This is a genomic window from Ureibacillus suwonensis (genome assembly GCF_042655065.1).
In the GTDB taxonomy this organism is placed as follows: Bacteria; Bacillota; Bacilli; order Bacillales_A; family Planococcaceae; genus Ureibacillus; species Ureibacillus suwonensis.
The window spans coordinates 1-45,344 of the sequence record NZ_JBHSNQ010000079.1; the positions used below are offsets into that span (position 1 = coordinate 1).

42 protein-coding genes and 1 pseudogene are annotated in these 45,344 nt (G+C 41.0%); 29 read left to right on the forward strand and 14 right to left on the reverse strand.

The genetic code is table 11. The features are described 5' to 3' along the window. Window positions 1-211: 211 nt before the first annotated feature. Window positions 212-1,411 (reverse strand): MFS transporter, encoded by a 1,200-nt coding sequence (locus ACFPOH_RS09345; protein WP_390309480.1) that lies wholly within the window; start codon window positions 1,409-1,411, stop codon window positions 212-214. Between the two features lie 327 nt (window positions 1,412-1,738). Between ACFPOH_RS09345 and ACFPOH_RS09350 the strand changes: the two are divergent. Next, window positions 1,739-2,417: pseudogene (locus tag ACFPOH_RS09350) on the forward strand (aspartate/glutamate racemase family protein). Window positions 2,418-2,498: 81 nt separating this feature from the next. Here the strand turns inward: ACFPOH_RS09350 and ACFPOH_RS09355 are convergent. From ACFPOH_RS09355 to ACFPOH_RS09375, 5 genes are read right to left on the reverse strand one after another with little or no spacing between them, the layout of a single operon-like run. Then, a complete protein-coding gene (locus ACFPOH_RS09355) occupies window positions 2,499-3,575 on the reverse strand; it encodes an ABC transporter substrate-binding protein (protein ID WP_390309481.1) in 1,077 nt (358 codons plus the stop codon). Next, entirely contained in the window at window positions 3,572-4,375 is an 804-nt protein-coding gene (locus ACFPOH_RS09360) for an ABC transporter permease (RefSeq protein WP_390309482.1), read from the reverse strand. Before ACFPOH_RS09360 ends, ACFPOH_RS09355 begins: the two co-directional genes overlap by 4 nt. Then, window positions 4,375-5,187, reverse strand: coding sequence for an ABC transporter permease (locus ACFPOH_RS09365; RefSeq protein WP_390309483.1), 813 nt, complete (start codon window positions 5,185-5,187; stop codon window positions 4,375-4,377). Before ACFPOH_RS09365 ends, ACFPOH_RS09360 begins: the two co-directional genes overlap by 1 nt. Continuing rightward, window positions 5,180-6,283, reverse strand: coding sequence for an ABC transporter ATP-binding protein (locus ACFPOH_RS09370; protein ID WP_342470042.1), 1,104 nt, complete (start codon window positions 6,281-6,283; stop codon window positions 5,180-5,182). The genes ACFPOH_RS09365 and ACFPOH_RS09370 overlap by 8 nt, the downstream gene beginning before the upstream one ends. Window positions 6,284-6,301: 18 nt before the next feature. Continuing rightward, window positions 6,302-6,844 (reverse strand): helix-turn-helix domain-containing protein, encoded by a 543-nt coding sequence (locus tag ACFPOH_RS09375; RefSeq protein ID WP_141602977.1) that lies wholly within the window; start codon window positions 6,842-6,844, stop codon window positions 6,302-6,304. A gap of 351 nt (window positions 6,845-7,195) precedes the next feature. On the opposite strand from ACFPOH_RS09375, the gene ACFPOH_RS09380 reads away from it, so the two are divergent. Both ACFPOH_RS09380 and ACFPOH_RS09385 read left to right on the forward strand, forming a co-directional pair. Beyond that, window positions 7,196-7,738, forward strand: coding sequence for a peroxiredoxin (locus tag ACFPOH_RS09380; protein ID WP_141602978.1), 543 nt, complete (start codon window positions 7,196-7,198; stop codon window positions 7,736-7,738). A 54-nt stretch (window positions 7,739-7,792) separates the two neighbouring features. Further along, on the forward strand, window positions 7,793-8,230 hold the full coding sequence (locus ACFPOH_RS09385) for a TlpA family protein disulfide reductase (RefSeq protein WP_141602979.1): 438 nt from the start codon (window positions 7,793-7,795) through the stop codon (window positions 8,228-8,230). 25 nt (window positions 8,231-8,255) lie between these two features. Here the strand turns inward: ACFPOH_RS09385 and ACFPOH_RS09390 are convergent, their stop codons facing one another. Together ACFPOH_RS09390 and ACFPOH_RS09395 are read right to left on the reverse strand one after the other, a co-directional pair. Next, window positions 8,256-8,915, reverse strand: a complete 660-nt coding sequence (locus tag ACFPOH_RS09390; protein ID WP_342470041.1) for a potassium channel family protein — start codon at window positions 8,913-8,915, stop codon at window positions 8,256-8,258. 84 nt (window positions 8,916-8,999) lie between these two features. Further along, window positions 9,000-9,770 carry a class I SAM-dependent methyltransferase gene (locus tag ACFPOH_RS09395; RefSeq protein WP_141602981.1) on the reverse strand — a complete coding sequence of 257 codons (771 nt, stop codon included), beginning with the start codon at window positions 9,768-9,770 and terminating at the stop codon, window positions 9,000-9,002. 312 nt (window positions 9,771-10,082) lie between these two features. Between ACFPOH_RS09395 and ACFPOH_RS09400 the strand changes: the two genes are divergently transcribed. The 6 genes from ACFPOH_RS09400 (at window position 10,083) to ACFPOH_RS09425 (ending at window position 15,979) form a co-directional block, all read left to right on the forward strand. Next, the gene (locus ACFPOH_RS09400; RefSeq protein ID WP_390309485.1) at window positions 10,083-11,279 is read left to right on the forward strand and encodes an NAD(P)/FAD-dependent oxidoreductase; all 1,197 of its coding nucleotides are present in this window, start codon (window positions 10,083-10,085) and stop codon (window positions 11,277-11,279) included. Between the two features lie 19 nt (window positions 11,280-11,298). Next, on the forward strand, window positions 11,299-11,832 hold the full coding sequence (locus tag ACFPOH_RS09405; protein WP_390309486.1) for a helical membrane plugin domain-containing protein: 534 nt from the start codon (window positions 11,299-11,301) through the stop codon (window positions 11,830-11,832). A 12-nt stretch (window positions 11,833-11,844) separates the two neighbouring features. Beyond that, a complete protein-coding gene (locus ACFPOH_RS09410) occupies window positions 11,845-13,257 on the forward strand; it encodes an MBL fold metallo-hydrolase (RefSeq protein WP_390309487.1) in 1,413 nt (470 codons plus the stop codon). A gap of 203 nt (window positions 13,258-13,460) precedes the next feature. Beyond that, a complete protein-coding gene (locus ACFPOH_RS09415) occupies window positions 13,461-14,492 on the forward strand; it encodes an ATP-binding protein (RefSeq protein WP_342470039.1) in 1,032 nt (343 codons plus the stop codon). Further along, the gene (locus ACFPOH_RS09420; RefSeq protein ID WP_390309488.1) at window positions 14,489-15,124 is read left to right on the forward strand and encodes a response regulator; all 636 of its coding nucleotides are present in this window, start codon (window positions 14,489-14,491) and stop codon (window positions 15,122-15,124) included. The genes ACFPOH_RS09415 and ACFPOH_RS09420 overlap by 4 nt, the downstream gene beginning before the upstream one ends. 84 nt (window positions 15,125-15,208) lie before the next feature. Then, a complete protein-coding gene (locus ACFPOH_RS09425; RefSeq protein ID WP_342470038.1) occupies window positions 15,209-15,979 on the forward strand; it encodes a sulfite exporter TauE/SafE family protein in 771 nt (256 codons plus the stop codon). 79 nt (window positions 15,980-16,058) lie between these two features. Here the strand turns inward: ACFPOH_RS09425 and rnjA are convergent, their stop codons facing one another. Continuing rightward, window positions 16,059-17,723, reverse strand: a complete 1,665-nt coding sequence (gene rnjA, locus ACFPOH_RS09430; protein WP_390309489.1) for a ribonuclease J1 — start codon at window positions 17,721-17,723, stop codon at window positions 16,059-16,061. A 5-nt stretch (window positions 17,724-17,728) separates the two neighbouring features. Beyond that, window positions 17,729-17,938, reverse strand: coding sequence for a DNA-dependent RNA polymerase subunit epsilon (locus tag ACFPOH_RS09435; protein ID WP_342470036.1), 210 nt, complete (start codon window positions 17,936-17,938; stop codon window positions 17,729-17,731). Between the two features lie 423 nt (window positions 17,939-18,361). On the opposite strand from ACFPOH_RS09435, the gene ACFPOH_RS09440 reads away from it, so the two are divergent. Further along, window positions 18,362-19,132: a Cof-type HAD-IIB family hydrolase gene (locus ACFPOH_RS09440; protein WP_390309490.1), complete on the forward strand. Its 771-nt coding sequence runs from the start codon at window positions 18,362-18,364 to the stop codon at window positions 19,130-19,132. A gap of 143 nt (window positions 19,133-19,275) precedes the next feature. Here ACFPOH_RS09440 and def read toward each other — a convergent pair whose 3' ends face one another. Beyond that, window positions 19,276-19,842 carry a peptide deformylase gene (def, locus tag ACFPOH_RS09445; protein WP_342581081.1) on the reverse strand — a complete coding sequence of 189 codons (567 nt, stop codon included), beginning with the start codon at window positions 19,840-19,842 and terminating at the stop codon, window positions 19,276-19,278. Between the two features lie 381 nt (window positions 19,843-20,223). Between def and pdhA the strand changes: the two genes are divergently transcribed. From pdhA to lpdA, 4 genes are all read left to right on the forward strand, one after another. Continuing rightward, the gene (gene pdhA / locus ACFPOH_RS09450) at window positions 20,224-21,327 is read left to right on the forward strand and encodes a pyruvate dehydrogenase (acetyl-transferring) E1 component subunit alpha (RefSeq protein ID WP_390309491.1); all 1,104 of its coding nucleotides are present in this window, start codon (window positions 20,224-20,226) and stop codon (window positions 21,325-21,327) included. Window positions 21,328-21,330: 3 nt separating this feature from the next. Continuing rightward, complete coding sequence (locus ACFPOH_RS09455) at window positions 21,331-22,245, forward strand: alpha-ketoacid dehydrogenase subunit beta (protein ID WP_390309492.1); 915 nt, start codon at window positions 21,331-21,333, stop codon at window positions 22,243-22,245. Window positions 22,246-22,265: 20 nt separating this feature from the next. Continuing rightward, window positions 22,266-23,564 (forward strand): dihydrolipoamide acetyltransferase family protein, encoded by a 1,299-nt coding sequence (locus ACFPOH_RS09460; RefSeq protein WP_342470031.1) that lies wholly within the window; start codon window positions 22,266-22,268, stop codon window positions 23,562-23,564. Window positions 23,565-23,567: 3 nt separating this feature from the next. After that, window positions 23,568-24,980, forward strand: coding sequence for a dihydrolipoyl dehydrogenase (gene lpdA / locus ACFPOH_RS09465; RefSeq protein WP_342470030.1), 1,413 nt, complete (start codon window positions 23,568-23,570; stop codon window positions 24,978-24,980). Between the two features lie 156 nt (window positions 24,981-25,136). Here lpdA and ACFPOH_RS09470 read toward each other — a convergent pair whose 3' ends face one another. Both ACFPOH_RS09470 and eutB read right to left on the reverse strand, forming a co-directional pair. After that, window positions 25,137-26,759 carry a PucR family transcriptional regulator gene (locus ACFPOH_RS09470; protein ID WP_390309493.1) on the reverse strand — a complete coding sequence of 541 codons (1,623 nt, stop codon included), beginning with the start codon at window positions 26,757-26,759 and terminating at the stop codon, window positions 25,137-25,139. Between the two features lie 31 nt (window positions 26,760-26,790). After that, window positions 26,791-27,798: a hydroxyectoine utilization dehydratase EutB gene (gene eutB, locus ACFPOH_RS09475; RefSeq protein WP_342470028.1), complete on the reverse strand. Its 1,008-nt coding sequence runs from the start codon at window positions 27,796-27,798 to the stop codon at window positions 26,791-26,793. A 234-nt stretch (window positions 27,799-28,032) separates the two neighbouring features. Here eutB and ACFPOH_RS09480 point away from each other — a divergent pair, with 234 nt between their 5' ends. From ACFPOH_RS09480 to ehuA, 10 genes are all read left to right on the forward strand, one after another. After that, entirely contained in the window at window positions 28,033-29,220 is a 1,188-nt protein-coding gene (locus tag ACFPOH_RS09480) for a M24 family metallopeptidase (protein WP_390309495.1), read from the forward strand. A 12-nt stretch (window positions 29,221-29,232) separates the two neighbouring features. Further along, window positions 29,233-30,210, forward strand: a complete 978-nt coding sequence (locus tag ACFPOH_RS09485; RefSeq protein ID WP_390309496.1) for a cyclodeaminase — start codon at window positions 29,233-29,235, stop codon at window positions 30,208-30,210. Window positions 30,211-30,230: 20 nt separating this feature from the next. Next, window positions 30,231-31,439 carry a cystathionine gamma-synthase family protein gene (locus ACFPOH_RS09490; protein WP_390309497.1) on the forward strand — a complete coding sequence of 403 codons (1,209 nt, stop codon included), beginning with the start codon at window positions 30,231-30,233 and terminating at the stop codon, window positions 31,437-31,439. A 13-nt stretch (window positions 31,440-31,452) separates the two neighbouring features. Then, window positions 31,453-32,691: a M20 metallopeptidase family protein gene (locus ACFPOH_RS09495; protein WP_390309498.1), complete on the forward strand. Its 1,239-nt coding sequence runs from the start codon at window positions 31,453-31,455 to the stop codon at window positions 32,689-32,691. 20 nt (window positions 32,692-32,711) lie between these two features. After that, a complete protein-coding gene (locus tag ACFPOH_RS09500) occupies window positions 32,712-33,752 on the forward strand; it encodes a homoserine dehydrogenase (protein WP_342581089.1) in 1,041 nt (346 codons plus the stop codon). Window positions 33,753-33,768: 16 nt separating this feature from the next. Beyond that, the gene (locus tag ACFPOH_RS09505; protein WP_390309500.1) at window positions 33,769-35,214 is read left to right on the forward strand and encodes an aldehyde dehydrogenase family protein; all 1,446 of its coding nucleotides are present in this window, start codon (window positions 33,769-33,771) and stop codon (window positions 35,212-35,214) included. A 23-nt stretch (window positions 35,215-35,237) separates the two neighbouring features. Continuing rightward, on the forward strand, window positions 35,238-36,131 hold the full coding sequence (gene ehuB, locus ACFPOH_RS09510; RefSeq protein WP_390309501.1) for an ectoine/hydroxyectoine ABC transporter substrate-binding protein EhuB: 894 nt from the start codon (window positions 35,238-35,240) through the stop codon (window positions 36,129-36,131). 83 nt (window positions 36,132-36,214) lie between these two features. After that, a complete protein-coding gene (locus ACFPOH_RS09515; RefSeq protein WP_342470020.1) occupies window positions 36,215-36,883 on the forward strand; it encodes an amino acid ABC transporter permease in 669 nt (222 codons plus the stop codon). Next, window positions 36,883-37,632: an ectoine/hydroxyectoine ABC transporter permease subunit EhuD gene (ehuD, locus tag ACFPOH_RS09520; protein WP_390309502.1), complete on the forward strand. Its 750-nt coding sequence runs from the start codon at window positions 36,883-36,885 to the stop codon at window positions 37,630-37,632. The genes ACFPOH_RS09515 and ehuD overlap by 1 nt, the downstream gene beginning before the upstream one ends. Continuing rightward, window positions 37,625-38,443, forward strand: a complete 819-nt coding sequence (gene ehuA / locus ACFPOH_RS09525; protein ID WP_342470018.1) for an ectoine/hydroxyectoine ABC transporter ATP-binding protein EhuA — start codon at window positions 37,625-37,627, stop codon at window positions 38,441-38,443. Before ehuD ends, ehuA begins: the two co-directional genes overlap by 8 nt. Window positions 38,444-38,618: 175 nt before the next feature. Here ehuA and ACFPOH_RS09530 read toward each other — a convergent pair whose 3' ends face one another. Next, window positions 38,619-39,473, reverse strand: a complete 855-nt coding sequence (locus ACFPOH_RS09530; protein ID WP_342581092.1) for a TetR/AcrR family transcriptional regulator — start codon at window positions 39,471-39,473, stop codon at window positions 38,619-38,621. A gap of 106 nt (window positions 39,474-39,579) precedes the next feature. On the opposite strand from ACFPOH_RS09530, the gene ACFPOH_RS09535 reads away from it, so the two are divergent. The 5 genes from ACFPOH_RS09535 (at window position 39,580) to ACFPOH_RS09555 (ending at window position 45,214) form a co-directional block, all read left to right on the forward strand. Beyond that, complete coding sequence (locus ACFPOH_RS09535) at window positions 39,580-42,657, forward strand: efflux RND transporter permease subunit (RefSeq protein ID WP_390309504.1); 3,078 nt, start codon at window positions 39,580-39,582, stop codon at window positions 42,655-42,657. Window positions 42,658-42,850: 193 nt separating this feature from the next. Next, on the forward strand, window positions 42,851-43,195 hold the full coding sequence (locus ACFPOH_RS09540; protein ID WP_390309507.1) for a CidA/LrgA family protein: 345 nt from the start codon (window positions 42,851-42,853) through the stop codon (window positions 43,193-43,195). Then, window positions 43,170-43,847, forward strand: coding sequence for an LrgB family protein (locus ACFPOH_RS09545; RefSeq protein ID WP_390309505.1), 678 nt, complete (start codon window positions 43,170-43,172; stop codon window positions 43,845-43,847). Before ACFPOH_RS09540 ends, ACFPOH_RS09545 begins: the two co-directional genes overlap by 26 nt. Window positions 43,848-44,115: 268 nt before the next feature. Continuing rightward, a complete protein-coding gene (locus ACFPOH_RS09550) occupies window positions 44,116-44,562 on the forward strand; it encodes a CidA/LrgA family protein (RefSeq protein WP_390309506.1) in 447 nt (148 codons plus the stop codon). Next, the gene (locus tag ACFPOH_RS09555) at window positions 44,537-45,214 is read left to right on the forward strand and encodes an LrgB family protein (protein ID WP_342470012.1); all 678 of its coding nucleotides are present in this window, start codon (window positions 44,537-44,539) and stop codon (window positions 45,212-45,214) included. Before ACFPOH_RS09550 ends, ACFPOH_RS09555 begins: the two co-directional genes overlap by 26 nt. Window positions 45,215-45,344 lie beyond the last annotated feature (130 nt).

Sequence of the window (45,344 nt, forward strand, 5' to 3'; positions counted from 1 at the left end):
AAGCTCAACTACTGTTTGTTTAAATTCTTGATTATACCGTTTTTGACTCATGATTCGGACACAACCTTTCGTTAGTTTAATATTAATGACTTAACCAAGTTGTGTCCATAAATCTATACTACATCTATTCATTCCATTGAATATATTCAAAAAACTTATCCCCAAAGATAAAAAGGGCGGATGGAAAGCAAGCGTCCATCCGCCCACGATTTTATTCATTTGTTGTTTTCAATAATTGCGGCGCTTTTTTGACGGTCCAAAGATGGGCCAAGAGGTAGCAGCCGAATAAAATCATTGCACCGAAAATAAATGGGGAAGACAGCTTCCATTCAAGGAGTACGCCGGCAAGGGCCGGGCCGATCATATTGCCCAAACTCATATAGGCATTATTCATGCCGGCTGCATATCCCTGCTCGTTTCCTGCCAGTTTTGAAATCAATGTGTTAACGGCTGGCCGGATAAAGGTAGTGGCGATTTGAAAGACTGATGCAACCAACAAAATAAGGAAGAATCCGCTGACATACACCATGCCAATCATCGATATGGCCGCGATGATTAAATTGACTAAAATGACTTTCATTTCTCCAAAGCGTTTGAATAATTGATCGACAATGAACAATTGCAAGATGACGCCAAGAAATCCGCCAATCGTCATCACAATCGCGATATCCATTGGTGTATAATCAAACTTCTCCGATAAATACATGGACAGGGTGGATTGGAAATTGGCGATGCCGAAACTGAATACGAACACGACGATCAACATGACGAAATAGGAAGTATGTATGGAGCGGGCTAATTGTTTAAAGAAATTTTCTCTGTTTGCCGGAATTCTTTCTTGAGTCGGCCGCAATTTAATATTCGGTAATACAATATACGAGATGAGGGCAGCGATTAGAGCAACGACGCCCACAAAATAGAAAGGGAAATGCAAATTCACTTTTGCCAGGAAGCCGCCAATTCCCGGTCCGATCATAAATCCGAAAGAGATGGCTGCACCCAAAAGCCCCATACTTTTCCCGCGTTCTTCTATGGTGGTAATATCCGCAGCATAGGCCATTACCGGCGGCATGATGAAGGCTGCTCCTGTACCGGTAAGAAAGCGTGCGAAGAACAACATGCCAATCGCTTTTGCCATTCCGAAAATAATTTGGGAACAACCAAAAATGATGAGACCGATAATGATGAAAATTTTTCTTCCGTGTTGGTCCGATAAATTTCCTGCTATCGGTGAAAAAATAAATTGGGCAAAGGCAAAATCGGCAATTAAAAATCCGAGAATGGTGCCTCCAACCCCAAATAATTGCAAATAGGAAGGCAATACCGGAACAACTGTACCAACGCCTCCCATCGTGATAAATAAATTAAACATTAACATAATGATGATGAATTTTTTCTTGTTCTGTGACATACGCACACCTACCATTCAATTCAAAAACCGTTCTTTCAAAATAATGAAGTATATTTTATCATATTGCGAAGGGCAAAACATAGATGAAATTTACTTGAAATAACATTAATTTAACATATTTTTTTGTAAAATATAAACATAACGATACCAACGGCAAGATATTAAATGGTTCAACCATTGATTATGCTGGCGGGCAAATTTTATTTTAATATTTTTTCATCAATTTATCCAAAAAAATACAAAATGCCAAAATGTTGTTTCCCAAAATTTTTGCATTTTATGAAGTGTTCACTGAACTGATGACAATGAAATAGTGGAGGAACTTACATGAAAACAATAGGGCTAATCGGCGGAATGAGTTGGGAATCTACGGTTGAATACTATCGAATCATCAATGAAGAAGTGAAGAAAAGATTGGGTGGTTTGCATTCGGCAAAATGTCTTTTATACAGCGTCGATTTTGAGGAAATCGAGCGGTTCCAGTCGGAAAGCAAGTGGGAGGAAGCAGGAAAGCTGTTAGGAAATGTGGCTTATTCATTGGAAAAAGCGGGGGCGGATTTTATTGTCATTTGTACGAATACGATGCATAAGGTGGTAGAGTATGTGGAAGAAAAAATAAACATCCCCGTTTTACATATTGCGGATGCCACTGCAGAGCAGATCAAAAGATTAAGCCTCCAGAGGGACATACACGATAAAGCAGGATTTTTATAAATCACGGATTGAATCAAACGGAATAAAAGTTTTGGTGCCGAATGAAGAAGAAAGAAAAAGGATCAATCAGATTATTTATGAAGAATTGTGTTTAGGCAAAATCCAACCATCATCAAGAGATTATTTCAAGAACGTGATTCAAAATTTAGTTGAACAAGGTGCGGAAGGAATTATTTTGGGATGCACGGAAATTGGTTTACTAGTGAAGCAAGAGGATTCGGAAGTGCCTTTATTTGATACGGCAAAAATTCATGCAATTGAAGCGGTGTATAAAGCAATGGCCTCTCAATGAGATCATGAAGATGTTAATAAAAAAGAAAGGGTTTTACATATCGTTGTATCGACTATGTAAAACCCTTTTCATTTTTAGATGTTATTTAATGGACATTTTGAATTGCAAAAAGTATTCATTATATTTTCCGAGCCATTCCAAACCTAGATTTTCATATACTTCCAATCTGTTTTTAATTTCTTCAGGAGGATAGAAGCGCTCATCGTTGGCGATTTCCGGATCCATAATTTCTAATGCTGCTTTATTCGGTGTGGAGTATCCTACATATTCCGCATTTTGGGCAGCCACTTCCGGGTCGAGCATGAAGTTAATAAAAGCGTGGGCACCTTCGATATTTTTCGCCGTTTTCGGGATGACAAAGTTGTCAAACCACAAATTGGAACCTTCTTTCGGCACCGCATAGTCCAATTCTTCGTTTTCCGCCATCATATCTGCGGCAGAACCAGACCAAGTGAGAGCAACGGCTGCTTCATTATTCTCCATCATCGGAATAATCTCATCGCCGATTACCCCTTTAATATTTGGAGAGAGTTTAATGAGCTTATCTGTTGCTTTTTGCAATAGTTCTTCATCTTTTGCATTCAACGATTCCCCCATTGAGTTTAAGCCCATTCCCATAACTTCACGGGCGCTGTCCACCAAGAATACTTTGTTTTTCAATGAAGGATCCCATAAATCGTTCCAAGATTCAAAAGTCAAAGGTTTGGAGAGCAAGTTTGGATTATAAACGATTCCCACCGTACCCCAGAAATAAGGGATGGAATATTTATTGCCAGGATCAAAAGGCAAATCCAAATAATAAGGATCGATGTATTTTAAATTTGGGATTTTTGAATGATCAATCGGATAAAGCAAGTCTTTTTCAATCATCATTTCGATTGTATATTCAGACGGGACAGCGATATCGTAAGTTGTGCCGCCTTGCTCGATTTTGGTGAGCATCGCTTCATTGGAATCAAACGTTTCGTAAATGATTTTAATGCCGGTTTCTTTGGTAAATCGTTTCAATAAGTCCGGATCGATGTAGTCACCCCAGTTGTAGATTGTGATCGTGTCTTTGCTTCCTTTGCTTCCGGAGGCTTCCAAATGGTCAGCGACAAAATAAAGCCCGGCACAGACGATTAAAATGGCAATGCTTATATTGATCAAAGATTTCATAATTTACCGACCCCCCCGTTGATCAATTTCGTGCGGCGGGTTACGAAATAATATCCAATGACAATCAGCACCGTCACGATAAAGATAATTCCGGAAAGGGCATTGACCGTCAACGAAATACCTACACGGGCAATGGAATAGATTTCCACGGATAATGTCGTGAATCCGTTTCCTGTCACGAAAAATGTAACGGCGAAATCATCGAGCGAATAAGTGAGCGCCATAAAGAAGCCGGCAAAAATGCCCGGTTTGATGTAAGGAATAATCACGCGATACATGACATCCCTTTTCGTAGCCCCCAAATCCTGAGCTGCGTCAATTAAATTCGGATTCATCTCAGCCAGCTTCGGCAACACCATCAGCACAACGATCGGTATGCTGAAGGCAATATGGGAAATTAACACGGATGCAAACCCAAGTTTCACGCCGATCATTGTAAAAAGGATTAAGAAGCTCGCCCCGATGACAACATCCGGGCTGACAATCAAAATGTTATTCAATGAAAGCAATGTATTCCGCATTTTCCTGCTTTTGATGGATGCGATTCCTATTGCCCCCAAAGTGCCGAGAATGGTGGAAATCAGGCTCGACAACAGAGCGATGATGATCGTATTAATCAAAATCACCAACAGCCGGGAATCTTCAAAAACGGCTTTATAATGTTCCCATGTAAAGGATTCAAAGTTGGACATGGAACCGCCGCTGTTGAACGAATAGAAAATCAAATAAAAGATAGGCGCGTATAATATAATGAATACGACAACCAGATAAACTTTTGCAGATGTTGATAATTTATTCATTATACGCGGCCTCCTTTAGTTTTTCTAGTTCTGGCAGTAAAAATCATGCTTGCAAACATGATCAGCACGAGGAATACGGCAATCGTTGAACCCATTCCCCAGTTCTGCGCCACAAGGAATTGCTGTTCAATGGCTGTACCCAGTGTAATCACCTGGTTTCCTGCTATTAAGCGCGTAATCATAAAGAGCGACAAGGCAGGGATGAATGTCACCTGGATTCCCGATTTCACCCCTTCAATCGTCAATGGCCAAATGACGCGGCGGAAAGTGGTAAATGGTGATGCCCCTAAATCCCTTGCCGCATCCACCAATGATGGATTCAGTTTATCCAAGGAGTTGAAAATCGGAATAATCATAAATGGAATAAAGATATACACAGCCACAAAGATAAAGCTGAAATCGGTAAACAAGATTTGTTTCGGCTCGATACCAAACACGCTGATGACGGCATTGATCGGTCCGTATAAACCGAAGATGCCGATGAATGCATAGGTTTTTAACAGCAGGTTGATCCATGAAGGAATGATGATGAACATCAGCCAAAGATATTTATGTTTCGTTTTCGTCAAAAAGTAGGCCGTTGGGTAAGATACCAATAAAGTAAAGAATGTAATCACAACGGCGTAAAAAAAGCTTGTGAATGTCATTTTCAGATAAACAGGCGAAAAGAATCGTTTATAGTTTTCGAATGTGAAATGGCCGTTCAAATCGAGCATGGAATAATAGACGATTAACGCGATTGGAGCGATGACGAAGAATACAATCCAAAGAATATAGGGGATGAGAGGCCCCTTTGCTACGCGATCACGCATTCCGCTCATCATCTCCATAGGATTCCAATCGCTTGTCGAATTCTTCTTCCGTCTCGTTCAAACGCATGACATGGATTGCTTCCGGTTCAAAATATAAGCCGATTTCTTCGCCCACTTCCGCCTTTTTCAAAGAATGGACAAGCCATTCATTGCCGTCTTTGTCATAAGTTGATAATTCATAATGCACGCCTCGGAATAATTGGGTATCCACCGTCACAACAAGCTTCCCTTTATCGACGGAAGTGATTTCCAAGTCTTCCGGGCGGATGACAATATCCACTTTTTCGTTCGGTTTCATCCCTTTATCCACACAATCAAATACTTTTCCGGTAAATTGCACTTTATAGTCTTCCAACATGATTCCCTCAACGATGTTCGATTCTCCAATGAAATCCGCAACGAACCGGTTGATTGGTTCATCGTATATATCAACAGGGGAACCGGATTGTTGAATTTCGCCATCATTCAAAACAAAAATCTCATCGGACATGGCCAACGCCTCTTCTTGATCGTGAGTGACAAACACAAAGGTTTTGCCGAGGCGTTGCTGCAATTCCCTGAGTTCATATTGCATTTCATAACGCAATTTTAAATCAAGAGCTGACAATGGTTCATCGAGTAAAATCACTTCCGGATCATTGACAATGGCCCGGGCAATGGCAACCCGTTGTCGTTGCCCCCCTGACATTTCGGATATTTCCCGGTTTTCAAATCCTTCCAAGTTGACAAATTTCAGCGCTTCTCTCACACGCTCTTGGATTTCTTTTTCTTTCATTTTTTTTATGCGCAAGCCGAACGCGACATTTTCAAAAACATTTAAATGAGGAAAAAGTGCATAATCCTGAAACACTGTGTTGACTTGCCGCTGGTGAGCCGGAACGTTGTTTATTTTTTTTCCATTAAAGTAAACGTTTCCGCTAGAAGGCGCTGTGAAACCCGCGATGATTCGAAGGATGGTTGTTTTCCCGCAACCTGATGGCCCCAGTAGGGTATAAAATTTTCCTTTTTCCAGTTCAAAGTTGATATTTTTCAGTACGACTGTTCCATCGTCATAAGATTTTGAAACATTTTCAAATTGAATGATTGTGTTACCCATACTCAAGCCTCCTAAACCCTATAAATAAGATTCTGTTGCTACAAGAAGCAGTTGTGACTCACCATCATTGGCATTAAAAATTTGGTGATTGCTAGAAGCTTCATAGTAGACCGAGTTTCCTTCGCTTGCAATAAATTCTTCTTCCCCCAGCACTACACGGATCCGCCCCTTCAAAACATAAATGAAGGTTTCCGAAAGGGAAGGTTCAAATTGTTTATATTCCCCGCCTTTTTGAAAAGTGATAATCACCGGCTCCATTTCTTTATCGTTGGAAGTGGGAATCAGCCATTTGATTTCGTATTTCTTTTCTTCATCTATATAAGAGGTTTGGTCTTCTTCGCTGTAAACCACTTTTTGTTCTTCCATATCATCATCGAAAAATTCTTTGGGGGTTGAACCCAACACTTCTAAAATGGTAAAAAGCGTGTCGATGGAAGGGGAATTTAAATCACGTTCAAGCTGGGAAATATAGCCTTTTGTCAAATCTGTTCTTTCACCAAGCTCTTCTTGTGTCAACCCTTTTTTAATGCGCAATGCTTTAATTTTCTTTCCAATTTGCATATAGTAAAACTCCTCTTTAGCAACAAGCGGTTTATTTTTCCTAAACATTCAGTAAGAAAGTTTACTAATACAAAACTTTAAGTTTACAATTACAGATAATGATTATACAGAATTTTAAAGGGAATGCAACATTTTTTATTAAAATTTCAATTTCAAAAGGCTTCTTTGGAGAAGCAGCTGATTTGTGGACCGATTCGCAACGGAACAATTCTGTGGAGATATATTTTTATGGGGTTTTCAGTATGATAATAAAGGACGTTTTGTGAAATAAATTGAAATTCATTCATTCATTTGTTAGTGTAAAAATTAGGAAAGTATTACCTTCATTATTCAATAAGGGGGGAAACAATCATGGCAGAGCGTTTAGTCGGCAAACAGGCACCATTATTTGAACTGGATGCGGTAATGCCGGACAAAACCTTTGGTAAAGTCTCTTTGGAAAAAATTATAAATGAAGGGAAATGGACAGTTTTATTTTTTTATCCAATGGATTTCACATTCGTATGTCCGACTGAAATTACGGCAATCAGCGACCGTTATGATGAGTTTCAGGAATTGGAAGCGGAAGTGATTGGTGTTTCGACGGATTCCATATATACCCACCTTGCCTGGATTAATACGGAGCGCACAAAAAACGGCATCGGTACACTGAAATATCCTTTGGCTTCAGATCATACCCATGCTGTGGCCAAGGAGTACGGAGTGTTAATCGAAGAAGAGGGAGTCGCATTGCGCGGATTATTCATTATTAATCCTCTGGGCCAAATTCAATATGAAGTGGTGCATCACAACAATGTGGGCAGGGATGTGGATGAAGTTTTGCGTGTATTGCAGGCGCTTCAAACGGGAGGCCTATGCCCAGCCAATTGGCGTCCAGGCGAATCAACTTTGTGATGTTTTTTCCCATATTAATTAATGTGGGGATTTATCAATAAAAGGAGGAAATCGATGAAACTGCGTTCACCATTGCCTGAGTTGGGTGGTGCAACGACCTGGATCAATGGTAAAGTGACGAAGGAAGAGTTGCTGGGGGAAAAAGCGACGTTAATTCATTTCTGGTCGGTCAGCTGTTATATATGTAAAGAAGCGATGCCTGATCTTAACGGGCTTCGGGAAAAGTATAAAAATCAATTGAATGTTGTGGCTGTGCATATGCCCCGTTCCGAAGAGGACCAGGATTTGGAAACGATTGAACAAGTGGCCAAAGATTTAGGAATCACACAGCCAATCTACGTGGATAATGATTTTATCTTATCGGATTTATTTGAAAATGAATATGTGCCATCGTATTACGTATTTGACCGTTCCGGTTTGTTGCGCCACTATCAGGCTGGCGGAAAAGGAATGAAAATGTTGGAACAGCGGTTGAATCGTATCCTAAATTGAAGTGCCTGGCGAAAATGCCAGGCACTTATGTCATTGCCCGATTAACGAAACGGTTGATGTCCACTACCGCTCCGATTACAAGCAACACATCGCCCAATAGGATTTTCTCATCAGCCCCAGGGGAGATAATAATGTGATCCCCGCGTTTGATGCCGATGATGTTGATACCGTAATTGGCACGAATGTCCAAATCTTTGATGGAATAACCGGCAATCCGATCATTGGATTTGATTTCCATAATGGAATATTCATCAGATAATTCCAGATAATCGAGTACGTTATTGGACATCATGTTGTTGGCGATCCGGATGCCCATATCCCTCTCCGGATGAACGATGACGTCCGCACCGATTTTATGCAGCACTTTTGCATGATAATCGTTTTGGGCTTTCGCTGTGATTTGCGGCACTCCCATTTCCTTTAAGATTAGCGTTGCCAGTATGCTGGCTTGGATATCGTCCCCAATCGCGACGATGACATGCTCAAAATTTTGGAGTCCGAGCGATTTCAAAGCTTCTTCATCCGTTGCATCCGCAATGACCGCTTCCGTTGCAATTTTTGCATAATCTTCCACCCGTTCGGGATCAGAGTCGATTGCCATCACATCCGCCCCCAGTCGGACCAATTCTTCCACGATGCTTCCTCCGAACCGTCCTAATCCGATGACGACAAATTCTTTTCTCATTAGTTACCTCCGTGCGTTGTATGTACATCGATGTCATTATTGTAACGTAGTCTTCTAATTTCCACAAATAGAGGGGAAGCCCATCTATTGTTTTTTGATGCCAATGACACGGATTCGTTTATAATCCGCAACCCAAACCCCGTTTTCAAAAAGGGAAGGTTTCAATGATTTTTCAACATTTTCAATAATCTGCTGTTTCGTTTCCTCGTGGATGCCTTCGAAAAACAGACTTCCGAACATGTCAATCCAATTTTTTAGTCCTTCTTCCCCTTCAAGCGGTGTAGGGCGGTCAAAATGCATGGCAAAAATTACACGGAAACCGGCCTGTTCCATCAAAGTGGTATATTCCCCGATGCTCGGAAAATACCAAGGGAATGGGATGTTTTTTTCGATTCCCGCTTTTTTGATTTGCGTATCAATTGCTTGGGAAATCGTTTGCACATTTCCTTTGCCGCCAAACTCGGCAACAAATCGGCCGCCTTTTTTTAAGCTATTATAAATATTTGTCAGGGCTTTTTCGGGCTGTCTGACCCAGTGCAATACGGCATTCGAGAAAACGGCATCAAATTCATTATGAAAATCGAGTTGTGTCACATCCTTTACGTAAAATGAAAGATGCGGGTATTTCTCTTTCGCTTTGGCAATCATCTTTTCGCTTGAATCAATCCCAACAACCTTTGCTCCGGCATCCGCCATTTGACAAGCCAAATCTCCTGTTCCGCATCCGACATCCAGTATTTTTTCCCCCTTTTTCGGTGCCAGCACCTTGACCAAACTATCTCCAAATGCTGAAACGAAAGAATGTTTATCATCATAAAGTGATGGATTCCATTGATCTTTCCGCATTGTGCCCATGAACATCACTCCTTCCATATTTAGAAAAATTATACATAAAACGATTTGAATGAAAAAATGAATGATAAGAATATTCTTTATAACTTTTTTTCATTTAAGGATGACAAAAAAGGTCTGTAACATGCGATCGCCGGTGCATTTCCTCCAAAGCATGACATAGCATTGTTTGTCCGGTTCCAATAGAAATGGAAAACAAAACTTCGTAATTTTCTGAAATATTAAATATTAGGGGGATTCCCCTATATGTTACAAATCTCCAATCTTATACCATGACAATAAGAGAATTACTGATGGATAAGGAAGGGGCTGAAAATGGAGAATCAGACTTATAAAATCGTAATAGTAGGCGGAGGAACGGGTGGGATAACCGTCGCTGCCCAGCTTTTGAGAAAAATGCCGACTTTGAGGGATCAAATTGCCATAATTGATCCTTCCGGCAAGCATTATTATCAGCCTTTATGGACATTGGTCGGCGGTGGGGTATACAAAAAAGAAAAATCTGTAAGAGACATGAAAACAGTAATTCCTGAAGGGGCTACTTGGATTCAACAAGCAGTTAAGAAATTTTATCCAAAAGACAATAAAGTGCAACTGGAAAACAATGATTTCGTTCATTATGAATTTTTAGTGGTGGCTGCAGGCCTCGAGATTCACTGGGATAAAATTAAGGGATTAAAAGAGGCGTTAGGTACGAAAAACGTTTGCAGCAATTATTCTTATGAACATGTTGATTACACTTGGGAAACCATTCGGAATTTCAAATCGGGAACCGCTGTTTTTACACACCCTGCTTCACCTGTAAAATGCGGCGGTGCACCTCAAAAAATTATGTACTTGGCAGATGATTATTTCAGAAAAACAGGTGTAAGAGATCAAATCAAAATTATTTTCGGTTCAGCAAACGCAACCATATTTGATGTTGCCAAGTACCGTCAAGAGTTGGAAAAGATATTGGTGAGAAAGGGGATTGATGCCCGTTTCTGTTATAACTTGGTAGAAATTAAACCGGATGAAAAAATTGCGATTTTTGAAGATTTAAATAGCGGAAAAAAAGATGAAATCCAATACGACATGATACATGTTACCCCATATATGGGGGCACCGAAGTTTGTTGCAGAAAGTCCTCTTGCAGATGAAACAGGATTCTTGGCGGTCGACATTCATACCCTTCAACATAAAAAATTTGAAAACGTTTTCGGACTGGGGGATAACGCAAACCTTCCTACTTCGAAAACAGGTGCGGCCATACGAAAGCAAGCGCCTGTTCTTGTTGATAACTTGATTGCCAGCATCAGAAATCAAACGACAAAAACGATTTATAACGGCTATACTTCTTGTCCGATTGTAACAGGATATAACAAATTGATTTTAGCGGAATTTGACTACTCCAAAGAACCTACGGAATCAATGCCTTTTGACCAAGGAGTTGAAAGGACGAGTATGTACATTTTGAAAAAAGAATTGCTGCCTGTTTTATATTGGAATGGCATGTTAAAAGGCACGATGTAAAATTGGAGGGAATCCAACAGTGAATACATCTGTTCAAAATCAGCTGGAACAGCCGGAAATACAGGAGGCTATTGTTTCCTTTCTTAAAAATTTGCCGGCTTATGAAAAACAACTACAACAAATTGGACAATACGTCAATTTCGGCAAGGAAATTTTAGCCGATAAAGAGGTTTTGCAACCATACGATCAATTATTTCGCACTTACGATATCAATTTAAAAACATTGGAAGCAATACTTGAATTATTGGAGAAATTGCCAAGGCTGAACAAAATGATTGAGCAACTTGAAAATATCCTTGATTTTATACAATCCATAATGCATGACGAAGCGACAACACAACATATTACTGATGCTTTAAAAGAATATGCCCATCCGATTGTTGAAAAAGGAAAAAGCAGCATGTCCCTGCTAAAAGAAATTCAGCAACGGGCTGAATCTGCACAGGAGCCTATTAAACTAATCACAATTTACAAGTGGTTGAAAGATCCTGCTGTTCAAAAGGTGCTTCAATATGTGCAAGCCACTTTATCGGTATTAAATAAAAAATCATAAGGAGGAATGACTATGTTATTGCGTTATTTTTACGATGAAAAATTGGCCCATGCCTCTTATATGGTGGGTTGCCAACAACATGGCAAGGCGGTTGTTATTGATCCTATGCGGAATATTGAACCATATATTGAAGTAGCCCGAAAGGAAAAATTGGAGATAGTCGGTTCATTGGAAACGCATATTCACGCAGATTTTGTCAGCGGATCCCGGGAATTGGCCGACCGGTTCGGAGCCACTTTGTACATTTCCGATGAAGGGGACGAAAATTGGAAATATACAAATTTAGAGGGGCTTTCCTATCAACTATTGAAAGACGGCGACATTATTAAATTAGGGAATCTTACTTTTGAAGTGATGCATACTCCAGGGCATACGCCAGAGCACATTTCCTTTTTATTAACAGACGGTGCAGCTGCGGATAAGCCGATTGGCATTTTTACAGGGGATTTTGTTTTTGTCGGTGATATTGGCCGTCCGGATTTATTGGAAAGAGCAGCTGGAATGGCTGGGACTGCGGAAGTTGGGGCACGCCAAATGTTTAAGTCCATTCAACGTTTTAAAGAACTGCCCGATTATTTGCAAGTGTGGCCGGCACATGGAGCGGGAAGCGCCTGCGGAAGAGCGTTGGGGGCGATTCCATCATCAACGGTAGGTTATGAAAAGCAATTTAACTGGGCAATGAAAATTGAAAATGAAGAGGAATTTGTAAAGGAATTACTTCGGGGACAGCCTGAGGCACCATATTACTTTGCCGTTATGAAGAGAGTGAACAAAATCGGAATAGAATTGATTAAAAACTTACCGGAAATACCATTCATCGATTCCCTTAAAGAGATTGAAAAAGTGATCAAGGATGGATTCTTAGTAATCGATACCCGAAGCCCTAAAGATTTTTCAAAAGGCTTTATTGCAGGAACAGTCAATATTCCATTGAGTCAATCATTCATCACTTGGGCAGGTTGGATTGTCGATTACAATCAACCAATTTATGTATTGACGAATCCAACTGATATTGAAGAAGTGCTGATTGCTCTCCGCTCCATTGGAATTGACAAAATTGCCGGCTTTGCCGATGTAAAGGGGATGTTGTCTCAATCCAATAAGTTATGCAGTTATGAAAATATTACACCAATGGAAGCAAGAACATTATTAAGTGAGGGAAAAGCGCAAATTGTGGATGTGCGGAATTTATCCGAGTATGAAGAAGGGCATATTGATGGAGCAAAGCACATTATGCTGGGAACGTTAAAGAATAGACTTGAAGAAGTGCCAAAAGGAAAAGTTATTATGCAATGCCGTTCTGGTGCCCGTTCGGGTATAGCTACAAGCATTTTATTGTCAAAAGGATTTAAAGATGTCGTGAATTTAGATGGCGGATATGAAAGATGGATAACAGAAATTCAAACAGATGCCGTAAGAAATTAATGGATAAACAACACTAGTAAAAATTTTGCCTGGGCCTTTCGAAACTTGTTCAATTAAGTTTGGAGGCTCAGGCTCTTTTTAACGGAATCAGTTGCTTATTTTTTTCAATTTCTGTAGGGATTCTTTCTGCCATTGTTATATTTTTTTTATCATAAACATATGAGATTATGATATCGGAAAGTAATTTAATTGAGGTGTTTTCATTGCACAAAATCAATCATACAGAATACTTCCAAAAGGTTTACGAACACATTCAAGATGGAATCGTTGTAATGAGGGAATCCAGGGAAATTATTATGTTGAATCCAGCGGCAAAAAGGCTGACCGGGTGGAAAGTTGGTGACTATGTTCCTTACTGCAGTTTTTGCACGACAAGAAATCGGCGGGTAGAAACCCCGTCTTGTTATTTAATGGCCAACGAAGATGTTCCGTCCATATTGTCCCAAATGTCAACAAATCGAAAAAAAACACTGGATGTGGAAATGAGTGTTTCGGTCATTAATAGAAATGTAGAAACTGGAGAAAATGAGTATTTACTTGTATTAAGGGATTGTGAAACCATGTTGAAAGCGCAGGAAGCAGCGCTCAATAAAAAAATGATTCAAGCTTTGATTGATGCGAAAGAATCTGAACATAAGCGATTAGCTCAGGAATTGCATGATGGGGTTGGACAATCACTTTACTCGGTTTCGGTCGCCTTAGAAGCGATTGAAGCGTATATGCAGGATAATGAAAAACTGTCCAGTTATGTAAAAGAAGTGCGAAATGAGCTGCGGAAAGTGATTGAAGATGTGTATACGTATTCCTACAATTTACGTCCGCAAAGTTTAGATCAATTGGGATTGAAAGCAGCTTTGGAAAACTTAATAGACAATATGAAAAAAATGACTCCTCATCTGATATTCGAGTTAACAACCCAAGGGCTTGACCGATGTGATCCGGCTATTGAAATCAATCTATACCGCATTGCCCAAGAAGCGTTGCACAATGTGGTCAAGTATGCGCAGGCATCCTATGTGAAAATCTCTATTCGGAAAAATAATACGCACATTCATATGAAAATTGAAGATGACGGAATCGGATTTGACCGCAAATCGATTCAAAACAAGGGACTCGGCTTAAAACATATTGAAGAACGAGTTGATTTGTTAAGCGGTACATGTGCCATTCGTTCAGAAATGAACAAAGGTACCGTTGTTGAAGTTACTATTCCGAGATGGAGGCCGAATACATGATAAAAGTTTTTCTAGTCGATGACCATGTTTTAATCCGCAAGGGTATCGCCTTATTATTAGAAAACTATCGTGATTTGGAAGTGATAGGGGAAGCGAGCGATGGAGAAGAATGTTTGCAACAGTTATACAGTTTGGATGTGGATGTGGTTTTAATGGATATTTCCATTCCAAAAGGCATTGATGGTTTCACAGCCACTCGAAAGATAAAGAAGGAGTTTCCAAAAATCAAGGTTGTCATGCTTACGATGCATAATGAATTTGCTTACATTCAAAAGGCTATTGAAACTGATGCGGATGGCTACATTTTAAAAAATAGTCAGGCAAACCAAGTATATCAAGCCATTCAGGCGGTTTACTCAGGAAGAAAATATTATGATGTTGGAATTCCAAAAGAGCAGCTTGAAAAATGGTTTAAAAATAAAGGAAAACAGAAAAAGGACGTTCTATCAAGCAGAGAACAAGAAATTGTGCGGTTAACCATATTGGGATATACCAATTTGCAAATTGCCGATAAATTGTCCATCAGTTCCAAAACAGTGGAAAACCACAAAGCAAACATCATGCAGAAATTGGATTTAAAAACGAAAGCGGAACTGATTCAATACGGCATTGCCAATAAATATATTATCTGAAAAATTAGTGGAATCCCCCTATAGGATATTCAACGTGAATGCTATACATTGAAAAAAAGTTCTAAAAAAGCAGGTGAATCAAGTATGGCATTCACGTTTGCCGTTGTCATTTTCTGCATTGGATTTGTGGGCTCATTTGTTTCCGGCATGGTTGGAATAGGTGGTTCCATCATTAAATACCCAATGCTCCTCTATTTGCCGCCACTTTTTGGACTCGCATCTTTCACTGCCCATGAAGTGTCTGGTATCAGCGCAATCCAAGTATTCTTTTCCTCACTTGCAGGCATCTGGTCGTACCGCAAAGACGGTTATTTAAATAAAACTCTTATTTTATATATGGGGGTTTCCATTTTAGCAGGAAGTCTTTTGGGAAGTTTTGGATCCAATTATTTTTCGGAAGAAGCGATTAATTTTGTTTATGGATTGTTAGCTATCATCGCGGCTCTATTGATGTTCATTCCCACAAAGGAAATTGATGATATATCAACCCTCACTTTTAATAAATGGTTGGCTGCTTCCCTGGCATTTATTGTCGGAATAGGTTCTGGAATTGTTGGGGCAGCCGGTGGTTTTTTGCTCGTTCCTATTTTATTAGTCATTTTAAAAATTCCTACAAGGGTAACCATTGCAACAAGTTTAGCCGTCACTTTCATCTCATCTATTGGAGGGACTTTTGGGAAAATAATAACCAATCAAATAGATTATTGGTCCGCTTTCATTATGATCATCGCCAGTATTACTGCCACTCCCCTTGGAGCAAAGGTGGGGAAGAAAATGGATACAAAGGTGTTAAAAATGATTTTGGCTGTACTTATCACTGCCGCTGCCATTAAAACTTGGATTGACATATTGTAGTTCTTATTTGTGGAATATGAGGATTGGAAATAAAGCAAGGCTGCCAAGGAGAAGAACGCTTCCCAGGCAGCCTTGTTTTTTATACCTCCATAATAATCGGCAAAATCATTGGCCGACGTCTCGTTTTTTCAAATAAATAAGGAGATAAAATTTCCGTAATTTCATTTTTTAACTCTGTCCATTGGGATTTTTCCTGAATTTTTTCTGCCAAGTGTTCAGAAAGCATTTTTTGTGCTTCACTGATCAACGTAGCCGATTCGCGCATATACACAAAGCCTCTGGAAATGATATCAGGACCTGCCATAATTTTTTGCTGTTTCATATCTACGCTGACCACAACGATGACCAATCCTTCCTCGGAAAGAATGCGTCGATCGCGCAACACGATATTGCCGATGTCACCAATGCCGCTTCCATCGATGTAGATATCTCCGGATGGAACCCTTCCTGCCACATACGCTTCATCTGAGCTTAACGCAAGCACATCTCCATTTTCCATCACGAAAGTATTTTCAGGTGGAACATCGCAATCAATGGCAAGCTTTGTATGCATTTTCAACATGCGATATTCACCGTGGATCGGCATGAAGAATTTCGGTTTCATCAATCGGAGCATCAACTTTTGTTCTTCTTGGGAACCGTGTCCGGAAGTATGGATGTTGTTGATGGATCCATGGATGACTTCTGCTCCCGCTCTGTACAATAAGTTGATAATTTTATTGACACTTATCGTGTTTCCAGGAATCGGTGAAGAGGAAAACACAACAGTATCTCCATTCTGAATTTGAATTTGCCGGTGAGTGCCGTTTGCGATACGCGACAATGCGGCCATCGGTTCACCTTGAGAGCCTGTACATAAAATCATCACTTCATTTGCAGGAAGTCGATTGATCGTTTGAGCGTCAACAAACGTTTCTTTGGGAGCGGTAATGTAACCTAATTCCCGACCAATCGAAATGGCATTATCCATTGATCGTCCGAAAACCGCAATTTTTCTGCCGTATTGGGCTGCTGCATCGGTTACTTGTTGGAGACGGTGAATATTGGAAGCAAAAGTTGCAAAGATGATGCGTCCTTCCACTTTGCGGAAAATATCGTGGATGCTTTCGCCAACTTTCCGTTCTGACATTGTAAAGTTGGGCACTTCGGCATTCGTGCTGTCCGACAATAAACAAAGCACTCCATCGCGACCAATTTCAGCCATCTTTGTTAAGTTCGCGGGTTCGCCAACCGGTGTAAAGTCGAATTTAAAGTCGCCCGTATGAACGATGTTGCCAGGCGGTGTTTTCACCACGATTCCAAATGCGTCCGGAATACTGTGGGTTGTTCTGAAGAAGCTGACGGATGTTTTTCGGAATTTGATCACATCGTCTTCTTTGATTTCGATTAACTTTGTCTGGCGAAGCAATCCGTGCTCTTCCAATTTGTTGCGCAAGAGCCCGAGAGCCAGTTTTCCTCCGTACACCGGAACATTGACTTGACGCAATAAATACGGAATTCCACCGATGTGGTCTTCATGGCCATGGGTGATAAACAACCCTTTTATTTTATCTGCATTTCGCACTAAATAAGTGTAGTCAGGGATGACATAGTCGATTCCCAAAAGGTCATCTTCAGGAAATTTAATGCCTGCATCGATGATAATAATTTCGTCTTGAAACTGTACGCAGTAAGTGTTTTTGCCGATTTCGCCCAGTCCGCCGAGAGCGAAAACAGCCGTTTGATCATTTTTTACAAACTTCATATAGGTTATGCATTCTCCAAACGGAAATTCGGGCTATTTTTTTCGTAATCCAAATATTTGCCCTCTAGTAATTGGATATACTCGATCAAAATGCGGCGATCTTTTAAATATTCGCGGACTTCTCGCTCTGAATCTGCTTCCAGGTATAGACTTTTTGTATTTTCGCGAATAGGCACTTCATCTGGATTTTCTTGATAATACACTTTGTAAATCATTTTTTCTCTCCTTCTTTAACCGTACATTTTTGCATTTATTATTTTTCCACTTTTTACGAATATAATCAATTAATATTATATATTAACGCAAATGGTTTTTCCTTTCACAACCATTTGCGTGAAGTGGCGATTCATCATTAAAATAATAAAATCAAAAAAAGCAAAATTTCCCAAAGAAAATGACATGCATTTTCTTTTATATTATCATGGGAATCTTTTAAAATAAAGAAAAGCCCTTCATTTTCGGAGAAGGGCTTAAGCGATTGATTTTTTGCCGAGGATGCCATTGAGACGTCTCAAAAGTTTCTTTTTGAGTCTTTTCAACATGGCACATCACTCCTTATTAAAAGTATAAGGTAGAATGATATATATGTAAAGTATTTTTCATTTACATACAAATATGCGTTGGAAGGGTTAGTGACTATGAAGAAAGTGCTGTTTTTTGACGTGGACGGAACGCTTTACGACAGTAAGAAACAATTGCCACCATCCGCAAAAGAAGCGATTTTTCAAGCGAAAAGAAACGGATATGAAATTGCGATTGCTACAGGCCGTGCCCCTTTTATGATCGAGCCGATTTTAAAAGAGTTGGAGATTGATATATATGTCACTTTTAATGGGCAGTATGTCGTTTATAAAAATGAAGTCATTTTTACCGACAGTGTCCCGAAAGAAGAGTTGACGGAAATTATCGAATTTGGTTCCAAACGGGATCATCCGGTCGTTTTTATTGATGACAAAAAAATGATTGCGACGGCAGGCGGAAACAAAAAGATTGAACAAAGCTTAAAGTCCCTTCGCTATCCTTATCCGAAGATCAATCCCCACTTCTATAAAGAAAATGCCGTCTATCAAACCCTCATCTTTATGGAAGAACAGGAAGAACCGGTTTATCATCAAACCTTTTCCAATGTCAAATTCGTCCGTTGGCATCCGTATTCCTGCGACATTCTGCCAAAAAACGGTTCAAAGGCAAGAGGGATTCATAAAGTGTTGGAAAAAATGAATGTCCCTATTGAAAATGCGATTGCCTTTGGCGACGGATTAAACGACATTGAAATGCTTCAGGCAGTCGGCGTCGGTGTTGCGATGGGCAATGCGAAAGAGCAGGTAAAAGAAATTGCTGATGTGGTCGGCGATCATGTCGATCGTGACGGACTGGCAAAAGTGATGAAGAAATTAGAGATTATTTAGTATTTTAATTATATGCATGAGGATGGTATTCAGTCTCGGCTCCTTCTGAATGGAAGGAGAAAGCAAGTATTTTACAGATTAGATTATAGATGATGTGAGAATGAAAAAATCCCATGGCACTATTCAGGTGCCATGGGGTTTTTTTATTCCTCTTCTTCCGCTTCCAATGGCAAGGCGTTCGGGATTGGGGCAAATGGATCTTCTTTGTTGATGTGATCATAAAACATCACGCCATTTAAATGGTCCAATTCATGTTGGAAACAAATGGCCGGTAGACCTTGCAGGCGCAATTTTTTCTCTTCCCCATCCAATGTGTAAAATTTTACGGTAATCCGTGCGTAGCGAGGGACATAGCCAGGGACGCTGCGGTCAACAGATAAACATCCTTCTCCCTGAGGCAAATAAGTTTTTTCGGCGGAATGGCTGACAATTTTCGGATTTACTGCGATAAAGCTCAAAGGTTCTCCGTTTTCTTGTTCTATATGAATGGCAAAGATTCTTTTTAAGAAATTGATTTGGTTTCCGGCAAGACCAATTCCGGAGCGAAGGCCATATTTTTCAGCCAATTCCGGGTTTTGGCTGTTTTTTAAAAACTGTAGCATGTCTTCTGCTGTTTTGCGTTCTTCATCACTTAACGGGAATTTCACTTCTTCCGCTCTTGTTCTTAAGGCAGGATGCCCTTCACGGACAATGTCTTTCATTAAAATCATCTTTTACTCCCTTTCAATTTCTCTATCAAAAATTAAAGTTCTTCAGTATAAAAATATCATATGTCATTTTCTTTTTCTAATAAATGGACCAATGAATATTATATGCCTTTCATAGGCGATAATGAATTCGTGAATGAAAAAAGTTTTTTGAACATAACATGTTAATTTTGTCTAATTTTTTAAACTGTTATAATACAATATATTTTTGTATTACAACAGAGAGGGAAATCCTTTTAGTATAGCAAACTAGAAAAATTGTGACCTAAAAAGAAAAAACAACAATTGACCGATTGTGTATTGGTAATATATACTGTAATTAATTGCAGGTTGTATCAGTTTTTCGGGTCGTGAAAACTAATACAGTTAAAGGAGAGGTGTTCTATGAGTGAGAAAATTTTTGATCCAAAGGGCGTATTACAAGATGTGGAAAGTAAATTTGAAATGTTTCAAATTCTGAATGAAAACGGAGAAATCGTGAACGAAGAATATGATCCGAAATTATCAGATGGAGATTTAGTAGAATTGATGACTCGCATGGTTTATACAAGAATTTTAGACCAGCGATCCATTTCCCTGAATAGACAAGGACGGCTCGGTTTCTATGCACCTACTGCAGGACAGGAAGCTTCCCAAATCGCTTCCCATTACGCATTGGAAAAAGATGACTGGATTTTGCCTGGTTATAGGGACGTGCCACAAATCGTATGGCATGGTTTGCCGTTATGGAAAGCATTTTTGTTCAGCCGCGGCCATTTTATCGGAAACCAAATACCGGAAGGGTTGAATATTGTACCTCCTCAAATCATTATCGGTGCCCAATATATCCAAACAGCCGGTGTGGCGTTGGGAATTAAGAAGCGCGGAGGAAAAAATGTGGCGGTGACGTATACAGGCGATGGCGGATCATCACAGGGCGACTTCTATGAAGGCATCAACTTTGCAGGCGCCTTCAAAGCGCCGGCGATCTTCTTTATTCAAAACAACCAATATGCCATCTCCACTCCGCGGGAAATCCAGACAGCAGCAAAAACGCTTGCACAAAAAGGAATCGCGGCAGGTATCCCTTGTGTGCAAGTGGATGGAATGGATCCGCTTGCGGTTTATGTGGCGACGAAAGATGCCCGCAATCGCGCGGTGGCTGGGGAAGGACCAACGTTGATTGAAACGGTTTGCTACCGTTATGGTCCTCATACAATGTCCGGTGATGATCCAACGCGCTACCGGACAGCCGAAATTGATGATGAATGGGCGAAAAAAGACCCGATTGTGCGCTTCCGCAAATATTTGGAAAGCAAAGGGCTCTGGTCTGAAGAGAAAGAAACAGAAGTGATTGAAAAGGCGAAAAATGACATAAAAGAAGCGATCAAAAAAGCGGATGAAGCTCCTAAACAAAAAGTGACGGATTTAATTTCCATCATGCATGAAGAACTTCCATCCCATCTAAAAGAGCAATATGAGATTTATAAAGCAAAGGAGTTGAAATAACCTATGGCACAAATGACNTTCGGGGAAGACGTCGGCGTCAACGGCGGGGTGTTCCGGGCAACGGAAGGTTTGCAAAAAGAATTTGGCGTGGACCGGGTATTTGATACTCCTCTTGCTGAATCAGGAATTGGAGGGCTAGCGATCGGACTTGCTTTGCAGGGATTCCGTCCGGTTCCGGAAATCCAGTTCTTCGGTTTCGTCTATGAAGTGATGGATTCCATCAGCGGTCAAATGGCCCGTTATCGTTACCGTACTGGCGGAACATTTAATATGCCAATCACCATTCGTTCGCCATTTGGAGGTGGTGTGCAAACTCCTGAAATGCACTCTGATAGTTTGGAAGGATTGATGGCGCAACAACCGGGATTAAAAGTGGTCATTCCTTCAACTCCTTACGATGCCAAAGGATTGTTGATTTCCGCCATTCGCGATAATGATCCGGTGATTTTCCTGGAACATCTGAAATTATATCGTTCCTACCGTCAAGAAGTGCCGGAAGAAGAATATACAATTCCGATCGGCAAAGCGGACGTAAAACGTGAAGGAAAAGATTTATCCATTTTTGCGTATGGACTCATGGTGCATGAAAGTTTGAAAGCGGCGGAAGAATTGGAGAAAGAAGGATACTCCGTGGAAGTGGTGGACCTTCGTACAGTGCAGCCGCTTGATGTTGAAACAATCGTGGCTTCCGTTGAAAAAACGAACCGGGCGATCGTTGTCCAAGAAGCGCAAAAACAGGCGGGGATCGCGGCAAATGTCGTAGCGGAAATTATGGAGAGAGCTGTGTTAAGTCTGGAAGCACCGGTGCTTCGGGTGGCGGCTCCGGATACGGTTTATCCATTCCCGCAAGCGGAGAATGTTTGGTTGCCGAATTATAAAGACATAATCGAAACAGCGAAAAAAGTATTGACATTCTAGTGGGAGAAAGGGTGAATGGTATGGCGTTTGAATTTCGTATGCCTGATATCGGCGAAGGAATTCACGAAGGTGAAATCGTGAAATGGTTTGTAAAACCTGGGGATGAAGTGAAAGAGGACGACATTTTATGTGAAATCCAAAATGATAAAGCGGTTGTGGAAATTCCTTCCCCGGTGGACGGAAAAGTTGAAGAAATTTTAGTGGAAGAAGGAACTGTCGCGGTTGTTGGTGATGTGCTCATCCGTTTTGATGCACCAGGATATGAAAATATGCAATTTAAAGGCGACGTGCATGCGGAAGAGGAGACGAAAGAGCAGGTGCAAGCAACTGCGGAAGATGGAAAAGTGGAAGATGCGAAAGAACAAGTAGCATCACAAACGGCTAAAGAAGAAGTGGCTACACGCGTCATTGCGATGCCTTCAGTCCGCAAATTTGCAAGGGAGCAGGGAGTCGACATTCGCCAAGTCCAAGGAACAGGCAAAAACGGCCGTATTTTGAAAGAAGACGTTATCCGATTTATCGAAGGCGGCCAAAAAGTTCAGGAAGCTCCGGAAGTTCATGGGGAAAAAGAAGAAGTGCCGGCAAAAACTCCGCAAGTTCCGGTATTGGAGGGCGAATTCCCGGAAACTAGGGAAAAAATTTCAGGAATCCGCAAAGCCATTGCGAAAGCGATGGTACATTCCAAACAAACAGCTCCTCATGTGACACTGATGGACGAAGTGGATGTTTCAAAATTGGTGGCACACCGCAAAAAATTCAAAGACATCGCAGCGGAAAAAGGAATCAAGCTGACGTATCTGCCTTACGTGGTCAAAGCGTTGGTGGCGGTGCTGAAAGAATTTCCGGAATTCAACCGTTCCTTCGACGATGCGACGGAAGAAATTATCCAAAAACATTACTATAATATAGGAATCGCTGCGGATACTGAACGAGGGCTTCTTGTACCAGTGATCAAACACGCCGACAGAAAATCCATTTTTGCCCTGGCGTCAGAAATTAATGAATTGGCAACAAAAGCGCGCGAAGGCAAACTGGCTCCGAATGAAATGAAGGGCGGTTCCATGTCCATCACGAATATAGGATCTGCTGGAGGCCAATGGTTTACGCCGGTCATTAATCATCCGGAAATCGCAATTTTGGGGCTTGGAAGAATTTCAGAAAAGCCTATAATAAAAGAAGGTGAAATTATAGCAGCACCTATGTTAGCATTATCTTTGAGCTTTGATCATCGATTGATCGATGGAGCATTGGCTCAAAATGCATTAAATTACTTAAAACGATTAATCAGTGATCCAGAACTTTTATTAATGGAGGCGTAACAGATGGTAGTAGGAGATTTTCCAATTGAAATCGACACACTGGTAGTTGGTGCGGGTCCTGGTGGATATGTTGCAGCGATTCGTGCGGCACAAACTGGACAAAAAGTGACAGTTGTGGAAAAAAATGAAGTGGGCGGCGTTTGCTTAAACGTAGGATGTATCCCTTCAAAAGCGTTAATTTCAGTTGCCCATCGCTATGAGCAGGCGAAACATTCAGAAGATATGGGTGTTATCGTTTCTGATGTCAAACTTGATTTTTCAAAAGTGCAAGCATTCAAAGACAGCGTAGTGAAAAAATTGACTGGCGGGGTGGCCGGCCTATTAAAAGGAAATAATGTGGATGTTATCAAAGGTGAAGCGTATTTCGTTGATGCCAATACGGTTCGCGTTGTGAACGGTGATCAAGCTCAAACATACAAATTTAAAAATGCCATCCTTGCGACAGGTTCACGTCCTGTGGAAATCCCAACATTCAAATATTCTGATCGCGTATTGAACTCCACTGGCGCATTGAATCTGAAAGAACTGCCTAAAAAATTGGTGGTTATCGGCGGTGGCTACATCGGTACAGAATTAGGTACTGCTTATGCAAACTTCGGCACAGAAGTAACGATTCTTGAAGGGGCAAGCGACATCTTAGCCGGATTCGAGAAACAAATGACTCAAATCGTGAAAAAAGGTCTGAAGAAAAAAGGCGTGACAATTGAAGTGAACGCTCTTGCCAAAGGTGTGGAAGAAACAGAAAATGGTGTCATCGTCACTTATGAAGTGAACGGCGAAGAGAAAAAAGTGGAAGCGGATTACGTGCTTGTGACAGTAGGACGCAGACCGAATACAGATGAACTTGGTCTTGAACAAATCGGCATCGAGTTTGGCGAAAGAGGCTTAATCAAAGTGGACAAACAATGCCGCACAAATATTCCTAACATTTATGCGATCGGTGATATCGTGCCTGGTCCACAGCTTGCCCACAAAGCTTCTTATGAAGGTAAAGTGGCTGCGGAAGCAATTGCCGGACACAAATCTGTTGTGGATTATTTGGCAATTCCTGCGGTTTGCTTCACAGATCCGGAAATGGCGTCTGTAGGATATTCAGAAGAACAAGCAAAAGCGGAAGGCATCGAAGTGAAAGTGGCAAAATTCCCATTTGCTGCAAACGGCCGTGCTTTAGCATTAAATCAAACAGAAGGATTTGTGAAACTTGTTGCGCGTAAAGAAGATGGCCTTATCATCGGCGGACAAATCGTTGGTACGGGTGCATCCGACATGATTTCAGAAATCTGCTTGGCCATCGAAGGCGGCATGACTGCTGAAGATATCGCGCTTACAATCCATCCACACCCAACATTGGGCGAAATCACAATGGAAACTGCCGAAGTCCTTCTAGGCAATCCTATCCATATCATTTCAAAATAATGTGTAATGAAAGAGGGCGTCTTTTTAGGCGCCCTTTTTTGTTATGACGGAATGGTGATATCGGGAAAGGATAGAGGGGATAAATTTTATTGCCATAGTGGCAAAATTAAAAAGGGGGAAATGAATGGCTTCATTTCCCCCTTTTCGTACAGGCGGTTATTCGGCAACAGCATATGAGTCGTTATTTTCGAAACGAACAGACCACAATTTTAAACAAAGTTGGAGTAAGAAGATATCATCAGGATCGTTTAAAGACCGATTCGTCAAGGCTTCTATTTTTCTTAAACGGTATAATAAAGATTGACGGTGGAGAGATAGCGCCCTGGCGGTTTGACTGACATTGCCCTGATGGTAAATATAGGTCGAAAGGGTATTGATCAAATCCAATCCGTTATTTTTATCGTAAGCGGCAATTGCACCTATCGTTGAGTGCATCAATTCGGTGGACATGGAATTATTGGATAAGGAAATCAATAGGCGGTAAATGCCTGTACTTGCAAAAGTGTTCCTAGTTCCGGGCCCTTTATGATTTCTTCCGATCTCCAGGGCAGTGCGGGCATTTTTATAACCTAAATGAAACATTAAGTTTCCGGTATGGTTTTCCCCAATTCCCCATGAAATGGTTGGCAGTTGATTTTTTTTCACATAACTGTCAATCATATCTAAAAAGTGGTTCACTTCCCGGTCTGCCTCTGAAGATTTGCATTCCAGGAAAATGATGGTCAAGTCCCTTTTGAATGTGTAAATGAGATGCTTATTTAATTTTTTGCTGACATTCTCTAAAATTTCTGAGAAGGTTCTTTTAAAATCTTTCTCCATTTCATGTATGTGCTCTTTTTTATGGACAATATAAAATTCCTTCAATTTTTCCGGAGAACCGACAATACAAATGTAAGGAAGATCCACTTCGAATCCGAATTTTTCCCCTTGGTTAATGAAATCTTCTTTTTTTGTCCAGCTTCCGTTTAAAAGGGTTTTAATATATTCTTTTTTTTCTTTATTTTTGGAAATCATTGACGCCATTTCTTTTTGAATCCATAACGTCAAAATGGTTACGATATTATTTAAAATTAAAGCGGAAATGGGTTTCGCATTTAATTTTCTTGATTTAAAAATAAGAAAGCTTGAAGATTGATCCAATAAAGGGCTGATAGGGACGATTTGCAAAAACTTTCCGTTATCGTACCGGATGATGGCGGGTTGATCGGTGTACGATGTCTCGGAGATTTGTTGTATTGTGTCATTTTCTATTTGTTCCTTGTATTTCAATTCCACTTCCATCTGAAATTCTTTCGATAAAAATGTTAAAACTTCTTCGAGAGGATAGTTATCCAAATAAAGTTTTAAAAGCTCTCTTTGGAGAGTATCCGCTTTATCAATGGATTGTTGTTCCCAACTGTTCAACTGTTCCAAAATGACTTTGAGAATATCCGAAAAGCGCATTTCCCACGGTAGTTCAATAAGAGGGAAATTTACGGATTTGCAGTATTCAATCACTTCTTCCGGGATATATTGGACATGCCCCCCGACTGCTATCGCCATTCCGGCAGCATTCGAGGAGTGAACATCTTTGACATATGTAAGAAATAAGTCGGGATTGTTCCCGCATCCAATGGCGGTTGTTAAAACGAGTTCGTTCTTTTTGATGAAGTCTTCAACGGGAATTTCCATAACGGTAACAGATTCGATTACTTGTGAAGAAATGATATTGTTAGCAGATAATAGTTTTGCGGTTGAAAAAAGTGGAATGGACAACAAATCTCTGATTGTAAATTGCATAAGATTCCCCCTTGATGTTTCGAATAGAAAGTTATAAATATGCTTCTATGGCATTTGCGTGTGCATCCAAATCAACGTTGCATCCTGAAATGATAATGACGTTTTTTGTGTTTTCTTCAAGTGAAACCGCATTGTTTAATATAGCCCCGATACCGATGGCTGCCGCTCCTTCTACGACAATGTTATGTTCCTTGTATAAATAAGCCATGCCTTTTTTGATCGCTTCTTCCTCCACTAAGATGGATTGGTCGACAAATTGTTGAACCATTTTAAATGTATATTGATTCTTTTCCCCAATGCCGCCCAACAGGCTGTCTGCCAGGGTCGGTTCCTCGCGAACGGTCACCGGTTTTCCTCTTTTTAAACTTTCAAACATTGCCGCTCCTTTTTCCATGGATAAACCTATCACTTTTATGTCCGGATTCGTGGTTTTCATCACCAAACCAATACCGGAAAGCAGCCCTCCCCCGGATAAACCTCCAATGACACAATTGACATCCGGCAATTCTTCAAGGATTTCAAGAGCGATGGTTCCTTGGCCTGCAATTACTTCCGGATGATCAAAGGGCGGGATAACCGTCAACCCTTTTTCTTTAACGAGTTCATAACAGCGTTGCTCTGCATCATCCTGTCCATCTCCGTAAATTTCCAACTCTGCGCCCAAACTCTTGATTTTTTCAATTTTCGCCCTTGGAACATGTTTGGATACACAAATCACTGCGCGTATTCCTAATTTTTTGGCTGCCAGTGCTACAGCGAATCCGTGGTTTCCTGTGGAAAATGTCGTCACGCCCCGGGATTTCTGAGCGGGGGACAAGTTGGAAATGGCATTAAAAGCACCGCGCATTTTAAATGAGCGACTTTCATGCAAATGCTCATATTTTAAATAGACTTCAGAGTTCGTTAAATTTGAAAGTTTGGGTGAAAAGATTAAAGGTGTTTTGTTAATATGGGAAGCTAAATTTTTTTTAGCCTGCCAAACATTTTGCAATGTAATTTCCTTACTTTCATTGATTCGTACATTTAATAATTTTGCCATAAATTCGACTGCCCCTTCCCCTATGTTAAGTATTCTAACATATTGTGTAATGGAATCTTACGTATTTCTATTCGGTTTTGAAAAAAATGTATAAAAAAATATCAAAAATCTCAATAGTATAAATTGTCTAAAAATTTCATACAAGTTGACGCATTGTTCTGAAATGTCAGATAATTTACCATTCAATTAACAAATCATTCATCGCAATGAGGATATGGAAGGGAGTTTTGTAGAATGGCGATATTTGACATATCAGAGTATCAAACGCGGTTAAGAAAAACAAAAGAAAGGATGCAGGAAAAAGGGATAGAAGTGCTGGTGGTGACCGATCCGGCCAATATGAATTATTTAACCGGTTATGACGGATGGTCGTTTTATGTGCATCAATGTTTAATTGTACTTCTGGATGATGAAGAGCCATTCTGGATTGGAAGAGGCCAAGATGCAAATGGTGCCAAAGTTACGACCTGGTTGAATGAAAACCACATCATTCCTTACCGGGACCATTATGTTCAATCCACTGAAAGGCATCCAATGGATTTCGTTTGCAACATATTAAAAGAAATTGGAAAGTCGAATGCAACGATTGGTCTTGAAATGGATACTTACTATTTTACAGCAAAGTGTTATACGCAATTAAAACTTGGACTCCCACTGGCCACTTTTGTGGATGCGACTTCATTAGTGAATTATGTGCGCATTATCAAATCGGATAAAGAAATTGAATATATGAGGAAGGCCGCAAAGATTGTGGAAAAGGCGATGCAAACCGGCATTGATGCGATTGAAGAAGGCGTTCGCGAATGTGATGTAGTGGCGCAAATCATGCATGCCCAAATCAGCGGAACGGAAGAGTTTGGCGGGGATTACCCGGCGATTATGCCATTACTTCCATCCGGCAAAAAGACATCAACTCCCCATTTGACTTGGACAGATGAAAAATACAAATCCGGAATACCGGTCATTTTGGAATTGGCAGGTTGTTATAATCGATACCATTCTCCATTATCACGGACCGTATTTATCGGAGAACCCGATCCAAAGGTCAAATATTTGGCGGACGTTGTGATCGAAGGATTGAATGCGACACTGGATTTCATTAAACCGGGTGTCACTTGTGAAGAAGTCGAGGAAGTCTGGAGAAAAACGATTGCAAAAAGCGGATTTGAAAAAGAATCCCGTATCGGTTACTCAATGGGATTAAATTATCCTCCTGATTGGGGTGAACACACTGCAAGCTTGCGGCCGGGAGATAAAACCGTACTCGAGCCGAATATGACTTTCCATTGCATTCCGGGAATATGGCTGGATGATTATGGGGTTGAACTGAGTGAATCGTTCAGAGTGACGGAGAATGGAATCGAAGTATTTGCAAACTTCCCAAGAAAATTATTTGTAAAGAATGCTACAAATGTTTATTAAGTGGTGAATGCTATGAAAATATTCCAAGAAGAAGAGATTCGGCAATTGGTCGGATTGAATTTAAAAGCAATTGAAATTGTGGAGGAAGGTTTTGCGGCATTGGCAAATGGAATGGTCACCCTGCCACCGATTATGCGGGTTGATATTCCGGAAAACAATGGAGAAGTTGATGTAAAAACAGCTTATATAAAAGGTTTGGATTCGTTTGCAATCAAAATATCTTCAGGTTTTTTCAACAATCCGTCGATCGGCCTTCCGAGCCTGAGCGGCATGATGCTCCTGTTCAGCACGAAAACAGGGCTTGCCCAATCCATCTTGCTTGATAATGGCTATTTGACCGATGTAAGAACCGCGGCGGCCGGTGCCATTGCTGCAAAGTATTTGGCGAAACCGGACGTTGAAAGTGTCGGTGTCATAGGTACCGGAACCCAAGCCAGGTACCAGATTGAAGCACTTTCACTAATAAGGCAATTTGAGACGATCTATGTTTATGGTCGCAAAGATGAAGCCGCAAAAAACTATGCTGTTGAAATGGAAGCGAAATTAGGGAAAAAGGTCATTGTCGCCAAAAGCCCGGAAGAAGTGGTCAAAATGAGTGAAATTGTAATCACAACAACTCCTGCCACTTCACCATTGATTAAAGCCGAATGGCTGCATCCGGGTCTTCATATTACGGCGATGGGATCTGATGCCGAGCATAAGCAGGAACTGGATGAAAACATTTTTAGTAAGGCGGATTTGATCGCTTGTGATGTCAAATCTCAATGTTTCCGATTAGGTGAGCTGCATCACGCAAAAGATAAGAGAATCATAGATGAAGAGGCAAACATTATAGAACTTGGAGAAATCATCACAGGTACAAAAACAGGAAGAACCGATCATGGGCAAATAACCGTCTGCGATTTGACAGGCACTGGGGTGCAAGATACAGTCATCGCGCGCTTTGCCTATGAACAGCTGGTAACAGGCAAAAAATCTTTTATTAGATAAAAACATTGGAGGGGTATTTTATGAGTAACAAAAAAGTGAACATGGGTACACAAGCTGTATGGTCAGGAGAAAAAGACGTATTAGTGCATGGAGCCACACAAGTTCCGGTCGTGGTAAGTGTCGCTTACAACTATGATGACATGGACGAATGGTATGATGTTGCGACTGGAAAAAAACCGGGACATATCTACGGAAGAAATACGAACCCGACAGTACAAGCCTTTGAAGAAAAAGTGAGAATCATGGAAGGGGCAGAAGCTGCCACAAGTTTTTCAACAGGAATGGCTGCCATTAGCAACATATTTTATACATTCTTGAGACCAGGTGATCGGATTGTTTCAATCAAAGATACGTATGGCGGTACAAATAAAATTTTTACTGAATTTTTGCCGCAAATGAACATTGAAATCGTATTATGCGAAACCGGCAATCATGAAGAAATGGAAAGAGAAATTGAAAAGGGCTGTAAAATCGTTTATTTGGAATCGCCAACAAATCCGACTGTAAAAATTACGGATATTGAAAGAATAGCGAAAAAAGGAAAAGAAGTCGGTGCGCTTGTTGTGGTGGATAACACATTTGCCACACCAATTAATCAAAAACCGCTTGAACTCGGCGCAGATCTTGTCCTTCATAGTGCAACGAAATTCTTGGGCGGTCATGCGGATGCACTTGGTGGTGTCGTTTGCGGATCGAAGGAATTAATTGAACCAATTTATCATTACCGTGAAATTAATGGTGCCACATTGGATCCTTGGTCAGCTTACTTATTATTGCGCGGTATGAAAACATTGAAACTGCGTATGGAACAGCAAGAGAAAAATGCCTTTGCAATCGCACGTTACCTACAAACTCAGGAACTTGTCGAGGAAGTCTTCTATCCAGGACTGGAAACTCATGTGAATCATGATATTGCGAAGAAGCAGATGAGAGGTTTCGGCGGAATGCTCAGCTTCTCATTAAAAGGCGGCATGGATGCGGTAAAAATTTTACTTCCTGCATTAAAATACGCCAACCGTGCAGCCAATCTGGGAGCTGTTGAAACAACTTACGGTCCTGCAAGAACGACAAGCCATATTGAATGTACACCGGAAGAACGCGCCGCAGTCGGCATTCCGGATGGGCTTGTACGAATTTCGGCGGGTATTGAAGACACGGAAGATTTAATTAACGATTTGGAAAATGCTTTCGCCATTTTAAAAGAGCACATGTTGACAGTCGGAAAATAAGAAGGTGAAACGGATGGAACACAATATCCTTTCCAGGGTTCAACAATTGACGGATGAAATCATTGAATGGAGAAGACATATTCATCGAAATCCGGAACTCAGCTTTAAAGAATATGAGACTTCACAGTTTATCTATGAAAAGTTGTCAAACATCGATGGTATGAAAGTGGTCAAGGGAGTCGGGGTTGAAACGGCTGTCATCGGCACCCTTTCCAGAGGGGATGGCCCAACCGTCGCCATTCGCGCAGATATGGATGCCCTTCCCATTGTCGAAGCAACTTCCCATTCCTTCCCTTCAAAAAATGTAGGCGTCATGCATGCTTGTGGCCATGACGCCCACACTTCAATCGGTTTGGCGGTAGCGACCATCATAGGTCAAATTTGGAAAGAAACTGACATTCAAGGCACAGTAAAATTCATCTTCCAACCCGCTGAAGAAAATACAGATGAATATGGAAAGACAGGATCCCCTTATTTGATAGAAGCAGGCGCCCTTGATGATGTGGATTGCATTATGGCCCTTCATATGGATCCGGAACATGAAGTGGGAACCGTGTTGATACACGATGGATACAGCATGGCCAATGTGGATGTATTTCAAGGGAAACTCTTTGGAACCGGAGGACATGGAGCATACCCCCATTTAGGAACGGACCCGATTTGGATGCTGGGTCCGGTGCTCCAAGCCATCCATGGAATTGTTGCAAGAAATATATCTCCCCTTGATGCAGCGGTGATCAGTGTGGGAGAGATAAAAGCCGGATCGGCAAGTAATGTCATTCCGAGCGAAGTATATTTGCAGGGCACCCTTCGCAGTTATACGCCATCAGTCCGGAAAGAGTTGGAAACAAGGTTGAAAAATGCTTTTTCGATAGTTGAAGCATTTGGGGGACGGTTCGAATTGAATATTACCCATGGAGAACCGGCTTTATTTAATAATGCTGAGGTCAACAAAGTGTTGAAAGAAGTGGTTTCCGAATTGTATCCGGGCATGGAAATAAAGGAAATTCCTTTTGGATTGGGTGGCGAGGATTTTTCCCATATGACGTACAAAGTCCCTGGGTCCATGTTTTTCCTGGGATGTGCCTATCCTGATGGAATCAAGCGGGATCTCCATACACCGATTTTTGATATTGATGAAAGATGTTTACCAATCGGCACAGCGATTTTAACTCAAGCGATACTTAAATATTTACTTGGAAATGCACAACTTCCTCAACAATATGCAAATGAGGAGAAAGCCGTTATATAGGGAAAGGAGGGGATCGATGCATGAAACATCGTATCGCATTATTAGGTTTTGGTGTTGTAGGACAAGGGTTTGCGGAAATTTTGAAAAATAAAAAGCAAGTACTGGAAGAGCAGTTTGGGCTCGATGCGGCCATAGTGGCGGTAAGTGACGTGATGAAAGGTTCTGTTTATCATCCCGATGGACTGTCAATAGAGGATTTACTGGCGGTTGTGAAGGAAACCGGAAAGCTTGATGATTATCCCGAACAAGAAGGGCTGATCCGGGGATTGAACAGTTTTGAAACGATCAAGCAAACAAATGCGGACACAATTGTCGAAGTCACCTTTACGGATGTGAAAACAGGTCAACCGGCTATCGATCATTGTCAATGCGCCTTTGAATATGGAAAAAATGTCATCATGAGCAATAAAGGGCCGGTTGCACTGGCATACGCCCAATTAAAAGAAATGGCGGAGAAAAGGAACGTCCGTTGGGGCTTTGAAGGTTCCGTAATGAGCGGGACACCATCTTTGCGTATGCCCGTCACTTCACTGGCGGGAAATGACATATATGAAATTCAAGGGATATTAAATGGTACGACCAACTATATGTTGACTCGCATGGAAGATGGACTTTCTTATGACGAGGCGTTGAGCGAAGCCCAGAAATTGGGTTATGCGGAAGCCGATCCGACGAGTGATGTGGAAGGGTATGACGCTCTATACAAAATTGTCATTTTAGCAAATGTGGTGATGAATTATCCGTTAAAAGTTCACGAAGTTGAAAGAATGGGAATCTCCCATTTGACAACCGAAGACATTGAACTGGCGCGGCAAAGCAACCGAAAGTGGAAATTGATTGCAAAGCTGAAAAAGGAAAATGGCAGTGTGGTTGCTTCCGTTAAACCTGAAATGATTCCATTAGACCATCCTTTGGCAAATATTTCTGATGCCACAAATGCCATAACGTACCATTGCGATTTATCCGGTCCTGTTACATTAATCGGGGCAGGGGCAGGCAAAACCGAAACGGGTTTTGCGATATTGATCGATTTGATTAATATCCATCGAAAGCAACTTTAACGAGAGGAGTGAGTGAATGGAACAAACGATGTTAAAAAGGAAAATGTATTTGGCTGGTGAATGGGTTTTCCGGGACAAAACGATTGATGTGGAAAATCCCCAAAATGGCGAGATTATCGCTCAAGTGCCGGCCGCGAGCAGGGAAGATGCGATCTTTGCGATAAAAGAAGGGATCAAAGGCGCAGAAATCGCAAGAAATATGCCGACTTATGAAAGGATCTCCATATTAAATAAAGTGGCAAATTGGATTGATGATCGACAATCCATTTTTGCTAAAACGATTGCCACTGAAGGCAGTAAAACAATTCGTGAAGCGAAAAAAGAAGTCCTTCGATGCATCCAGACGATCCGCATCAGTGCGGAAGAAGCAAGAAGACTTCATGGAGAAACGATTCTCTTTGATCAGTTGGCAGGAAATGAAAATCGGGTTGGATACTATCAGCGTTTCCCGATCGGGTTAATTGTTGCAATCACTCCATTTAACGATCCTCTGAATCTGGTTGCGCACAAAATAGGTCCAGCTATTGCTGCCGGGAATTCAATCATTGTGAAACCTTCGACACTCACCCCATTAAGTGCGTTGTTATTAGCTGAAGCATTTCATGAAGCGGGATTGCCCAAAAAAGTTTTAACGGTCATAACGGGTCATTCAAGTGACATTGGCGATGAACTGGTGACACATCCAGCTGTGCGGATGATTTCGTTTACCGGCGGATATGAAGCGGGAAAGAGCATTTCATCAAAAGCCGGGATAAAAAAGTTAAGTATGGAACTGGGTTCAAATTCACCTTGCATTGTCCTCCGGGATGCGGATATCCCAGATGCGGTCGAATCGATTGTATCAGGCGCTTTTTGGGCAGCCGGACAAAACTGTTTAGGTGTCCAGCGGGTTTATATTGAGGAAGAAATCTATTCAACTGTTGAAAGATTGCTGGTTGATCGGACCAAACAAATGCGTGTTGGTGATAAGCTTAACGAAATGACCGATATGGGCCCGTTAATCACTGAAAAAGAAGCGATCCGAATAGAAAAACTTGTCCAGCAATCTTTGCGGGAAGGTGCAAAACTTCTTTGTGGCGGCAGAAGAAATGGCGCTTATTATGAACCGACCATCCTTACAAATGTTCATCCGGAAAGCAAAATAGCAAAAGAGGAAATCTTTGGTCCGGTTGTCATTTTGGACAGTATAAGGGATCTGAATGAAGCGATCCAAAAATCGAACAATGTCATGTATGGTCTGCAGGCAGGTATCTTTACAAAAAATCTTGATTTCGCATTCCGCGCGATAAAAGAGATGGAGTTTGGGGGCATTATGGTCAACGATAGCAGCGACTTCAGAATCGATTCCATGCCTTTTGGCGGAATGAAACAATCAGGAATCGGCAGAGAAGGTGTGGCTTTTGCCATTCAGGAAATGACAGAACAAAAAGTTGTATGTTTCAAAATAGGATCAAATTTCTAATCAATTAATTTGGAGGGTTGCGTATGAAAAAATTATTGATCACATTAATCGCAGTATTCATGGTAATTTTGTCGGCATGCAGTGGTTCGGAAAATGAAAATAATGAAGCGAATGGCGCATCGGATACAGGCAAGCTGGATCAATTAATAGAATCCGGAAAGGTGAGAATCGGCTTTGCGAATGAAGTTCCTTATGCATATGAAGAAAACGGTGAAATCAAAGGGGCAAACGTAGATATTGCCAAAGCGGTATTTAAAGAATTGGGAATTGAAAATTTGGAAGCACAATTATCAGATTTTAGCCAATTGATCCCTGGAGTGCAAGCAGGACAGTTTGACGTAATTACTGCGGGAATGGCCATTAAACCGGACCGTTGTGAACGCGTATTGTTCAGCGAACCTGAAATCAAGTACGGTGAAGGTATCGTTGTAGCGAAAGGCAACCCATATAACATCCACAGTTATAAAGATATTGCTGCAAATCCTGATATAAAAGTCGTTGTGATGGAAGGGACAACGGAAATTGAATTTTTACAAAAAGAGGGGGTAAACCCAAATCAAATCATTACTGCTCCGGATATTCCAGCAACATTTTCCGCCATTCAAGCAGGTCGTGCGGATGTGACAACAGCTACTGAAATGACGCTGAAAATGGCCCTTCAGTCTGCGGCAACGGATAAATTGGAGTTTGTTGATTCCTTTGAACAACCGGATGTGGAGGGAGTACCAAGTTACGGTGCAGCCGCATTCAACTTAAAAGACAAAGAAATTCGGGACGCTTATAACGAAAAATTAAAACAATTAATAGAAGATGGTACAATCGGCAAAATTTTGGAAGAGTATGGATTCAGTTCTGTGAACAATATTGTCAAAGCGGGTGAAATAACAACTGAACAAATATGTGCAGGTCAAAACTAGGTAAACTTATTAGGGACAAGCTTTAATTCCGAAAAGTCTTGTCCCTATTTCGGATTTTCTATTCACAACCTTGAAAGAAGGGGATGATCATTATTAGTGCCATATTCGAAATTACCCCACAACTGTTGAGAGGACTGGGTATCACAATTTCTGTATTGCTTGGTTCGGCAATCATCTCATATATTGTCGCTTTTGCTGCAGGGTTATCAAGAGTTTCGAACAATGTCATATTAAACAAGGTGACAGGAGTCTATGTCGAAGTATTTCGCGGAACTTCACTCATCGTACAATTATTTTGGCTCTATTATGCCATCCCGATGCTTTTTGGTATTCAATTGGGTTCAAACTGGTGGACCGGAGTCATTGCAATCGCTCTGAATTATGGCGCTTATTTATCAGAAGTGGTACGCGGATCCATTTTGGCAGTGGATAAAGGGCAAACGGAAGCGGCTATCGCTTTGAATATGTCCCGTTATCAACGGATGAGGTTCATCATATTACCCCAAGCAGTACGGATGATGCTTCCGGAGTTCGGCAACTACACAATCCAAATGATGAAAGCGACATCGCTCGTCTCATTGATTGGCATGAGGGATATTTTATATTACGGCGATATTATGAGAAATACGAATCTATCTCAAGCTCCATTAATCTACGTAGTAGTGTTATTTATATACTTCATTTTGGCATTGCCTTTGATTTGGTTGACTAAAAAAGGAGAAACGATCGCGAAGAAAGGGGTGGCCGGTTGATGAATGGCAATTTCAGATGGGATACATTCTTTGATGCTTTGCCAATAGTCTTACAAGGATTGGGCGCAACGATCGGTTTGACATTTGCCTGTTTTGGATTTGCCCTTCTTTTCGGTTTTGTATGGATCCTCTTCAGACGGATTCCGAATAAACCGGTTGCGACAATCGCTGTTTGGGTGATGGAATTTATTCGTTCAACGCCACCTCTGGTTCAATTATATTTTGTTTATTATGCATTGCCCGTGGTACCGGTTATCGGTATAACATTGGAACCTTTTACATGCGCAATTCTGGCCATTGGTATCCATTATAGTACGTATATTGGAGAAATCTACCGTTCAGGTATTGAGAGTGTGGATAAAGGTCAATGGGAAGCGTCGACCGCTTTGAATTTTTCCACTATTGATAAGTGGAGAAAGATCATTTTACCCCAGGCAATTCCGCCAACCATTCCAATGCTGGGGAACTACTTTATCATTATGTTCAAAGAGGTGCCATTAGCGTCAATCATTGGTGTTACCGGAATATTGGCGATGGCGAATTCATATGGCGCTTTGAACTTCGCTTATTTAGAGCCATTGACAATTGCGGGTATCATTTTCTTACTTTTGAGTTACCCATCTTCTATACTGATCAAAAAATTGGAAGTGAAAATGAATACCAAATTCGATAAAAATGCACTTTTGGAAAAGACAAAAAAGAATGGCCTCCCCAACATGAATCTGAAGGAGAGTGATCGTATTGCCTAATGCATTGACAAAAAATATAGAAAAAAATGTACCCATTTCGGCCGAACCAATTGTGAAATATCGTAATGTAACAAAATCCTTTGGAGATCATCATGTGTTAAAAGGGATCGATCTGGAAATTCATCCGGGAGAGAAAATTGCGATCATTGGCCCAAGCGGTTCCGGAAAAACAACGATTATCCGAATGTTGATGACTTTGGAAGAACCCAGTTCCGGCGATATTGTTGTAAACGGAAAAAATTTATGGAAGATGGAGAAAAAAGGGCAACTGGTAAAGGCAAATGAAAAACATTTAAGAGAAGTGCGCGGAGATATCGGTATGGTATTTCAGCATTTCAACCTTTTCCCCCATATGACAATTTTGGAGAATTGTATGGCGGCACCAATCCATGTAAAGAAGGAAAACAAAGATGAAGTGAGGGAACGTTCGATAAAAATGTTGGAAAGAGTGGGATTAGGGGATAAATTGAATTTTTATCCATCCCAGCTTTCCGGCGGACAGAAACAGCGTGTCGCGATGGCCCGGGCTTTGGTGATGAGGCCGAAAATCATGCTTTTTGACGAAGTGACTTCCGCCCTGGACCCGGAATTAGTAGGGGAAGTGCTGGAAGTGATTCGGGATATTGCCCAAAATGATGATATGGCGATGGTTTTGGTAACGCATGAAATGGAATTTGCCCTGGACATTGCCGATAGAGTCCTTTTCCTTGACCAAGGGGTTATTGTTGAACAAGGAACGGCATATGAGGTATTGGTGGATTCGAAAAATGAACGTGTTCAATCATTCTTGAAACGATTTAGAAAAGCATAGGTGACAAAGGGCGAAATAGTATGAATTTGATAAAAAAATGGAGCGGCTGGGATAGAAGCCCTCTCCAGATAAGGAAAAAAGAGAATTTTGGTGAATACCAATTCTCTTTTTTTTGTGTGTATCAAATATTGAATTAACCCGGCTTTTATAAAATGTTCCTTTTTTTATCACTTTTTTATGAAACCGATTGCAGATCCGAAACGTATTGTCTTACGAGGAACACAACCATTGAAAAATCTTCATTTTTTTGCAAATTGGAAGCTAATCCGGATAAAATGGCCAATCTCGGTTTTTCTTTCATCAATTCTTCCATCAAAAGATGGATCGATTCATCGATTAAAGGCGTTTTCTTATATTGGCCTTCCAATTGTCGAAGCAAATATAAAATATGTTCTTTTGAAACCATTTCGCTGAAAGAGGAAGCGCTTTTTGTATTCCATAGCTTTTCTGTAACGAAATGAAGGGTGCTATGTTCGGCGATAATATTCACTTTTTCAGCCAGGCTATTTGCAAGCTGTTCAAAATTATATTTTCGTGGATGGGTTGTAATAAATTCCGTATAACTGATCAATAATCCACGAACAACTAATAATAAATCATACTTAAAATGTTCAACTTTTTCACCATAAGTTTGGTGTATAATCGTGAGAAGAGCTTCATTATGAACCGTATTAAATTCTTTTATTTTCTGGATGACTTCATTGTTCATCGGCTGGAAATTTTCCCGCATGCACATGGAAATAAAGGAATAATGTTCTTCCAATAATCTGAAATTGTAGTAAAAGAACTTCGGCAATTTCTCATTGACCGGGATGCTGTCATCCAAAATTTCGTTTTGTACGGCGATAAATTTTTTTATAAAGTAATCGGTAATTTCCACGAGCAAATCATCTTTCGATTTGAAGCTGAGATAAAAGGCGCCTTTGGAAATTCCGCATGCATTGGTTATATCTTGTATGGAAGTGGATTCTACTCCGTTTTTCGAAAAAAGTTCTATTGCTTTTTCCATGATCATCAATTTTTTTGACACAAAATCTCCTCCGGGTATCTAAGTAAATCAATTACATTGACAGTGACTGCATAGTCAATTATTATATTGAAATGTGACCGATTAGTCAAAAAAGGTGGGTTCAATTTTGAATGGATTAGTGAATTTCGTCATAAAAAATAAACTAGCTGTATGGTTATTAGCCATTATTTTAATGGTGACGGGAATTTATTCCACTTCCCGAATGAACAAAGAAACAATTCCTGATATTTCCATTCCCTATATTACTGTAATGACAGTATATCCAGGTGCTACTCCTGAACAATCGATGAATGATATTTCCATTCCTCTGGAAAAAGCGGTACAAAATCTGAGAAATGTTGTAGGTGTTTATTCAACATCATATTCGAATATGTCCAGCGTACAAATCGAATATGAATATGGAACAGACATGCTGGATGCGGAACGGGAATTGCGTTCGGTCATTGATGGCATGGAGTTTCCGGATACGGCACAGGATCCTACAATTGCCCGTATCACGGTCAACACTTTCCCGATTTTGGCATTAAGCGTGTCAAGTGACACTGAAGATATTGCAGAGTTGACTGCTACAGTCGAAGATGTCATTGTACCAAAATTGGAAGGTATTGATGGCGTTTCTTCCGTTTCGATTTCAGGCCAACATGTGAATAAAGTGGAAATTGAATACGACCAAGTAAAGATGGCTTCTCTGGGCGTGACGGAAGACGATGTAAAACAAATGATTCAAGCAAGCGACTTGAAGGCGCCGCTTGGTTTGTATCCATTTAAAGAAAAAGAACAATCCATCGTCATTGATGGAAAATTTACGACCGTCGACGAGTTGAAAAACTTGTTGATCCCGGTTACACCAACAGCACAAAATCCGACACCTTTTGTGACTTTGGGTGATATTGCAAAAGTAAAATTAGTAGGAGAAGTCGAATCGGTTTCACGTACGAACGGAAAAGAAGCGATCGGCATCCAAATTGTAAAAGGTCAGGATGCTAACACGGTTGAAGTCGTAAATGAAGCCAAAGACATTATCAAAGAATTGGAAGCGAAAAATGATGGGTTGCACATCGATGTGACGCTTGACCAAGGGGAACCGATCGAAGAATCCGTTTCTACGATGTTAGGAAAAGCGTTATACGGTGCAGGATTTGCGATTATCATTATCTTGCTGTTCTTGCGTGATATCAAATCAACAATCATATCCATCATTTCCATTCCGTTGTCTTTGTTGATTGCCTTTACCATCTTGCATCAAATGGACATTACATTGAACATTATGACCCTTGGCGCGATGACGGTTGCGATTGGACGGGTAATCGACGATTCGATTGTAGTGGTTGAAAATATATACAGACGATTGCATTTGAAAGATGAAAAATTAAAAGGACGAGCATTGATCCGTTCAGCAACGATCGAAATGTTCAAACCGATATTGGCCTCCACCCTTGTTACAATCGCCGTGTTTGCGCCGCTTGTATTAGTCGGAGGCATGGTTGGAGAACTGTTCACTCCATTCGCCTTTACGATGGCTTTCGCCTTGCTTGCTTCATTGCTGGTGGCCATCACGGTGGTTCCATCACTGTCCCATACGCTGTTTAAAAAGCGTTTATATGGCGGTAAAAAAGGCGGAAAAGTAAAACATGAAAAACCGGGCGCATTGGCTTTATGGTATAAAAAAGTGTTGCGCTGGTCATTGAATCATAAAGTCGTTTCATCCCTAATTGCGATTGCATTATTGGTGGGAAGCTTATTCTTGATTCCGGTGGTAGGATTCAGTTTCCTTTCCGCTGATCAGGAAAAAGTGATGTATCTCACTTACACTCCTGAGCCGGGTGAGTCTGAAGAAAAAACGTTGGAAAATGTCCAAGTCGTTGAAGATAAATTATTGGCCCGGGATGATGTGGATATCGTTCAAGTTTCCATCGGTGGCAGCGGTAATGCGATGATGGGCATGATGGGCACTGACGGAGCATTAATGTATGTCATTTTCGATGATGATACAAAGAATTTTGATGATGTCCAAGATGAAATCACAAACTACATTGAAGGTTTGGATCAATCAGGCAAATGGATCAATCAAAACTTCAGCATGTCCATGTCCAATAATGAACTCAGCTATACCGTTTATGGAGATGACATGGATAAAATTGAAAAAACGGTAGCAGACATCGAGAATATCATGAAAGAATCCGGAAATTTGAAAGATGTGGATACATCCCTTTCCGAACGATTTGATGAATTCACATTAAGAGTGAACCAGCAAACATTGCTGCAATATGGTTTAACAGCAGGACAGCTGGCCATGATGTTAAATCCGAACAAACAGGATGAAGTGTTGACGACGTTGAAAAAAGACGGCATGGACATCGATGTCATTGTGAAACGGAATGTCAATTTGGCGACATCCTTCGAAGATTTGTTGAATCAACCTGTCCCAACCGCTACGGGAGCGGCTGTACAGTTGAAAGACATTGTGCAAGTGGAAGAAGGAACAGTATCCAACACAATTTCCCGCAGTAAAGGACAGTTGTATGCAAGTGTTTCCGGTACTGTGACAAGCAAAGACGTGACAAAAGCTTCAAAAGAAGTGGATGAAAAAATCGATAAACTTGAATTGCCTAAAGGCGTTGAAATCGGCGTTTCCGGCGTTACAGCGGATATGGAAGAAGCCTTTACCCAATTAGGTTTTGCCATGATTGTCGCGATAGGAATCGTGTACTTCATTCTGGTGGTAACATTTGGTGAAGGTTTGGCGCCATTTGCCATCCTCTTCTCATTGCCGTTTACGGTCATCGGTTCATTGGTGGGACTTTGGATTGCAGGAGAAACCATTTCCGTATCGGTTATGATGGGTATGCTCATGCTGATCGGTATTGTTGTTACAAATGCCGTTGTATTGGTGGACCGAATCATCAACATGGAACGTACGGGTATGCCAATGCGTGAAGCGATCCTGGAAGCGGGAGCCACTCGTTTGCGTCCAATCTTAATGACCGCGATTGCCACAATCGGTGCGTTAATACCGCTTGCAATCGGTGCGGAAGGAAGCGGAATGATTTCAAGGGACTTAGGTATTTGTGTAATCGGCGGTTTATTCAGTTCAACGATGTTAACGTTGATCGTCGTGCCGATCGTGTATGAAATCTTGTCAAAAATGTTGAGAAAAAACCGTACAGAAATTGAAGAAGATTAATTTGCAAAAAAGAATTCGCCCTTCTTGCATGGAATTTGGGGCGAATTCTTTTTTTGCAGACTGGACAATTTGAAAACGCAGGCGTAGAATAGCGGGGTACAAGAAGGAGGGAAGGTATAACAATTTCTATACCGTTGATATGATCGTTATTCGAACAATTTTGCAAATCCTGATTTTATATCTTTTTTATTATATGGGCGTATTTATTGTTAATGGGACGCATCTTCCCATTCCGCCAAGCATAATCGGTTTGCTCTTGCTATTTTTGTGCTTGCGGCAAAAATGGATCAAAGTCGGAATGATCCGGGAAGGGGCAGGTTTTTTAATAGGGTTTATGACTTTATTTTTTATTCCATCGATGATTGGCGTCGTGGAATATCCTGAATTGTTGTCTTCAAAAGGGTTTTTTTTAATAGTGACCGTGTTTGCAAGTACGATATTGACAATTTATATGACGGGCATTTTTAGTAAAAAAATAGAAGAAAAAGAGAAGGGGGAGGGGGAAGAAAAGAGTGGAAGCCATCATTTATATCGTTAGCACGATTATAATCTTTTTAATCATGATGAAAATATATAAATGTTTCCCCTATCCATTTTTGATGCCAATCCTTACTACAACCATCGTTTTGGTTGTTTTCATCTTATTGCTAAATATTCCATATGACGAGTATATGGAAGGGGGAAAGTGGATCCAACATTTATTGGGGCCGGCAGTGGTTGCCCTGGCCTATCCGTTATACAACCAACGGCATTTGGTGCTGAAATATAAATATACCATCCTTTCGGGTATCGTTTTTGCCATGCTGATTGGCTTGTTTAGTGTTTTTGCAGGATTGAAATTGTTCCACGAGGAAAAAACGTTTATTTTGACCGCATTGCCCAAATCCTTGACAACACCGATTGCGATGCAAGTAAGTGAAACCATCGGGGGAGTCCCGCCGTTAACCGCCGTTTTGGTGATGGTGGCAGGCTTTACCGGGGCGCTTTTTGGACCTGTCGTTTATAAATTGGGCAAAATCGATTCACCCATCAGTCGGGGGATTTCCATGGGAAGTGCCAGCCACGGTGTCGGAATATCACGGCTGAAGGATTTTGGCGAGGAAGATTTGTCCATCGGTTCGGTCTCCATGAGTTTGAGTATAGTCATCGGGGCCATCCTTTGTCCCATTTTTGTCTCTCTCTTTTTCTAACATAGGCTGGGTTGTCTGAAAAATGTTTGGTACGGATAACCGCATAATGGAAGCAGATGCCGATTTTCTGGCATCTGTTTTCTTTTCATTTGATAGTTTCCTATTCCGTAAAAACATCCTTTCTGAAGCCGATTTCCCCAAAGGGATATCTTCATCACAAATATCCTGAATGCATCTCCAAAATTTAGATTCTTTTGATTTTTCTAAAATAATTAATAGACAATATTTTGTCACAAGTATAAAATAACGAATACGGGGGAGGTGAGTTTTGGAAAAGGGTGTTCCTTTTTCCGATGGAAGTATGAAAATTGTTCGAACGATCATTCAAATTCTGCTTCTGTACGTTTTTTACTACATTGGGGTGTTTATGGTTGAAATCACACATTTACCATTGCCTGCCAGCATCATCGGTTTGGTGCTTCTATTTATTTGCCTACAATTTAAATGGATCAAAGTGGATTATATAAAAGACGGGGCAAATTTCCTGATAGGGTTTATGACGTTATTTTTTATTCCGCCCATTGTCGGCATCATCGATTATCCGGAGCTTATTTCCGTATCCGGTTCGCTATTGGTGGCGTCGGTCATCATCAGTACGCTTTTCGTGCTTCTGACGACAAGCATGATTTGCCAATGGATTGAGAAAAAAGAATTGGCGATGAAGAGGAAGAAAGAGGGGGAAGTGGAACATGCGAGCAAGTTTATCCATCATTAGTACGGTCATCATCTTTTTATTAATGAAGAAGTTGCATGCCCGGTACCCTTCGCCGATCCTCATGCCCATCTTAACTTCGACCATTATCATCATTGCGGGCCTGCTCTTTTTGAATGTCCCATTTGACGTTTATATGGAAGGCGGGCGCTACCTTCAACATTTGCTTGGACCTGCTGTCGTCGCTTTGGCCTATCCGTTGTACAACCAGTGGCATATGGTGCTGAAATACAAATATACGATTTTATCAGGCATTGTAATTGCGATGGTAAGCGGCTTGATCAGCGTTTATACGCTTCTAGTCGTATTTAAAATCGATAAGGAGTATATATTGACGGCCCTGCCAAAATCGATGACGACACCGGTCGCGATGCATGTGAGCGAAACAATCGGTGGAATCCCATCCCTTACCGCTGTATTGGTATTGATTGCGGGCTTTACAGGTGCCCTGCTTGGTTCGGTCATGTTCACCATTGGAAAAATCGATTCATCGATCAGCCGGGGGATTGCCATGGGAAGCGCAAGCCATGGAGTCGGCACGGCAAAGCTTGTCGACTATGGTGAACTGGATTTATCGATCGGTTCATTGTCGATGGGGCTAAGCGCGGTGGTTGGTGCCATTCTATGTCCGATATTTGTTTATCTTTTTATGTAAAGGAAAAAGGGCTTGTCTAAAAAGTCCATAAAAACAGAGCGAATGGAGAAAACAATGAGTTTTTCCATTCGCTCTGTTTCCTTATTTTTGAAATTGGTTTGGGAATTTGCGGCCCATTTCAGTATGTTGT

Excerpts from the sequence above, each read along its gene's own strand:
- ACFPOH_RS09365 (WP_390309483.1), bottom strand. The coding sequence starts at position 5,187 with ATGCGTGATCGCGTAGCAAAGGGGCCTCTCATCCCCTATATTCTTTGG.
- ACFPOH_RS09395 (WP_141602981.1), bottom strand. The coding sequence starts at position 9,770 with ATGGGCACAATGCGGAAAGATCAATGGAATCCATCACTTTATGATGAT.
- ACFPOH_RS09495 (WP_390309498.1), top strand. The coding sequence starts at position 31,453 with ATGGAACACAATATCCTTTCCAGGGTTCAACAATTGACGGATGAAATC.
- ACFPOH_RS09500 (WP_342581089.1), top strand. The coding sequence starts at position 32,712 with ATGAAACATCGTATCGCATTATTAGGTTTTGGTGTTGTAGGACAAGGG.
- ACFPOH_RS09485 (WP_390309496.1), top strand. The coding sequence starts at position 29,233 with ATGAAAATATTCCAAGAAGAAGAGATTCGGCAATTGGTCGGATTGAAT.
- ACFPOH_RS09375 (WP_141602977.1), bottom strand. The coding sequence starts at position 6,844 with ATGCAAATTGGAAAGAAAATTAAAGCATTGCGCATTAAAAAAGGGTTG.
- ACFPOH_RS09540 (WP_390309507.1), top strand. The coding sequence starts at position 42,851 with ATGGGCGTATTTATTGTTAATGGGACGCATCTTCCCATTCCGCCAAGC.
- ACFPOH_RS09440 (WP_390309490.1), top strand. The coding sequence starts at position 18,362 with ATGAAGAAAGTGCTGTTTTTTGACGTGGACGGAACGCTTTACGACAGT.
- ACFPOH_RS09345 (WP_390309480.1), bottom strand. The coding sequence starts at position 1,411 with ATGTCACAGAACAAGAAAAAATTCATCATCATTATGTTAATGTTTAAT.
- ACFPOH_RS09420 (WP_390309488.1), top strand. The coding sequence starts at position 14,489 with ATGATAAAAGTTTTTCTAGTCGATGACCATGTTTTAATCCGCAAGGGT.
- ACFPOH_RS09400 (WP_390309485.1), top strand. The coding sequence starts at position 10,083 with ATGGAGAATCAGACTTATAAAATCGTAATAGTAGGCGGAGGAACGGGT.
- ACFPOH_RS09360 (WP_390309482.1), bottom strand. The coding sequence starts at position 4,375 with ATGAATAAATTATCAACATCTGCAAAAGTTTATCTGGTTGTCGTATTC.
- ACFPOH_RS09410 (WP_390309487.1), top strand. The coding sequence starts at position 11,845 with ATGTTATTGCGTTATTTTTACGATGAAAAATTGGCCCATGCCTCTTAT.
- ehuB (WP_390309501.1), top strand. The coding sequence starts at position 35,238 with ATGAAAAAATTATTGATCACATTAATCGCAGTATTCATGGTAATTTTG.
- ACFPOH_RS09490 (WP_390309497.1), top strand. The coding sequence starts at position 30,231 with ATGAGTAACAAAAAAGTGAACATGGGTACACAAGCTGTATGGTCAGGA.
- ACFPOH_RS09435 (WP_342470036.1), bottom strand. The coding sequence starts at position 17,938 with ATGATTTACAAAGTGTATTATCAAGAAAATCCAGATGAAGTGCCTATT.
- eutB (WP_342470028.1), bottom strand. The coding sequence starts at position 27,798 with ATGGCAAAATTATTAAATGTACGAATCAATGAAAGTAAGGAAATTACA.
- ACFPOH_RS09515 (WP_342470020.1), top strand. The coding sequence starts at position 36,215 with ATGATCATTATTAGTGCCATATTCGAAATTACCCCACAACTGTTGAGA.
- ACFPOH_RS09370 (WP_342470042.1), bottom strand. The coding sequence starts at position 6,283 with ATGGGTAACACAATCATTCAATTTGAAAATGTTTCAAAATCTTATGAC.
- ehuD (WP_390309502.1), top strand. The coding sequence starts at position 36,883 with ATGAATGGCAATTTCAGATGGGATACATTCTTTGATGCTTTGCCAATA.
- ACFPOH_RS09385 (WP_141602979.1), top strand. The coding sequence starts at position 7,793 with ATGAAACTGCGTTCACCATTGCCTGAGTTGGGTGGTGCAACGACCTGG.
- rnjA (WP_390309489.1), bottom strand. The coding sequence starts at position 17,723 with ATGAAGTTTGTAAAAAATGATCAAACGGCTGTTTTCGCTCTCGGCGGA.
- ACFPOH_RS09380 (WP_141602978.1), top strand. The coding sequence starts at position 7,196 with ATGGCAGAGCGTTTAGTCGGCAAACAGGCACCATTATTTGAACTGGAT.
- pdhA (WP_390309491.1), top strand. The coding sequence starts at position 20,224 with ATGAGTGAGAAAATTTTTGATCCAAAGGGCGTATTACAAGATGTGGAA.
- ACFPOH_RS09505 (WP_390309500.1), top strand. The coding sequence starts at position 33,769 with ATGGAACAAACGATGTTAAAAAGGAAAATGTATTTGGCTGGTGAATGG.
- ACFPOH_RS09355 (WP_390309481.1), bottom strand. The coding sequence starts at position 3,575 with ATGAAATCTTTGATCAATATAAGCATTGCCATTTTAATCGTCTGTGCC.
- lpdA (WP_342470030.1), top strand. The coding sequence starts at position 23,568 with ATGGTAGTAGGAGATTTTCCAATTGAAATCGACACACTGGTAGTTGGT.
- ACFPOH_RS09555 (WP_342470012.1), top strand. The coding sequence starts at position 44,537 with ATGCGAGCAAGTTTATCCATCATTAGTACGGTCATCATCTTTTTATTA.
- def (WP_342581081.1), bottom strand. The coding sequence starts at position 19,842 with ATGATTTTAATGAAAGACATTGTCCGTGAAGGGCATCCTGCCTTAAGA.
- ACFPOH_RS09480 (WP_390309495.1), top strand. The coding sequence starts at position 28,033 with ATGGCGATATTTGACATATCAGAGTATCAAACGCGGTTAAGAAAAACA.
- ACFPOH_RS09470 (WP_390309493.1), bottom strand. The coding sequence starts at position 26,759 with ATGCAATTTACAATCAGAGATTTGTTGTCCATTCCACTTTTTTCAACC.
- ACFPOH_RS09460 (WP_342470031.1), top strand. The coding sequence starts at position 22,266 with ATGGCGTTTGAATTTCGTATGCCTGATATCGGCGAAGGAATTCACGAA.
- ACFPOH_RS09390 (WP_342470041.1), bottom strand. The coding sequence starts at position 8,915 with ATGAGAAAAGAATTTGTCGTCATCGGATTAGGACGGTTCGGAGGAAGC.
- ACFPOH_RS09425 (WP_342470038.1), top strand. The coding sequence starts at position 15,209 with ATGGCATTCACGTTTGCCGTTGTCATTTTCTGCATTGGATTTGTGGGC.